The 55,467-nt window shown below is 69.3% G+C and carries 59 protein-coding genes and 4 tRNA genes (1 of these 63 only partly in view); 29 read left to right on the top strand and 34 right to left on the bottom strand.

Features of this window, described 5'->3' with window-relative positions; genetic code table 11:
- The 7 genes from AC067M_RS35870 to AC067M_RS35840 all read right to left on the bottom strand — a co-directional run.
- Positions 1–280, bottom strand: the beginning of a protein-coding gene (locus AC067M_RS35870) for an SCO4651 family lipoprotein (protein ID WP_478701219.1). It extends 590 nt beyond the left edge of the window; only the first 280 of its 870 coding nucleotides appear in the window; the start codon lies at positions 278–280; its stop codon lies beyond the left edge, outside the window.
- 127 nt (positions 281–407) lie between these two features.
- The gene (locus tag AC067M_RS35865) at positions 408–1,322 is read right to left on the bottom strand and encodes an SCO4651 family lipoprotein (protein ID WP_478701218.1); all 915 of its coding nucleotides are present in this window, start codon (positions 1,320–1,322) and stop codon (positions 408–410) included.
- 177 nt (positions 1,323–1,499) lie between these two features.
- Positions 1,500–2,225 (bottom strand): 50S ribosomal protein L1, encoded by a 726-nt coding sequence (gene rplA / locus AC067M_RS35860; RefSeq protein WP_393621267.1) that lies wholly within the window; start codon positions 2,223–2,225, stop codon positions 1,500–1,502.
- 94 nt (positions 2,226–2,319) lie between these two features.
- Complete coding sequence (gene rplK, locus AC067M_RS35855) at positions 2,320–2,754, bottom strand: 50S ribosomal protein L11 (protein WP_003998857.1); 435 nt, start codon at positions 2,752–2,754, stop codon at positions 2,320–2,322.
- A 170-nt stretch (positions 2,755–2,924) separates the two neighbouring features.
- A complete protein-coding gene (nusG, locus tag AC067M_RS35850; protein WP_478701217.1) occupies positions 2,925–3,776 on the bottom strand; it encodes a transcription termination/antitermination protein NusG in 852 nt (283 codons plus the stop codon).
- An 81-nt stretch (positions 3,777–3,857) separates the two neighbouring features.
- A complete protein-coding gene (secE, locus tag AC067M_RS35845) occupies positions 3,858–4,145 on the bottom strand; it encodes a preprotein translocase subunit SecE (RefSeq protein ID WP_037680499.1) in 288 nt (95 codons plus the stop codon).
- A 108-nt stretch (positions 4,146–4,253) separates the two neighbouring features.
- Positions 4,254–4,326, bottom strand: a tRNA-Trp gene (locus tag AC067M_RS35840).
- Between the two features lie 280 nt (positions 4,327–4,606).
- On the opposite strand from AC067M_RS35840, the gene AC067M_RS35835 reads away from it, so the two are divergent.
- Together AC067M_RS35835 and AC067M_RS35830 are read left to right on the top strand one after the other, a co-directional pair.
- Complete coding sequence (locus tag AC067M_RS35835; protein WP_478701216.1) at positions 4,607–5,833, top strand: pyridoxal phosphate-dependent aminotransferase; 1,227 nt, start codon at positions 4,607–4,609, stop codon at positions 5,831–5,833.
- A gap of 124 nt (positions 5,834–5,957) precedes the next feature.
- Complete coding sequence (locus AC067M_RS35830; RefSeq protein ID WP_478701215.1) at positions 5,958–7,007, top strand: adenosine deaminase; 1,050 nt, start codon at positions 5,958–5,960, stop codon at positions 7,005–7,007.
- On the opposite strand, the gene AC067M_RS35825 is transcribed toward AC067M_RS35830, so the two are convergent.
- On the bottom strand, positions 7,004–8,059 hold the full coding sequence (locus AC067M_RS35825) for a UDP-N-acetylmuramate dehydrogenase (protein ID WP_478701214.1): 1,056 nt from the start codon (positions 8,057–8,059) through the stop codon (positions 7,004–7,006). The genes AC067M_RS35830 and AC067M_RS35825 overlap by 4 nt on opposite strands.
- A 201-nt stretch (positions 8,060–8,260) precedes the next feature.
- Here AC067M_RS35825 and rox point away from each other — a divergent pair, with 201 nt between their 5' ends.
- Positions 8,261–9,685: a rifampin monooxygenase gene (gene rox, locus AC067M_RS35820; protein WP_478701213.1), complete on the top strand. Its 1,425-nt coding sequence runs from the start codon at positions 8,261–8,263 to the stop codon at positions 9,683–9,685.
- Between the two features lie 79 nt (positions 9,686–9,764).
- Here rox and AC067M_RS35815 read toward each other — a convergent pair whose 3' ends face one another.
- The 7 genes from AC067M_RS35815 to AC067M_RS35785 form a co-directional block, all read right to left on the bottom strand.
- Positions 9,765–11,210 (bottom strand): DHA2 family efflux MFS transporter permease subunit, encoded by a 1,446-nt coding sequence (locus AC067M_RS35815; protein WP_478701212.1) that lies wholly within the window; start codon positions 11,208–11,210, stop codon positions 9,765–9,767.
- Between the two features lie 92 nt (positions 11,211–11,302).
- On the bottom strand, positions 11,303–11,872 hold the full coding sequence (locus AC067M_RS35810; RefSeq protein ID WP_478701211.1) for a TetR/AcrR family transcriptional regulator: 570 nt from the start codon (positions 11,870–11,872) through the stop codon (positions 11,303–11,305).
- 211 nt (positions 11,873–12,083) lie between these two features.
- Entirely contained in the window at positions 12,084–12,512 is a 429-nt protein-coding gene (locus AC067M_RS35805; protein WP_478701210.1) for a MaoC family dehydratase, read from the bottom strand.
- 7 nt (positions 12,513–12,519) lie between these two features.
- Positions 12,520–12,972 carry an FAS1-like dehydratase domain-containing protein gene (locus AC067M_RS35800; protein WP_478701209.1) on the bottom strand — a complete coding sequence of 151 codons (453 nt, stop codon included), beginning with the start codon at positions 12,970–12,972 and terminating at the stop codon, positions 12,520–12,522.
- A gap of 111 nt (positions 12,973–13,083) precedes the next feature.
- Positions 13,084–13,248 carry a 50S ribosomal protein L33 gene (gene rpmG, locus AC067M_RS35795; protein ID WP_003948671.1) on the bottom strand — a complete coding sequence of 55 codons (165 nt, stop codon included), beginning with the start codon at positions 13,246–13,248 and terminating at the stop codon, positions 13,084–13,086.
- A gap of 90 nt (positions 13,249–13,338) precedes the next feature.
- Positions 13,339–13,411 (bottom strand) — tRNA-Met (locus tag AC067M_RS35790).
- A 46-nt stretch (positions 13,412–13,457) separates the two neighbouring features.
- Positions 13,458–13,530 (bottom strand) — tRNA-Thr (locus AC067M_RS35785).
- Positions 13,531–13,763: 233 nt separating this feature from the next.
- Here AC067M_RS35785 and AC067M_RS35780 point away from each other — a divergent pair.
- From AC067M_RS35780 to AC067M_RS35770, 3 genes are all read left to right on the top strand, one after another.
- Entirely contained in the window at positions 13,764–15,032 is a 1,269-nt protein-coding gene (locus tag AC067M_RS35780; RefSeq protein WP_478701208.1) for an amidohydrolase family protein, read from the top strand.
- An 87-nt stretch (positions 15,033–15,119) separates the two neighbouring features.
- A complete protein-coding gene (locus AC067M_RS35775) occupies positions 15,120–15,776 on the top strand; it encodes an SDR family oxidoreductase (protein ID WP_478701207.1) in 657 nt (218 codons plus the stop codon).
- 2 nt (positions 15,777–15,778) lie between these two features.
- Positions 15,779–16,150 carry a nuclear transport factor 2 family protein gene (locus AC067M_RS35770; protein WP_478701206.1) on the top strand — a complete coding sequence of 124 codons (372 nt, stop codon included), beginning with the start codon at positions 15,779–15,781 and terminating at the stop codon, positions 16,148–16,150.
- Here the strand turns inward: AC067M_RS35770 and AC067M_RS35765 are convergent.
- Positions 16,147–16,359, bottom strand: a complete 213-nt coding sequence (locus AC067M_RS35765; protein ID WP_478701205.1) for a hypothetical protein — start codon at positions 16,357–16,359, stop codon at positions 16,147–16,149. The genes AC067M_RS35770 and AC067M_RS35765 overlap by 4 nt on opposite strands.
- A 197-nt stretch (positions 16,360–16,556) precedes the next feature.
- Here AC067M_RS35765 and AC067M_RS35760 point away from each other — a divergent pair, with 197 nt between their 5' ends.
- Complete coding sequence (locus AC067M_RS35760; protein WP_478701204.1) at positions 16,557–16,847, top strand: hypothetical protein; 291 nt, start codon at positions 16,557–16,559, stop codon at positions 16,845–16,847.
- Between the two features lie 139 nt (positions 16,848–16,986).
- Entirely contained in the window at positions 16,987–17,376 is a 390-nt protein-coding gene (locus tag AC067M_RS35755) for a VOC family protein (RefSeq protein ID WP_478701203.1), read from the top strand.
- 233 nt (positions 17,377–17,609) lie between these two features.
- Here AC067M_RS35755 and AC067M_RS35750 read toward each other — a convergent pair whose 3' ends face one another.
- The gene (locus AC067M_RS35750) at positions 17,610–17,981 is read right to left on the bottom strand and encodes a DUF6009 family protein (RefSeq protein ID WP_478701202.1); all 372 of its coding nucleotides are present in this window, start codon (positions 17,979–17,981) and stop codon (positions 17,610–17,612) included.
- 176 nt (positions 17,982–18,157) lie between these two features.
- Positions 18,158–19,915, bottom strand: a complete 1,758-nt coding sequence (locus AC067M_RS35745) for a DUF262 domain-containing protein (protein ID WP_478701201.1) — start codon at positions 19,913–19,915, stop codon at positions 18,158–18,160.
- Between the two features lie 241 nt (positions 19,916–20,156).
- Here AC067M_RS35745 and AC067M_RS35740 point away from each other — a divergent pair, with 241 nt between their 5' ends.
- On the top strand, positions 20,157–20,942 hold the full coding sequence (locus AC067M_RS35740) for a hypothetical protein (protein WP_478701200.1): 786 nt from the start codon (positions 20,157–20,159) through the stop codon (positions 20,940–20,942).
- Between the two features lie 215 nt (positions 20,943–21,157).
- On the opposite strand, the gene AC067M_RS35735 is transcribed toward AC067M_RS35740, so the two are convergent.
- Complete coding sequence (locus AC067M_RS35735) at positions 21,158–21,451, bottom strand: hypothetical protein (RefSeq protein WP_478701199.1); 294 nt, start codon at positions 21,449–21,451, stop codon at positions 21,158–21,160.
- Positions 21,452–21,851: 400 nt separating this feature from the next.
- Positions 21,852–22,613, bottom strand: coding sequence for a GntR family transcriptional regulator (locus AC067M_RS35730; RefSeq protein ID WP_478701198.1), 762 nt, complete (start codon positions 22,611–22,613; stop codon positions 21,852–21,854).
- Positions 22,614–23,330: 717 nt separating this feature from the next.
- On the opposite strand from AC067M_RS35730, the gene AC067M_RS35725 reads away from it, so the two are divergent.
- From AC067M_RS35725 to AC067M_RS35660, 14 genes are all read left to right on the top strand, one after another.
- Complete coding sequence (locus AC067M_RS35725; protein WP_478701197.1) at positions 23,331–23,642, top strand: hypothetical protein; 312 nt, start codon at positions 23,331–23,333, stop codon at positions 23,640–23,642.
- Positions 23,639–23,947, top strand: coding sequence for a hypothetical protein (locus AC067M_RS35720; RefSeq protein WP_478701196.1), 309 nt, complete (start codon positions 23,639–23,641; stop codon positions 23,945–23,947). Before AC067M_RS35725 ends, AC067M_RS35720 begins: the two co-directional genes overlap by 4 nt.
- On the top strand, positions 23,944–24,474 hold the full coding sequence (locus AC067M_RS35715; protein WP_478701195.1) for a hypothetical protein: 531 nt from the start codon (positions 23,944–23,946) through the stop codon (positions 24,472–24,474). The genes AC067M_RS35720 and AC067M_RS35715 overlap by 4 nt, the downstream gene beginning before the upstream one ends.
- A complete protein-coding gene (locus tag AC067M_RS35710) occupies positions 24,471–25,478 on the top strand; it encodes a DUF2637 domain-containing protein (protein WP_478701194.1) in 1,008 nt (335 codons plus the stop codon). The genes AC067M_RS35715 and AC067M_RS35710 overlap by 4 nt, the downstream gene beginning before the upstream one ends.
- Positions 25,478–25,816: an RRQRL motif-containing zinc-binding protein gene (locus tag AC067M_RS35705; RefSeq protein ID WP_478701193.1), complete on the top strand. Its 339-nt coding sequence runs from the start codon at positions 25,478–25,480 to the stop codon at positions 25,814–25,816. Before AC067M_RS35710 ends, AC067M_RS35705 begins: the two co-directional genes overlap by 1 nt.
- A gap of 75 nt (positions 25,817–25,891) precedes the next feature.
- On the top strand, positions 25,892–27,499 hold the full coding sequence (locus AC067M_RS35700) for a hypothetical protein (RefSeq protein WP_478701192.1): 1,608 nt from the start codon (positions 25,892–25,894) through the stop codon (positions 27,497–27,499).
- A gap of 1 nt (position 27,500) precedes the next feature.
- Positions 27,501–29,627: a hypothetical protein gene (locus tag AC067M_RS35695; RefSeq protein WP_478701191.1), complete on the top strand. Its 2,127-nt coding sequence runs from the start codon at positions 27,501–27,503 to the stop codon at positions 29,625–29,627.
- 232 nt (positions 29,628–29,859) lie between these two features.
- The gene (locus AC067M_RS35690) at positions 29,860–30,171 is read left to right on the top strand and encodes a hypothetical protein (RefSeq protein ID WP_478701190.1); all 312 of its coding nucleotides are present in this window, start codon (positions 29,860–29,862) and stop codon (positions 30,169–30,171) included.
- 89 nt (positions 30,172–30,260) lie between these two features.
- Positions 30,261–31,124, top strand: a complete 864-nt coding sequence (locus AC067M_RS35685) for a deazapurine DNA modification protein DpdA family protein (RefSeq protein WP_478701189.1) — start codon at positions 30,261–30,263, stop codon at positions 31,122–31,124.
- Entirely contained in the window at positions 31,121–32,044 is a 924-nt protein-coding gene (locus AC067M_RS35680) for a bifunctional DNA primase/polymerase (protein ID WP_478701188.1), read from the top strand. Before AC067M_RS35685 ends, AC067M_RS35680 begins: the two co-directional genes overlap by 4 nt.
- Positions 32,041–32,397 (top strand): hypothetical protein, encoded by a 357-nt coding sequence (locus AC067M_RS35675; protein WP_478701187.1) that lies wholly within the window; start codon positions 32,041–32,043, stop codon positions 32,395–32,397. The genes AC067M_RS35680 and AC067M_RS35675 overlap by 4 nt, the downstream gene beginning before the upstream one ends.
- Complete coding sequence (locus AC067M_RS35670; RefSeq protein ID WP_478701186.1) at positions 32,394–33,938, top strand: YfjI family protein; 1,545 nt, start codon at positions 32,394–32,396, stop codon at positions 33,936–33,938. The genes AC067M_RS35675 and AC067M_RS35670 overlap by 4 nt, the downstream gene beginning before the upstream one ends.
- A gap of 297 nt (positions 33,939–34,235) precedes the next feature.
- Positions 34,236–34,427, top strand: a complete 192-nt coding sequence (locus AC067M_RS35665) for a helix-turn-helix transcriptional regulator (RefSeq protein WP_478701185.1) — start codon at positions 34,236–34,238, stop codon at positions 34,425–34,427.
- A gap of 58 nt (positions 34,428–34,485) precedes the next feature.
- Positions 34,486–35,865, top strand: coding sequence for a site-specific integrase (locus AC067M_RS35660; RefSeq protein ID WP_478701184.1), 1,380 nt, complete (start codon positions 34,486–34,488; stop codon positions 35,863–35,865).
- A 176-nt stretch (positions 35,866–36,041) separates the two neighbouring features.
- On the opposite strand, the gene AC067M_RS35655 is transcribed toward AC067M_RS35660, so the two are convergent.
- A tRNA-Tyr gene (locus AC067M_RS35655) sits at positions 36,042–36,123 on the bottom strand.
- 246 nt (positions 36,124–36,369) lie between these two features.
- Between AC067M_RS35655 and AC067M_RS35650 the strand changes: the two genes are divergently transcribed.
- Positions 36,370–36,858 (top strand): YajQ family cyclic di-GMP-binding protein, encoded by a 489-nt coding sequence (locus AC067M_RS35650; RefSeq protein ID WP_478701183.1) that lies wholly within the window; start codon positions 36,370–36,372, stop codon positions 36,856–36,858.
- An 89-nt stretch (positions 36,859–36,947) separates the two neighbouring features.
- Here AC067M_RS35650 and AC067M_RS35645 read toward each other — a convergent pair whose 3' ends face one another.
- Positions 36,948–37,214: a GlsB/YeaQ/YmgE family stress response membrane protein gene (locus tag AC067M_RS35645; protein WP_133927722.1), complete on the bottom strand. Its 267-nt coding sequence runs from the start codon at positions 37,212–37,214 to the stop codon at positions 36,948–36,950.
- A 244-nt stretch (positions 37,215–37,458) separates the two neighbouring features.
- On the opposite strand from AC067M_RS35645, the gene AC067M_RS35640 reads away from it, so the two are divergent.
- The gene (locus tag AC067M_RS35640) at positions 37,459–38,718 is read left to right on the top strand and encodes an APC family permease (RefSeq protein ID WP_478701182.1); all 1,260 of its coding nucleotides are present in this window, start codon (positions 37,459–37,461) and stop codon (positions 38,716–38,718) included.
- A gap of 100 nt (positions 38,719–38,818) precedes the next feature.
- Here the strand turns inward: AC067M_RS35640 and AC067M_RS35635 are convergent, their stop codons facing one another.
- From AC067M_RS35635 to AC067M_RS35580, 12 genes are all read right to left on the bottom strand, one after another.
- On the bottom strand, positions 38,819–39,211 hold the full coding sequence (locus AC067M_RS35635) for a YccF domain-containing protein (RefSeq protein WP_478701181.1): 393 nt from the start codon (positions 39,209–39,211) through the stop codon (positions 38,819–38,821).
- Complete coding sequence (htpX, locus tag AC067M_RS35630) at positions 39,208–40,071, bottom strand: zinc metalloprotease HtpX (protein WP_478701180.1); 864 nt, start codon at positions 40,069–40,071, stop codon at positions 39,208–39,210. Before htpX ends, AC067M_RS35635 begins: the two co-directional genes overlap by 4 nt.
- Positions 40,072–40,323: 252 nt before the next feature.
- Entirely contained in the window at positions 40,324–41,823 is a 1,500-nt protein-coding gene (locus AC067M_RS35625; protein WP_478701179.1) for an NADH-quinone oxidoreductase subunit N, read from the bottom strand.
- Positions 41,820–43,394: an NADH-quinone oxidoreductase subunit M gene (locus AC067M_RS35620; RefSeq protein WP_478701178.1), complete on the bottom strand. Its 1,575-nt coding sequence runs from the start codon at positions 43,392–43,394 to the stop codon at positions 41,820–41,822. The genes AC067M_RS35625 and AC067M_RS35620 overlap by 4 nt, the downstream gene beginning before the upstream one ends.
- A 6-nt stretch (positions 43,395–43,400) precedes the next feature.
- Positions 43,401–45,395: an NADH-quinone oxidoreductase subunit 5 family protein gene (locus AC067M_RS35615; protein WP_478701177.1), complete on the bottom strand. Its 1,995-nt coding sequence runs from the start codon at positions 45,393–45,395 to the stop codon at positions 43,401–43,403.
- Positions 45,392–45,790 carry an NADH-quinone oxidoreductase subunit NuoK gene (gene nuoK / locus AC067M_RS35610; RefSeq protein ID WP_478701176.1) on the bottom strand — a complete coding sequence of 133 codons (399 nt, stop codon included), beginning with the start codon at positions 45,788–45,790 and terminating at the stop codon, positions 45,392–45,394. Before nuoK ends, AC067M_RS35615 begins: the two co-directional genes overlap by 4 nt.
- Positions 45,790–46,416, bottom strand: a complete 627-nt coding sequence (locus tag AC067M_RS35605; protein WP_478701175.1) for an NADH-quinone oxidoreductase subunit J family protein — start codon at positions 46,414–46,416, stop codon at positions 45,790–45,792. The genes nuoK and AC067M_RS35605 overlap by 1 nt, the downstream gene beginning before the upstream one ends.
- The gene (locus AC067M_RS35600; protein WP_478701174.1) at positions 46,413–46,973 is read right to left on the bottom strand and encodes a NuoI/complex I 23 kDa subunit family protein; all 561 of its coding nucleotides are present in this window, start codon (positions 46,971–46,973) and stop codon (positions 46,413–46,415) included. Before AC067M_RS35600 ends, AC067M_RS35605 begins: the two co-directional genes overlap by 4 nt.
- Positions 46,974–46,975: 2 nt before the next feature.
- Entirely contained in the window at positions 46,976–47,944 is a 969-nt protein-coding gene (locus tag AC067M_RS35595; RefSeq protein WP_478701173.1) for a complex I subunit 1/NuoH family protein, read from the bottom strand.
- Positions 47,941–49,527, bottom strand: a complete 1,587-nt coding sequence (locus AC067M_RS35590) for an NADH-quinone oxidoreductase subunit C (protein ID WP_478701172.1) — start codon at positions 49,525–49,527, stop codon at positions 47,941–47,943. The genes AC067M_RS35595 and AC067M_RS35590 overlap by 4 nt, the downstream gene beginning before the upstream one ends.
- The gene (locus AC067M_RS35585; RefSeq protein WP_478701171.1) at positions 49,524–50,183 is read right to left on the bottom strand and encodes an NADH-quinone oxidoreductase subunit B; all 660 of its coding nucleotides are present in this window, start codon (positions 50,181–50,183) and stop codon (positions 49,524–49,526) included. Before AC067M_RS35585 ends, AC067M_RS35590 begins: the two co-directional genes overlap by 4 nt.
- Positions 50,174–50,593, bottom strand: a complete 420-nt coding sequence (locus AC067M_RS35580; RefSeq protein ID WP_478701170.1) for an NADH-quinone oxidoreductase subunit A — start codon at positions 50,591–50,593, stop codon at positions 50,174–50,176. Before AC067M_RS35580 ends, AC067M_RS35585 begins: the two co-directional genes overlap by 10 nt.
- A gap of 208 nt (positions 50,594–50,801) precedes the next feature.
- On the opposite strand from AC067M_RS35580, the gene AC067M_RS35575 reads away from it, so the two are divergent.
- From AC067M_RS35575 to AC067M_RS35560, 4 genes are all read left to right on the top strand, one after another.
- Positions 50,802–51,983: a sensor histidine kinase gene (locus AC067M_RS35575; protein WP_478701169.1), complete on the top strand. Its 1,182-nt coding sequence runs from the start codon at positions 50,802–50,804 to the stop codon at positions 51,981–51,983.
- Between the two features lie 162 nt (positions 51,984–52,145).
- A complete protein-coding gene (locus AC067M_RS35570) occupies positions 52,146–53,501 on the top strand; it encodes a sensor histidine kinase (protein WP_478701168.1) in 1,356 nt (451 codons plus the stop codon).
- 425 nt (positions 53,502–53,926) lie between these two features.
- Entirely contained in the window at positions 53,927–54,598 is a 672-nt protein-coding gene (locus tag AC067M_RS35565) for a LuxR C-terminal-related transcriptional regulator (protein ID WP_478701167.1), read from the top strand.
- Positions 54,599–54,913: 315 nt separating this feature from the next.
- A partial coding sequence (locus tag AC067M_RS35560; RefSeq protein ID WP_478701166.1) for a 2-oxoacid:acceptor oxidoreductase family protein occupies positions 54,914–55,467 on the top strand: 554 nt, incomplete at its 3' end.

Genomic DNA, 55,467 nt, shown 5'->3' with positions numbered 1-55,467 from the left:
TGATCTTCATGCTCATGGCCAGGGGCTTCATGCGCATCGCCGCCTCGGCCTCGACGTGGCCCTCCCCCGGTATGTCGCCGCTCATCTCGTAGCGCAGCGAGCTGATCGCCTCGGTCTTCTTCGCCGCCTTGGCGACGGCCGCCACGGGCGACATGGCGGGCGACTCCTCCGAGCCGCACCCCGTCGCGCCGGCGGCGAGCAGCAGGGCGGCCAGCCCGGCGCCCGCGGCGCGGGCGTGCGCGGGACGAGCGTGCACCGGACGACGTACGGCAGTCTTCATCGATTCCCCCCAGGAAACGCACGGCTGGCACACAGCCAGCCGGAGCCGTGAGCCTATCCCAGGAGAATCGAACAGTCCTGTGATTAACGATCCTGTGCTTTCTGGGGGATCAGCAGGATCGGCGGGATCAGGACGTGACGCCGCCCTGCTTCTTCAGCAGGGCCTGGAAGTCCTCCGTGTCACCCGCCGGCGGCTCCTGCGCGGAGACCTTCACGCCGTAGTCGCTGTAGTACGCGGTCTGGGTGAGCTCGCCGGTCGCCATCTCGCCCTTCTCGATCTTCTTGACCAGCAGGTCCTGGTCGTTGACCCAGATGTCGATGGTCTCGGTGCTGACGCCGGCCTGTTCCAGCTGCTTCCTCAGGGCGGCGAGCTGGCTCGCGCTGAGGTTGGAGTTCTTGGCGGCCAGGTCGGCGACCTTCACCGTGCCCGCGTAGTGGGTGGTGTGCACGCCACGCACCGTCTCCTCGCCGACCCTCTTCACGTCCCCGGAGGCCAGCAGCAGCTTCACCGACTGGTTGGGCGTGGTGTTCTGCATCTGGTCCTTGAGGTACGCGCCGGAGCTGCCGGCGAGCTTCTCCAGGTCGTCGTACGCGTACCGGATCCAGTGCTTGCCGCCCGCCTGCTGGGCGAACTTCTCGCCCATCTTCGCGTAGTACGCGTCGGGCAGGTACCGGGCCTCCATCGACGTGGTGCCCAGCTGCTTGCGCATCGTGTCGGCCACGGTGCCGCCTGTGTACGTGAGGGTGAGGTTGCCGCCCAGGCCGTCGCTCCAGGAGAGGGCGCCCTCCGCCTTCAGGGACATCATCGAGCCCATCACGGTCGTGGCCTCGACCTTGGCGGAGTCGGCCTTGTCCGTGGACTGCTCGGCGGAGCGCAGGGCGGCTATCGGGTCGGCGTGGGTCGTGCCCTTGCCCGCCGCCTTGCCCTCGTCCTGCTTGCCGCCCCCGTCCGAGCCACCGGAGGACGAACAGGCGGCCAACCCGGTCAGCGCGGCCGCCACCGCGAGCGACAGGGCCGCGCGCCGCGCACTCGTGCTCTTCATTTTTGTCCCACCCCTAAGCGATTGCTGTGGTCGCACGCTAACCCAGGGCACTGACAGCCGTGTCCATGGGCCACACAAGAGCGCACAAAGAAAAGGACGGGCCCCGCACCTCGAGAGGTTGCGGGGCCCGCCCTTCCTGACGCGTTCCGAACGCGGCTACCGGGGTGAGCGCGGGGCTCAGACGGCGGCCGGGTCCTCCTCCACGAGGAGGTTACGGGTGCGGTTCGGGTCGACCGGGATGCCGGGACCCATGGTGGTGCTGACGGCGGCCTTCTTGATGTAGCGGCCCTTGGCGGCGGACGGCTTCAGACGGAGGATCTCCTCCAGGGCCGCGCCGTAGTTCTCCACCAGCTTGTCGTCCTCGAACGAGGTCTTGCCGATGATGAAGTGCAGGTTCGAGTGCTTGTCGACGCGGAACTCGATCTTGCCGCCCTTGATCTCGGTGACGGCCTTGGCCACGTCGGGGGTGACGGTGCCGGTCTTCGGGTTCGGCATCAGACCACGCGGACCGAGCACGCGGCCGAGGCGGCCGACCTTGCCCATGAGGTCCGGGGTGGCGACGACGGCGTCGAAGTCCAGGCGGCCCTTGGCGACCTCGTCGATCAGTTCGTCGGAGCCGACGATGTCGGCGCCGGCGGCCTCCGCGGCCGCAGCACGGTCACCGGTCGCGAAGACCAGGACCCGGGCGGTCTTACCGGTGCCGTGCGGAAGGTTCACGGTGCCACGGACCATCTGGTCGGCCTTGCGCGGGTCGACACCCAGACGGAAGGCGACCTCGACGGTGCCGTCGAACTTGGTCGTGGAGGTCTCCTTGGCGAGACGGACGGCCTCGAGCGGGGCGTAGAGCTTCTCCCGGTCGACCTTGGCGTCCGCAGCGCGGAGAGACTTGCTGCGCTTGCTCACTACTGCTCCTGTGTGTTCTGAAGGAGTCGTGGTACGGGCCGAGCAGGCCCTTCCACGTGCGGCCGAGGCCGCATTACTTCTACGAAGGTGGGGGTCAGCCCTCGACCGTGACGCCCATGGAACGCGCGGTACCGGCGATGATCTTCGCGGCGGCGTCCAGGTCGTTGGCGTTGAGGTCGGGCAGCTTGGTCTGGGCGATCTCGCGGACCTGCGCCTCGGTGATCTTGGCGACCTTGGTCTTGTGCGGCTCGCCGGAGCCCTTCTCGATGCCCGCGGCCTTGAGGATCATCTTGGCGGCCGGAGGCGTCTTGGTGATGAAGGTGAAGGAGCGGTCCTCGTAGACCGTGATCTCCACCGGGATGACCCAACCGCGCTGCGACTCGGTCGCGGCGTTGTAGGCCTTGCAGAACTCCATGATGTTGACGCCGTGCTGACCCAGCGCGGGGCCGACCGGCGGAGCCGGGTTGGCCGCACCGGCCTGGATCTGGAGCTTGATGAGCCCCGTGACCTTCTTCTTCTTGGGAGGCATTGCTCTCCGGTTCCTCTCTTCGGGTCCTACCTGCGCTCAGATTGCTCTTCTGGACGCAGGCATACCGCACAACGATAACGGGTATAGATGCGCGGCCAAAAACCGAGCAGGTCAGGCGGTCGCTCGCGCGCGATGCCTGACCTGGTCGGAGGCGTATCTTCCGGAAGAAGCTAGTTCTTCTGGATCTGCTCGAAGCTCAGCTCGACCGGGGTCTCGCGGCCGAAGATCTCCACGAGGCCCTTGACCTTCTTCGAGTCGGGGTTGATCTCGTTGATGGTCGCCTGCAGCGTGGCGAACGGGCCGTCGGTGACGGTGACCGAGTCACCCACCTCGAAGTCCAGCACCTGGACCTCGACCTTGCGCTGCGGAGCCGGCTTGCCCTCGGCCTCGGCGGCCTCGCGGGCGGCCTTCTCCTCGGCCTCCGGGGCGAGCATCTTGACGATCTCGTCCAGCGTCAGCGGGTACGGGTCGTAGGCGTTGCCCACGAAACCGGTGACACCCGGGGTGTTGCGGACGACGCCCCAGGACTCGTTGGTCAGGTCCATGCGCACCAGGACGTAGCCGGGAAGCTTGTTCTGGCGGATGGTCTTGCGGTCGCCGTTCTTGATCTGGACGACCTCTTCCTGCGGCACCTCGGCCTGGAAGATGTAGTCCTCGACGTTCAGCGAGACGGCGCGCTGCTCGAGGTTGGTCTTCACGCGGTTCTCGTAGCCGGCGTAGGTGTGGATGACGTACCACTCGCCGGGCAGGGTGCGCAGTTCCTCGCGCAGGGCCTCGATGGGGTCGACGGGCTCGGACTCTTCCTCGGACTCCTCCTCGGGCGCCTCTTCCGCGGCGACCTCGTCCTCGTCCTCGTCGTCGTTCTCGTCCACGACGGTCAGGGCGGCCTCCTCGGCCGGCTCCCCCGCTTCGGCCTCGGCAGCCTCGAACTCGTCCTGCTCGTCCGCGCCCTCGACGATGTCGAGCTCGTCATCGACCGACTCGTCGGGCTCGATGGCGTCGTTCAGGTTCGGGTCAGACACGATGGCTGCTTCTTCCTGGATACATAGGGGTGGAACATGCGAAAAGGGGCGCCGGGTACCTCGGCGCCCTTCGCTCTAGGCTCAGCCGAAGACGTACTTGGCGGCGTGGCTGAGTCCATAGTCAATCACGGTCACAAGGCCGATCATGATGACGACGAAGACGATCACAACGGTCGTGTACGTCGTCAGCTGATTACGCGTCGGCCAGACGACCTTGCGAAGTTCAGCGATAATCTGACGATAAAAGAGCGCGAGGCGCTTCAGCGGGCCCTTCTTGGCGCGCTTGCCGCCCTTACGAGCCTTCTTCTTGGACTCGGGCGCCTCGTCCTGGGCATCAGGCGTATCGATGGAGCCCACGGCGTCCGCCATTCGTCCTCACCTGTTCCCGGGTCGTGGCCGTGCCGCGCCCGGTCTGAGCCGCACGGCGGTGCATTACTGTACGTACATGCGCACACATCCTGGCGAAGGTGTGTGTAGCAGGGCCGGAGGGACTTGAACCCCCAACCGCTGGTTTTGGAGACCAGTGCTCTACCAATTGAGCTACGACCCTTTGTGTGTCCCCAACGTACCGCATCCGACCGAGTGCTCGGTGTGCACCGGTGGCACGGCTGTTGGAGGCCAACGAGGTGAGAGTGTACGTGTTCCTGAGCGCCTCGTCGAACAGAAAGTGGCCGTTCGGCCCCCGCGACCGGAGGATCGGCGGGCGGGAGGGGCAAGATCGCCCAGGCCACTGCCCGGTTTTCGGACACTTGTTCAGGACCTGGTCCGGTGCTGTTCAGTCTGTGAAACCCGCGTGCCCGGGGAGTTTCCGGTCTGAAACGATGGGGCCCATGAGCGCTGCAATCCCTCCCACCGAGCGCCGGGTCTCCGCCCGCATCGGCGCGATCTCCGAGTCCGCGACCCTTGCCGTGGACGCCAAGGCGAAGGCCCTCAAGGCCGCCGGGCGTCCGGTGATCGGCTTCGGCGCGGGTGAACCCGACTTCCCGACGCCCGACTACATCGTCGACGCCGCGATCGAGGCCTGCAAGAACCCCAAGTACCACCGCTACACGCCGGCCGGCGGCCTGCCCGAGCTGAAGGCCGCGATCGCCGCGAAGACGCTGCGCGACTCCGGCTACGAGGTCGACGCCTCCCAGGTCCTGGTGACCAACGGTGGCAAGCAGGCCATCTACGAGGCGTTCGCCGCGATCCTCGACCCGGGCGACGAGGTCATCGTCCCGGCGCCGTACTGGACGACGTACCCGGAGTCGATCCGCCTCGCCGGCGGTGTCCCGGTCGAGGTCGTCGCCGACGAGACCACCGGGTACCGCGTCTCCGTGGAGCAGCTGGAGGCGGCCCGCACCGAGAACACCAAGGTGCTGCTGTTCGTCTCCCCCTCCAACCCGACCGGCGCGGTCTACACGCGCGCGCAGATCGAGGAGATCGGCCGCTGGGCCGCCGAGAAGGGCCTGTGGGTCCTGACCGACGAGATCTACGAGCACCTGGTCTACGGCGACGCGGAGTTCCACTCCCTGCCGGTGGTCGTGCCCGAGCTGGCCGACAAGACCATCGTGGTCAACGGTGTCGCCAAGACGTACGCGATGACGGGTTGGCGCGTGGGCTGGGTCATCGGCCCGAAGGACGTCGTCAAGGCCGCGGCGAACCTGCAGTCGCACGCCACGTCGAACGTGTCCAACGTGGCCCAGGTGGCCGCCCTGGCCGCCGTCTCCGGCGACCTGGACGCCGTGGCGAAGATGCGTGAGGCCTTCGACCGGCGCCGCAAGACGATCGTGCGGATGCTCAACGAGATCGACGGCGTGGTCTGCCCGGAGCCCGAGGGCGCGTTCTACGCCTACCCCTCGGTGAAGGGGCTGCTCGGCAAGGAGATCCGCGGCAAGCGCCCGGCGGACACCGTCGAGCTGGCCGCGCTGATCCTGGAGGAGGCCGAGGTCGCGGTCGTACCCGGCGAGGCGTTCGGCACCCCGGGCTATCTGCGGCTGTCGTACGCCCTGGGGGACGAGGACCTCGTCGAGGGCGTGAGCCGGATCCAGAAGCTGCTGGCGGAGGCGAAGGCCTGAGGTCTCGACATGACGGCCCCAGCCCACTCGGTTTGAGTGGGCCGGGGCCGTTGTTCTGTGCGAGCAAGACCACTAAAGGTGAATCGGCTACCGGGACGGCCGCGACGTACGGCAGGATCTTCGGATGGAGCGTGTACGTGATGTCTCTGACCTTCCGAAGGCCCATCTGCACCTGCACTTCACCGGTTCGATGCGGCCCGGCACCGTGCTGGAACTGGCCGACAAGTACGGCGTGCACCTGCCCGACACGCTGACGGAGGCGCTGACGAGCGGGGAGCCGCCGAAGTTGCGGGCGACGGACGAGCGGGGCTGGTTCCGCTTCCAGCGCCTGTACGACGCCGCCCGGTCGTGCCTGCGGGAGCCGGAGGACATCCAGCGCCTGGTCCGCGAGGCCGCCGAGGAGGACGTGCGGGACGGCTCGGGCTGGCTGGAGATCCAGGTGGACCCGACGTCGTACGCGCCTCGCCTGGGCGGTCTGATCCCCGCTCTGGAGATCATCCTGGACGCCGTGGAGACGGCGTCGCGCGACACGGGCCTGGGCATGCGGGTCCTGGTGGCCGCGAACCGGATGAAGCACCCCCTGGACGCCCGCACGCTGGCCCGGCTGGCCGTGCGCTACGCCGACCGGGGTGTGGTCGGGTTCGGGCTCTCCAACGACGAGCGCCGGGGCATGGCGAGGGACTTCGACCGTGCCTTCGCGATCGCGCGGGAGGGCGGCCTGCTGTCCGCGCCGCACGGCGGTGAGCTGACCGGCCCCTCCTCGGTCCGCGACTGCCTGGACGACCTGCACGCGCACCGCATCGGCCACGGCGTACGGGCGGCGGAGGACCCGCGCGTGCTGAAGCGCCTGGCGGAGCGGGGCGTGACGTGCGAGGTGTGCCCCGCGTCGAACGTGGCCCTGGGGGTCTACGAGAAACCCGAGGACGTCCCCCTGCGCACCCTCTTCGGGGCAGGCGTCCCCCTGGCCCTCGGCGCCGACGATCCCCTGCTGTTCGGCTCCCGTCTGGCCGCCCAGTACGACATCGCCCGCCGCCACCACGCCTTCACCGACGAGGAACTCGCCGAACTCGCCCGCCAGTCGGTACGGGGCTCGGCGGCGCCGGAGGACGTGAAGAACAAGCTGCTGTCGGGTGTGGACGACTGGCTGGCGCAGCCGGGCCAGGGGCCGTACTAGAGACTGACGCCGACCGTCACGGGTTCGTTGACCAGCGTGATCCCGAACGCCTCGCGCACCCCGGCGACGACCTCGCGGGCCAGCGCCAGCAGGTCTTCGGTGGTCGCTTCCCCCCGGTTGGTGAGGGCGAGCGTGTGCTTGGTGGAGATGCGGGCGGGGCCGCTGCCGTAGCCCTTGGTGAAGCCCGCCTTGTCGATCAGCCAGGCGGCGGAGGTCTTGGTGTGCCCGTCTCCGGCCGGGTAGGCGGGCGGTACGACATCGTCGCCCAGGCACTCCTTCACGCGCGCGTGGAAGACGGCGAAGTCGGCGTCGGTGAGGATCGGGTTGGTGAAGAACGATCCGGCCGACCAGGTGTCGTGGTCCTCGGGGTCCAGCACCATGCCCTTCCCCGCGCGCAGCTTCAGCACGGTCTCGCGGGCGTCGGCGAGCGGCACGCGGTCGCCGGCCTCCACGCCGAGCGCGCGGGCGGTCTCGGCGTACTTGAGGGGCGCCGACAGTCCGCCCGCGTCCTCCAGCTCGAAGCGGACGCGCAGAACGACGTACCGCTCGGGGTCGGCCTTGAAGCGGCTGTGGCGGTAGGAGAAGGCGCACTCGGCGTTCGTCAGGGTGACCGTCTCACCCGCGTGGCGGTCGTAGGCGATCACCTCGGTGATCGTGGAGGAGACCTCCTGGCCGTACGCCCCCACGTTCTGGATCGGCGTCGCACCGGCCGAACCGGGGATGCCGGCCAGGCACTCGACGCCGGCCAGCCCCGCCTCGACGGTCCGGGCCACGGCGTCCGTCCACACCTCGCCGGCCGCGAGTTCCAGACGCGTGCCGACGAGCTCGAACCCGCGCGTGGCAACGCGCAGAGCGGTCCCCGCGAAGCCCTTGTCGCCGATCACCAGGTTCGACCCGCCCCCGACGACCAGCAGCGGTGTCCCGGCGGCGTCGGCCTCGCGCACGGCGTCGATCACCTCGGCGTCGGTCGCGGCGGTCAGCAGCCGGGTCGCGGGCCCACCCAGCCGGAAGGTGGTCAGCGGAGCGAGAGGGGCATCGTGGAGTTCCAACACGGGCCCAAGACTACGAGACGCCACTGACGCCACAGACGCCGAGAAACAGGCGAAGGCGCCGGGAAACAGCGAAGGCAAGGAGGTCAGCCACTCCTTGCCACTCTCAACTTATAGCGCACCGGGGGGCTTGCGGCAAGGCCCCGGTCGTACCGGAGAATCACCGGCCGAAGCGAGGACCTGCGCAAACAAATGGGGGTTGTGATGATCGACGTCATCATCGCGGGCGGTGGACCGACCGGCTTGATGCTGGCCGCCGAGCTGCGGCTGCACGGTGTGCACGTGCTGGTGCTGGAGAAGGAGGCGGAGCCGACCAAGGTGGTCCGCGCGCTCGGACTGCACGCGCGCAGCATCGAGGTGATGGACCAGCGGGGTCTGCTGGAGAGGTTCCTCGCGCTCGGCAAGCAGTACAGGGTCGGCGGTTTCATCGCCGGCATCGACAAGCCCTGGCCCGATCGGCTGGACACCGCTCACGGGTACGTCCTCGGCATCCCGCAGCCTGTCACCGATCGTCTGCTGTCCGAGCACGCCACCGAGCTCGGCGCCGAGATCCGACGCGGCTGCGAGCTGGCCGGGCTGCGCCAGGACGATAACGGGGTCACGGCCGAGCTGGCTGACGGCACACGGCTGCGCTCGCGCTACCTCGTCGGCTGCGACGGCGGCCGCAGCACGGTGCGCAAACTGCTCGGTGTCGGCTTCCCCGGCGAGCCCAGCAGGGTCGAGACGCTGCTGGGGGAGATGGAGATCGGCGTGCCGTGGGAGACGCTGACCCCCGTGATGGCCGAAGTCCGCAAGATCCAGAAGCGGTTCGGCTTCGCACCCTTCGGGGAGGGGGTATACCGCGTCGTCGTGCCCGCCGAGGGAGTGGCCGAGGACCGCACGGTCCCGCCCACGCTCGAGGATTTCAAGCAGCAGTTGCGGGCCGTCGCGGGCACCGACTTCGGCGTGCACTCGCCGCGCTGGCTGTCCCGCTTCGGCGATGCCACCCGGCAGGCCGAGCGCTACCGTGTCGGCCGGGTACTGCTGGCCGGCGACGCCGCGCACGTCCACCCGCCGACCGGCGGTCAGGGCCTCAATCTCGGCATCCAGGACTCGTTCAACCTCGGCTGGAAACTGGCCGCCGAAGTCGCCGGCTGGGCGCCCGAGGGGCTGCTCGACAGCTACGAGACCGAACGGCACCCAGTGGCCGCGGCCGTGCTGGACCAAACCCGGGCGCAGATGCAACTGATGTCCACGGAGCCGGGGCCGCAGGCGGTGCGCCGGCTGGTGGCGGAGCTGATGGACTTCGAGGAGGTCAACCGCCACCTGATCGAGAAGATCACCGGCATCGGCACCCGCTACGACTTCGGCGAGGGCCACGAACTCCTGGGCCGGCGACTGCGGGACGTGGAGCTGAAGCGGGGGCGCCTCTACGGGCTGATGCACGGCGGCCGCGGACTGCTGCTCGACCAGACCGGCCGGCTCTCGGTGGCCGGTTGGGAGGACCGGGTCGACCACGTCGCCGACGTCAGCGAGGAACTCGACGTGCCCGCGGTGCTGCTGCGGCCGGACGGCCACGTGGCGTGGGCCGGTGAGGACCAGCAGGAGTTGCTCGACCGACTGCCCATGTGGTTCGGCGCCGCCGGCTGAGCGGGCGGGAAGAGCCGGCCCACGCGCGCGGGTACGGCCCCGTCCGACAGGGACGGGGCCGTACCCGCGCGCACCGCGCTCAGTGAGCGGCGGTTTCCAGGACCCGGGCCGACTCGGCGTCCCTCACGGCCTGTGCGGCACGCCGCCGCGCGGGAATCAGCAGCGCGGCGACACCCGCGAGCGCCACCACCCCGGCCCCCGTGACCAGCGCCGGCCGCAGTCCGTCCACGAAGGCCTGTCCGCTCTCGTACCCGCCCTGCGCCGAGAAGATCGACGACATGATCGCGATGCCGAGCGCCCCACCCACCTCACGCAGCGCGTTGTTGGCACCGGATGCGATGCCCTGCTCGTGCGGCCGCACGCTGGACATCACCAGGTTCGAGGCGGGGGCGAAGAACAGCGCCATACCGATGCCGCTCATGATCAGGCCGGGCAGTTGCACGGTGTACGAGGCGTCGACGGTGACCACGAAGGCCATCCAGCCGAGCCCCGCGGCCTGGAAGAACAGACCGGTGGCGACGACGGGCCTGCCTCCGATGCGGTCGGAGAGGATGCCGGCGATCGGCGCGACGAGCATCGGCATACCGGTCCAGGGCAGCATCCTGAGCCCCGCCTCGGTGGGCGAGTAGCCGAGCACGCCCTGCAGGTACTGGCTGAGCAGGAAGATCGACCCGAACATCCCGAGGAACATCAGCAGACTCGCGGCGTTGATCCCGGAGAAGGCGCGGGAGCGGAAGAGCCGCATCGGCAGCATCGGGGTCTCGGCGCGGATGCCGTGGTGGACGAAGCCGGCCAGCAGCGCGGTGCCCGCGAAGAGACCGATCAGCACGATCGGGCTGGTCCAGCCGTCGGCCGGCCCGCGCACCAGGCCGTAGACGATCCCGAAGAGGCCACCGCTGGCGAGCAGGGTGCCGGGGATGTCGAGCGGGGCACCGGTTCCGTGGGACTCGGCGAGGCGCAGCCGGGCCAGCGGCAGCAGGGCGAGGCCCAGCGGGACGTTCAGCCAGAAGATCCACTGCCAGGAGATGTGCTCGGTGAGGCTGCCGCCGATGAGGGGCCCGGAGGCGACGGCAAGCCCGTTGACGGCGCCCCAGATGCCGTACGCCATCCCGCGCTTGGCGGCGGGAACGGCGGCCGTGAGCAGGGTGAGCGTCAGCGGCATCAGCACGGCCGCGCCGACGCCCTGCACCGCCCGGGCGGCGATCAGGGAGCCGATGCCGGGCGCCAGGGCCGCCGCGGCGGAGGCTGCGGTGAAGACGGTGAGCCCGGCGAGGAAGAGCCGACGGCGTCCGAAGCGGTCGCCGAGCGCAGCGCCGAACATCAGCAGGACGGCGAAGGTGAGCGTGTAGGCGCTCACCGTCCACTCCAGGTCGTCCAGCGCTCCCCCGAGGTCCTCGCGGATGGAGGGCAGGGCGGTGGTGACGACGAGGTTGTCGAGGGCCGCCATGAATCCGGCGACGCTGGTGATCACGAGGGCCCAGGCGGCTCCTCCGCGACCTGTGGTCGGTGCGGTCTTCTGTGACATCGCTCCCCCAGGGACGATCGACACTGATGATTAGTTATTGATTACTAACTTTTGCGAACAGGGAAAGGCGGCTGCGCCCTTGCCCGTCCGCCCTACTTCTCCAGCCGGCCTGTGTCCCGCGCCGACGGATACATCCCCTCCCACACCCGGTGCTCGGCGGGGAACCCCATGGCCACCAGGCAGTTGATGAGCATCCCGGACGCCAAGAAGTGCGTCGTCTCGTCGATGTCGGCCCCCAGCGACAGGTGGACGGTGTCCCACAGCCGCATCCAGCCCGCGCGCACCGCCGCCCCGAACTCGTGGTCGCCGTCTTGCTCCGCGGCCGCCACGGCGAGGTACATCTGCATCTGCAGCATCAGCTGTTCTGGCTGTTGCGCGATCACCTCGGTGTACGCGTTGGCCATGGCATGCAGGGCCTCTTCACCCTCCAGCCCTTCGGAGGCCTCCCCGAAGGTGCGGATGGTGTCCTCGACGCAGCGTTCGGCCGCCGCGAGGAACATCGCCTTCTTGCTCGGGAAGAGGCGGAAGAGATACGGCTGCGAGACGCCGACGCGCTTGGCGATCGCCTCGGTCGACGTGCCGTAATAGCCACCGCGGGCGAATTCGGCGGTCGCCGCGCGGATGACGCTTTCGCGCCTCTCCTCTGCACTCATCCTCACCACGACGACGAAGTTAGTACTCAATCACTAACCAAGTCAAGGGGTCGCTGTGGAGGCCGCTGTGGAGGGCTCCCGCGTGGGGTGTACGGGTAAGGGGCGCCCGCATGGGCGGACGCCCCTTACTCATGCCCTCATGCCCTCGTGCGCTCATGCCCTCGTGCGCTCATGCCCTCGTGCGCTCATGCCCTCGTGCCCTCATGCCTTCATGCGCCGGTCAGGCCAGCCGTACGACCGCCCGTGACATGCCCAGTACCTTCTGCCCGTCGCTCGTCGCCGTCAGGTCGACCCGCACGGTGTTGTCGTCGAGCTTGGCGCCGACCTTGCCGGTGACCTCGATGACGGCGCCCTGGTCGTCATTGGGGACGACGACCGGGCGGGTGAAGCGGCAGCCGTACTCGACAACGGCGCCCGGGTCGCCGGCCCAGTCGGTGACCACGCGGATCGCCTCGGCCATGGTGAACATGCCGTGCGCGATGACGTCCGGCAGTCCGACCTCCTTGGCGAACTTCTCGTTCCAGTGGATCGGGTTGAAGTCCCCGGACGCGCCCGCGTACTGGACGAGGGTGGCGCGTGTCACAGGGAAGGTCTGGGCCGGCAGCTCGGTACCGACCTCGACCTCGTCGTAAGCGATCTTCGCGGTCATCGCGTCCTCACGCCTCCTCGGCCGCGCGGGCCACCAGCTTGGTCCAGGTGGTCACGACGTGCTCGCCGGCCTCGTCGTGGACCTCACCCCGGATGTCCAGGATGTCGTTGCCCGCGAGGGACTTGATCGCCTCGATGGTCGAGGTGACCGTGAGCCGGTCGCCCGCGCGCACCGGGCGGACGTAGGCGAACTTCTGGTCGCCGTGCACCACGCGGCTGTAGTCCAGGCCGAGCTGCGGGTCCGCGACAGCCTGCCCCGCGGCCTTGAAGGTGATCGCGAAGACGAAGGTCGGCGGGGCGATCACATCGGAATGGCCGAGCGCCTTGGCGGCCTCCGGGTCCGTGTACGCGGGATTGGTGTCCCCCACCGCCTCGGCGAACTCGCGGATCTTCTCCCGGCCGACCTCATAGGGATCGGTGGGCGGGTAGGTCCGCCCCACGAAGGACTGGTCGAGCGCCATGGGCTCGGCACCTCCTGGTTGCTCTACGTTGCTCTACTGACCGGTATGGGTCGCTCAACGACACGAGGCCGCCCCCGATCACTCGGGGACGGCCTCGCATACGAGCCTGTTTTATCGCGTTTCGCGGTGCGCGGTGTGCGCGTTGCAACGCGGGCAGTGCTTCTTCATCTCAAGACGGTCCGGGTTGTTACGCCGGTTCTTCTTGGTGATGTAGTTCCGCTCCTTGCACTCCACGCAGGCCAGCGTGATCTTCGGGCGGACGTCGGTGGCAGCCACGTGAGTGCTCCTTGACGAACGGATAGGACTGATTCAACGCAAGAAAGAGTAGCCGATCGAAGGACCGACCCCACAATCGGCTACTGCGTGTAGCGGTGACCGGACTTGAACCGGTGACACAGCGATTATGAGCCGCTTGCTCTACCGACTGAGCTACACCGCTGCGGTGGGATCGGGCCCCGTCTCGCGACGGGAACCTCTCTCACCAGAGCCCCAATACGGAATCGAACCGTAGACCTTCTCCTTACCATGGAGACGCTCTGCCGACTGAGCTATTGGGGCGAGCGATGAAGACATTACACGCTCGGCAGCCGTTCACCCAAATCCGTTTCGTGCCGCCCGTCGGGGCCCGTTCCCGGGCCTCCCAGCGGCCTCGGACACCCCTCGGACACGGTCGGCCACACCGGTACGACTATTGCCCTCCTCCCCGACGGGAGCGAGGGGCCGCCCTAGGCTCGACTCACTCTGCGTGATCTTGAGTTCCTCGCCCCCACAGCCCGAGCACCTGGAGCCCGATGCCCGACAGCAGGCCGCAGCCGCCCCCCTCGTCGCCCCCGCCGGGCCGCCCCTCCGAGCCCGCCCTCCTGCTGTGCGGGGCGCGGCTCACCGACGGCCGGACGGTGGACGTACGGCTGGGCGGCGGGCGCATCGAGGCGGTCGGCACGGCGGGCAGCCTGGCGGGCCCTCCGGTGACGGGCACGACGTCCGACGACGGCGCACGGGTGAACCTCAGCGGCTATCTGCTCCTGCCCGCTCCGGCCGAGACGCACGCCCACGCCGACACCGCGCTGTCCGCCGACGCCGACGGGCCGGTCTCCTACGCCCCCGAGGACGTCCAGCGCCGGGCCACGGAGGCCGCGCTGCTGCAACTCGGGCACGGGGCGACCGCGCTGCGTGCACACGTGCGCGTGGGCGACGTCCAGGGGCTCGGCGCCCTGACCGCCGTCCTGCAGGCCCGGCGTTCGCTGCGGGGGCTCGCCGAGGTGACGACGGTGGCCGTGCCGCGGGTGCTGACCGGGGTGGCCGGAGCCGACGGGCTTGCGGTGCTGCGGGACGCGGTGAAGATGGGCGCCTGCGTGGTGGGCGGCTGTCCCGACCTGGACCCCGATCCGACGGGCTATGTGGAGGCCGTCCTGGAGGTCGCCTCCGAGCAGGGCTGCCCCGTCGACCTGCACACCGACGCCGACGACCCGGCCCGCCTCGCCCGCCTCGCGGCGATGGCCGGCGGGCTGCGCCCCGGCGTCACCCTCGGCCCGTGCGGTGGCCTCGCCCGGCTCCCCGCCGACATGGCCTCCCGCACCGCGGACCAGCTCGCGGCGGCCGGGGTGACGGTGGTGTGCCTCCCGCAGGGCGGCTGCGGGGGCGTCGAGGGCCGCGACACGGCACCGGTCGGGCTGTTGCGCGCAGCCGGGGTACGGGTGGCGGCCGGCAGCGGCGCCCTGCGGGACGTGTCGAACCCGGTGGGCCGCGGAGACCCGCTGGAGGCGGCCTACCTGCTCGCGTCCCGCCACGGCCTGCGGCCGGAGGAGGCCTACGACGCCGTCAGCGCGTCCGCGCGGGCGGCGCTGGGCCTGCCCGAGGTCCGCGTCGAGGCGGGCTTCCCCGCCGAACTCCTCGCGGTGCGCGGCGACCGGCTGGCGGGCGCGCTGTCACTGGCGTACAGCCGGATCGTGATCCACCGGGGGCGCGTGGTGGCGCGGACGAGCGCGGTCCGGGAGTACTGCAACTCGGCGGCGGCCACGGAGTTGGGGTTGCCGCGGCAGGGGCGCGGGGAGCCCTCGTAGGAGCGCGCGGGTCAGGGCGCGTCGTACTCCTGTGGCGCGGCCGGGGTGGTGGGGCGGATGCGGCCGTCCGGGCGTACGGTCGAAGGCATGCGCATTGTCATCGCTGGTGGTCATGGTCAGATCGCGCTGCGGCTGGAGCGGCTGCTCGCCGGGCGTGGGGACGAGGTCGCGGGGATCATCCGCAAGGCGGAACAGGGCGGCGACCTGCGGGAGGTCGGCGCCGAACCCGTCGTACTGGATCTGGAGTCGGCCTCCGTCGAGGAGGTCGCGGAGCGGTTGCGGGGCGCGGACGCGGCGGTGTTCGCGGCGGGCGCGGGCCCGGGCAGCGGGGTGGCCCGCAAGGACACCGTGGACAAGGGAGCGGCCGTGCTGTTCGCGGACGCCGCGGTCCGGGCGGGCGTACGCCGCTTCGTGGTCGTGTCCTCCATGGGCGCGGACCCGGAGCACCGGGGCGACGAGGTGTTCGACGTGTACCTGCGGGCCAAGGGCGAGGCCGACGCGTACGTGCGGGCTCAGGACGCCCTGGACTGGACGATCCTGCGCCCCGGTTCGCTGACGGACGACCTGGGCACCGGCCTCGTCCGCCTGGAGGCGCACACGGGCCGCGGCCCGGTCCCGCGCGAGGACGTGGCCGCCGTGCTCGCGGAGCTCCTGGACACCCCGGCGACGACCGGTCTGACCCTGGAGCTGATCAGCGGCTCGACGCCGCTGTCGGTGGCGGTGAAGTCGGTCGCGGGGAACTGAGCATGACGACCGTGCCGGCCGCGCGCGAGGACATGCTGCGCCGCATGTACGAGGTGTTCTCCACGGACGAGCGGGACACCTTCGTCGTACGGTGCCTCGCGCCCGACGTGGACTGGCCGAACGTCCTGGACGGGACCCGGCTGCACGGCCGGGAGGCGGTACAGGCCTACTGGGCACGGCAGTTCACCGCCGCCCATCCCCTCGTACGGCTGGAGGGCCTGCGGCTCGACCACGACGGCGACGCGGTGGTGGCGACCGTACGGCACGGGCTGCGGACCGAGGAGGAGGATCACTGGGCCGGCACGGTGGAACACGTGTACCGCTTCGGCGGGGACGGGTTGGTGACCCGGATGGACGTACGGACGGTGTCCTAGAACAGCGGCAGTTGCCCGGGAAAGTCCGGCAGGACGTGGCCGTCCAACGACGCCTGGACCGCGCCCAGTTGGGCCTGCCTACGGGAGCCGGGGCAGGAGGTCAGCGCCCCGTTCTCCCGCGCGCCGGGCGGGTCGTGGCGTGCGAAGCGGCCCGCGACGACGGCGATCTCCCGACGGCACTCGGGACAGTTCCTGCGGCGGGACGACATACGTCTGTCAACTCCTTCGCTACGGCGGCCGGTCGGACGGCTTCCACCGTTCCCCGATTCTCCCCTCTGCCCCCTCCCCCTCTCTCCCCCGCTGTGGTCGCTGCGGCGCGGTCGCCCCGGCCTGGCCGGCCGACACACCCGCTCACGGACCCTGCTCGGCGCGCGAAAAGGCGCCCGATTCCTTAGGATCCGACCACGTGGCACACACTTTCGAAGAACTCGTGGAGAAGCAGCGCACGGCCAACGAGGCCCACGTCAGGGTCGTGCAGCTGCGGGACACGTTCGGGGCCCCCACCGCGGAGCCGTGGACCAAGGAACAGACCGACACCTACGAGACCGCGTGGCGGGCGTGGCGTGACCTGGCACGGGATGTGCAGTCCGCGGTGACCGAGTACGCCAAGGACGAGGGGAAGCTGCGCCACGACGTCGAGGCGGACGTGAAGAAGGCGGCACGGGCGGGCGTGGACGAGCCGACGGTGGAGGAGTAGCCGACTGAACGGGCGTTCGACCGCGGCTTCATGCATACGCCCCGCAGGCGAGACCGACTAAGATCCACGGCAACATCGCGTGTCGGTCACCGGCTGGGTGAGGCATGGAGGTGTCGGGACATGCCCATGGAGGCATTCCTTGTCAGTCGAGTTGAACCATACGATCGTCCACGCCCGGAACAACCGGGAATCCGCTGAGTTCTTCGCGGGCCTGCTGGACCTCGAGATCACCACCGAGTGGGGCCCCTTCATCGCGGTCGCCCTGAGCAACGGCGTCACCCTGGACTTCGCCACGATCCCCGCGGAACACATCACCCCGCAGCACTACGCCTTCCTCGTCTCCGAGGAGCAGTTCGACGCGGCGTACGAACGGATCAGGCAGCAAGGCATCGAGCACTACGCCGACCCGCACCAGAAGCAACCGGGCACCATCAACCACAATGACGGCGGCCGCGGCGTCTACTTCATGGACCCCACAGGCCACGCCATGGAACTCATCACCGTCCCGTACGGCGGCTGGCCCTCATAGCCCCGCCCCCGGGCGATCACCCTCGAACACGAAGAGACCCCCTCTCCTCCGCGTCTCCGCAGAGTAGAGGGGGTCTCCCCAAAGTGGCGGCGCCAGGATTCGAACCTGGGAAGGCGAAGCCGGCAGATTTACAGCGGGCCGACGGTGCTGGCTGTGAGCTGGGCATCTCTCACTTCCCCTCGCCCCCGGGGGACGCCTGGGGGAAACCGGCCCTCAACGATCTTCGGGTTCCGCTATTCGGCAGCGGGGAGGGGCGCACCCCATGCGCGCTCCGTCAGCTCACCCCACACACCGGGAGCCACCGAGCGTGGGTCTACGGCCCCACTGGGGGCCGAGGTCTTGTACAAGCCGTCTGGCTGCTCAGACCGGTCATGCTCCTTGACCCAGAAGACGCGCCGCACGAACTTGCCAGGAACCTCCCCGCTTGGGGCATCACTGCGAAGTACGGCGTAGCCCACTCGCCGGCCGGGACCGTTCCACGGCACGGGTGCACTGCGACTGGACACAGAGCGCGATACAGACTGCCGGACGTAGTCGAATCCCTCGACGTCTCCGGACCAGACAATGCGCTCCTCATGCTCTAACGCGGAACGATCCTCGTGCACGTTCCCTCCAATGGGCTCTGGACATCCGAGGTTCCTGCCAACTCTGGTACGTCAGCGCGATCACCTTCAAGACTCTCCCGGTGATCCGCACGAACACCTGGCCGCTCTCGGCTCACCTGCCAGTCCTCGTCTTCACTGTGCACCCGGTGGAGCACACAGGTGGGAACTTAGAGAGTTCAAGACCAGTGACTAGCATCCGGCCATACTTCGAGAGCGACCTGTGCCATCTCAGCTTGCCTCTCTCGAATTCCCTCGGGCCTCCATCGATTGTTATCGAAGTCCCAGAGTCGGTCGATTCCAGTATCAGAGGATACAAGGAGTGTCGAGTTCACATAAATTTGGCTTTTTTCAGGGTAAGTGCGATTAGTCACAGCCTGATTCTTCCTACCGCTGAGCAATGTGAGGTTACCAAGCCGATGAAGCAACGTCTCGTGCTCTTCCAGTCGAACTTCCTGCTCCGGTTGATGCGGGTAAATGTTCTCGACGTGCACCCTTCCAGGGCCTGCTACAGCAAGTTCGTCCATTCCCGCCTTGGCGCGAAGATTAGCTTCGATCTTCTCGAGAACATGTCGCGCTTGCGACGCTTTCGCGAGCGCCCTTTCTTCAAATTCCACTTTGAATGTATCATTGTCGGGAATCCAGCCGCATACACGCCGCATGATTGAAGCAGTTCCGGCACCGCCAGCGAACTCTTTTGCTACTCCGAAAATGTTCTCTTCGAGTGCCGTCGATTCCCTGTTTCCAATGACCGTCCACCGAACATAGTAGCTCAAGCATGCCTCTACTAGATCCTGCAATTCGGTGTAGTCGTTTTTCTCAGATGCGGCCAGAAGCAATGGATGCAACGCGTCTGCGCTCAACGCCTTGATGTCCATCAACGAGTTGTCGAATTCCTCAATGCCCGTTGAGCAGTGAATCAAGTCAACATACCTCAGGGAAGCACTCTCCAGCTCCGCCGCGAACGCTTTGGGTGAGTACGTTTGCGGTGTTTTAGCAAACTCCTTCGTAAGTTGCTCTCGAATCGTCGCATAAAGACTATGCGACTTTACGTCACCGTGTCGCGCCACCCAAAAATGCCGCAAGAACCTTTCGATTTCTTCTCGCTTTTCGAAGTTGTCAAGTAGCACCCTCCAGGTGTCGTTTACTCGCTGCTTTGAGGATTCGTCAAGACTCTCCGCCATCAAGAAATTTCGAACAAGGTCTACAGTTGAGAGATCCTTGCCACGCGAGTTGATCGTTTCGAATACTTCGTTCGCGTCACTTGAAGTCGGCGTCTGAATCTCAACGAACACCAGCCCCTTAATGAGGCATTCGTATAGCGAGTCAAGCCAATCCAATCGCGAATCTTCGTCCGGGATTGATGAGAGTTCAGAGCTGATCTTGCTCTCGAAGTTGGAATAAGCCTCTCGGATTAGCCTGTGCGAGGGGCGCTTACCTTCTTCGACACCTCTCGTACTTCCAGTTGTCTCATTCCAATCTTGCACGAAATCACGGAAGAAGTCTCGATCAAAAAGGGACAATACCAAGAAATATTCCATGGGCTCCCGACGGCCCGCTTTTCTTGCAATGTAGTCACGTTGCATGTTATTCGCTGTGGCGCGAGATTCAGGGGATCCCATGCGCCAAAGAATGTCGCGAATCACTGCAATCAGAATCGTTGATGTGGTCAAGCGTTGCTGCCCATCAAGCAGCGACCTAGTCTTTACGTGCTCGTCGGTGATGGTGACAATTGGGCCGATAAAATACTCTGACGCCGATTCCTTGCCTGTTTCCCTGGCGATCTTAAATTTTTGAATATCTTCCCAATAAGTGTCTACTTCCTTCTTGGACCATGCATATTGGCGTTGGCTGTCGTTGGGAACTGTCACAACCGGATTGTTGGCGCCAATTAGCTGGCCGAGGGTCTGACGTGCAGCATGCTTGATGATGGCCATGGCAATCTCCGAGGAAACGGACACTTGGGCTGCCCGATCGTATCGCGCTGGTGGACGTCGCATGGGCACTTCCGCACGTCCTGACTGCAGCTCGCCTTGAACTTGCAACACGTCGCGACCTCCCTCGTCAGTGGCCTGCGCGTCCGGCTTCGATGATCTGCTCCCAAGGCGGTCGGCTTGGTGCTACCGTCGCAATATTGGAAGGGCGCTCGGTTCAGTCGGGCATGCATCAAGGGAAAACATGAGCTTTTCAAGTGAGAACACTGCTCCCCATCACTTGCACACGCTGCTGTCCAGGGTGCAGCAATCGGGAAAGTCTACATATGCGGCAGGATGGAGTGCTGTACTTGAAGCCGAATGGGGGTCATTGGAATTCGCTAAGCGTCATGGTGAAGTCGTGAACTTGTTGGTAGCCACAGTCGAACAGTTGGATTCTCTCCCAGAGCGGCCTCGGGAGCGTGCCCTTCGCTATGTCAATTCCTGGTGGCAATCTCTTGTGCAACCTCAAGCGAACTGGACGGACAGTGGTAGGCCGGCTGAGGGAATCATTCGGCAAGATATGCTTGACCACCTTGAAGCAGCCGCAGATATCATTGCTGGCAGTCTCGTGGGATCAATGGCGGCGCCGCGCGGTGTCGAACTCGAAGGCATTGCCGAGCAGTGTCGTGAGTGGTTGGACCTTCTTCAGAGCATGGAAGAATCGGAAATTTCCGGTCCAGTCAAGGATGGCTTGGTCTCACAACTTGAGCACCTAATTTGGCTGATTGAAAATGCTGATCTATTTGGCGGTGCTCGCGTTTCCGCCGAAGCAAGTCGTGTAATTGGATCACTTGCGCAAGCATCGGCGACTATGCAAAACGCAAACCAGGAGACCGTTAGCCGTTGGAAGAAGAGTTGGTTGACCTTCATCGCTGTCTGTGTGGCATTCAATGGCGGTGCAGTGGTAGTCCAAGAATCGATTACGTCTGGCACTGCCATCGTTAAGGAAATCACCGGAGTGGTGAGCGATATTCAGGGGAACGACTAGGGGCACGCTCAACCGCGCGGACACAGAGCAACGTCGAGGGAGTCTACGGTTCTCCCTCAGATCCGGCGCGGCAGGGTGCGACTGTCTTTTAATCCGTGGGCGCTCCCTGCCAATCCGCTTGGGCACGGCCCTCCGAGAGTGTGGGCTGCCACTTTGCCACTCGCAGGCATATACCGCCGTCGCCACCAGGAGTGGCAGCAGGCGTTCCCTGACGGTCAAGACTGTTCACGCAAGAGCTCAGCAATAGCTTCTTCCGACCAGTGATCCGCCGCCCCCGGGCAAGAGGCGACGTACGCGGCGATCGCATCCCGGTCCCATGCACCTGCGGAAAGCAGACCGGAGGCCAAGAAGCGTACGTATGCGAGCGATGGGGGAACCCATCCCACTTCGTTCATTGCCCAGGGTGCGGTGAAGGTTAGTACAGGCAGATCGTCAACCTGACCAGCACAGACCAGCGTTTCATACCGTCCTTCACCCAATACGGCCCGACCCTGCGCCAGCACGTCCACGAGGTCAAGGCTAGCTCCAGGCCCCCTGTACATCTCCTGGGCAGCGATGTCGGAGAACTGGTCAGTGGTCACCAGATGGGCTCTGGCGAGCACACGGCCACTCGCGTGCGGGTCATAGAAGGCCCTACCTCCACCCCACACAGGCGACTGAGTGGCAAAATACATGGCGCCATTTAGTTCGACCGGGATAGACCGGGACGGCATCGCCGGGTTCCGGCACCCGGGGTACTCCCTCGCCCCACCAGGAGGGCGGCCGCCCTGGATGTAACAGGCGAGCCGATCAAGATGCATGTTGGACCCATAAGACGTGTACCAGACGTGCTCTGGGAACCGATCGGTCGGCAAGGTTGGGTCAATGCTGGTCAGAGCCTTCACGCTGATTTGCTCCTGATACACGCGCTCACTCGGCAGAAACGTCGTACCTGATGACATGACGGTCTCCCGGAAGAACCGTGATCATTACTCGCAGGGGGCAGTCGTTCTCGTCGTAGCCAGTACGCATGTGCACGGCCACGGGAGTGGCGGAGGGCAACGAGAGCTTTTCGATCTCCGCACGAGTCGGCATCCGCACGGTGATTTCGTCTCGATAGCGAGCCTGGACAAGGCCAACGCTGGCCAGCACGCCACCCGGGGCTGATACGTCCTCCGGGAGCATCAGCGGCGTGCCCCGCACCAACTCCTCAGGGAAGTACGAGTCAGCCAAGGCGTAAGGGTCCTGGTCAACTATGCGGACGCGCTCCCGTACGACCGTCAACGCGGTCTCGGGGTCCAGACCCAAGCGCTCCGCGATCTCAGCCGGCGGGCGCCGGATCGATACGCGCACCTCTTGCCGAGGTTGACGACCACTTTCAGCCACGATGCTGGCCCACTGGTCGCCTTGATCGTCTGTCTTGTGTCGAGCCCGAGACTCCAGGACTGACCAGTCCCAGATGGCCGGAGTCAGGCTGCGGCGGACGAAGCTTCCCCGCCCCTGACCAGCGATGATGAGCCCTTCCTCCGTCAGTCGACGCAATGCGAGCCGCACCGTGTTCCGGCTCGCCTCGTACTGCTCGACCAACTCGAACTCCGTTGGGAGCTGTTGGCCAGGCTCAAGCTCACCCCGCTCGATCTGTCCGCGCAGGTCATCCGCGATCCGGTGGTACCTCGGGCGCTGCTCCCGCACCGTGCCTCCCACTAGTTGGCTGACTTGTGCCAACAACATACGCCTATCGCCTTGACGGCCCCAACAGCTTGAGGCAACACTCTGGATGGCAGTTGTTGGTACAACACCACCAACACCGATGAGTCAGTCTTTATGCCAGGCAGGGTTACTACGGCTCGCCGTAAGCCCCTGAGCTGGTCGTTCTTTGAGAACTCAACAGAGCGTCAAGTTCGACGGGGTGCAAGCCCCCGTCCCCGTAGCGGCTGGGTGAAGGCCGCTGGCGGCCACTTCCTTGCGTGTCAGCCCTGGAGAAACGCCAAGGGATCGGTGGGAACCGACCTCTTGCGCGCCACCTGGTACGCGCCGCCCTGCTGGCGTCAGAGCAGTGACGATGACGCACCCGACTCTCCCGGCTCGGGACCGGCCTGCTGTGCCAACGGCGGGCCGGTGAAGCCGTGTCCCTTCTGCCCTTGGAGGTCGGCGTGGGCCGACGACATCGGTGGGCGTCGCCGCCCGGACCGGCGGCTGACGCCTGAAAACTCAGGTCCTTTCCTGGCCTCGCAGCCTTCTGCTGCGGCCGGCTGCCTCTCCCGCCCGTCCGACCGGCGCACTGCGCAGGTTGTCGTACGGACGGGAGCGCGGGGAGTCGGATTGCCCGGTTCCATCGGCGAGCACCCCCGGAGTTGCAGCTCCGGGGGTGCGGTTCGGGCCGTTCCACGTTGAAGGAGAAAACGACCCATGAAGTGCATCGTTGCTGGTCATGAAGCCGTTACGGCGGCTGAGTTCGCGGAGCTGGCGTTCGGTATCGACCTGGAATTGTTCGCCGGTCCGGCCGTGGCCGAGTCCGAGGAGGACCGGGCGGCCCGTCTGGACGTGGCGCGCGAGGTCATCGCGGAGCTGCGCGAGACGGACCCCGAGGCCGCCGCCTACGCCGAGTCGCTGCTGCGGCGCAGCCCGCTCAAGCCGCAGCCAGCCGTGCGCCGCTCGCGCCGGAGCTCCCAGCGTCGGCAGAACGTGCGCTGCGGCGCTGGTGTGGGGGTGGCCGCGTGAGTGCCGAGACCCTGGCCGCGCAGGCGGCCGTCTTCACGTGCCTGGCCGGTCTCACTGTCGGGCACCCGCATCTGCCCGCTGCGTACATCACCGTCAGCCGTCACACACCGCGGGAACTGAGCGTGCAGCTCGACAGCGCCAGCAAGGTGGAGGCGTGGCGGGAAGCGCTTGGCATTGACGTGGACTTGGTTTACGTCGACCGGCTGGGGAACCGGCAGTCGCTGGAATTCAACGCGACCGCCTTCGGCATCGACTTCCACGTCTACACCTCCTACGTCCCGGCGGCGGAGGGGGGTGCGGCGTGATCCGTATCGTCACCGCCGGCCGTCTGCGCCGGATGCGCGAGGACGCCGCCTGGGCCCGTTCCCGGGCGCGGGAGGTGCAGGGGCAGGCGGATGCCGCTTGGGCCCATCACGTCCGTGAGGTGTGGGAGCTGATCTCCCGCGCTGAGTCGGAGGAGACCGACGCCGCGCTCCTGCGGGAGGACTGCTTCCGACTGCACGACGCGCTCACCACGATGGAGACAGTCCTGGGCGAGCGCGCCGAGCGGATCCGCCTGCTGGGTGAAGAGCTGGAGGCGGCCCGGTTGGCGCGGCGGTCGCTGGTGCTGTTGCTCCACTGGGGCGAGCCGCACAGCATCCACCACCGCCACGAGGACGCCTACGCCTACGCCGCCACCCAGGGCGCCCCCGTTCACGGATGGGTGGCGGGCGATGAACGCCCCGCCGCTGAAGTGACGTGGCGCGCGATCCCGTTCACGCAGGACGAGAGCGTTCATGGCTTCCGCTCGGTGACGGCCGCCTCTCCCAAGCCGACGGAGGGCGCGGCGTGAACGGTGTTCAGATCCGTTCAGCGGAGCGCGCGTTGTCGGTGGGCACGTGGCTGATCGTGTCCGGCGCCATGCTGTTCTCGATCCTGACCGTGACGCCGCTGATGGCCGCCCACACCCCGCGCGAGTGGGAGTGGACGGCACCGATCCTGCCCCTGGTCGTCGATGCCGCAGTGGTGATCGTGGTCCGTCTCGACTCGGTGCTGGCCCGGCTGGGCGGGCACGGGGGACGGTGGCCGATCACGCTGCGGTGGATGACCGGCGCCATGACCCTCGCACTGAACACAGCCGACTCGGCACTAGCGAAAGACCTGGTCGGGGTAGCTGTCCACGCCGTGGCGCCGCTGCTGCTGATCGTCACCGCAGAGACCGGCCTCGCCTACCGTCGCGCCATCACCGCTGCCGTCGCAGCGCTGGAGGCACGACAACAGGCCGAGCGCGAGCAGCGCGAGCAGGCGGCCCGCGAGCGTGCAGAGGCCGCCCGCCGCGAGGCGCGGGAGGAGCGCGAGCACGCCGCCGCGCTGGCGCGTGAACAGCGTGAACACGAGGCCCGGCTGGCACGGGATGCGGCCGAGCGCGAGGAGCACCGGCGGCGGGAGGAGCGCGAGGAGCGGGCCGCCCGGGAGGCAGCGGAGCGGGCCGAGCGTGAACGCCGTGAACGCGAGCGTGAACAGCGTGAGCAAGAGCGTGAACGCCTGGCCCGGGAGGCTGCCGAGCGGGCCGAGCGTGAGCGCCGTGAGCGGGAGGAAGCCCTCGTGCGTGAACAGCGCGAGCGCGAGGAGCGGGCCGCGCGTGAACGGGCCGCACTGCTTCAGCGCGGTCCGGCCGCGGGCAAGCTGAGCGAGAACGAAGCCCGCGCGATCGTGGCGGCGGCGTTCGATGCGGAGTTGCCGGTGCGGGCCGCGGCAGAGTTGTGCGGCTGGTCGGTGGGGTGGGTGTCCGCCCGCTACGCCGAGCACCGCGACCCCGGTACGGGCGGTGCTGAGCTGGCTATCGCGAGCCACTGATGGCCGCCATCCCCGTCTACCCCTGGCGCCTGGCGCCGGAGGGTTTGGCCACCCGCCGCCAGCTGCGCGCGAGTGGGCTGCGGCCGGGTGGTCAGGATGTGGCCGCCCAGGTCGAGCGTCCGCGGCGCCGCCGCGGGCCGCTGGTGGCCTACCTCTACCGCATCGACGCCGCCAAGCCCGTCCGTCCCATGACCCCCGCGAAGCGCGCGGCGCTGGCCAAGGCGAATCAGGCGCGCCGCACCTGCCCGCAGTGCCGCACGGATGCGGGCTACGTCATCCCCACCGCACTCGGCATGTGCGTGCCCTGCGCCTACCCCGATTCCCAGCGCGCCGCCTGACCCCACCTGGCAGGCCCGGCCAGCAACTTCCTACGGCCCTGGCCGGGCCCTACTCCACAGAGGAGTGCGTTCAGCATGACCGAAGTCAGCACCGAACCGGTAGCCGTTGAGGCCGCCCCGAGTACGAACACACCGCCCCCTCCCCCGACCCCGACCGCTGCCCCCACCCCGGCGCCGACGGTGCCGGAGGTGGACCACACGCCCGGCGGCTGGCCCGTCGTGCCGCTGGCCCTGTCGGGGACGAACACGACCGTGGGCATGGTCGCCGCCGCCTCGCTGACCGGCGGCCCGATCGCCGCGGCGGTCGCCGCTACCGGCATGGCCGTCCTCGGGGTGGCCGCCGCCACCCGCAACCGCAAGCCCAACCCGCACCGCGAAGCCCGCCGCACCGCCACCCGCACCGCGGGCCGCAACGCCGCCGCCCGCACCGCGAGCCGCAGCGCGGCGACCCGCGCTGGGGGCGGGACGGCCGGCAGTCGCGCGGGCCGCTCGGGTACCGGGTCGGGGCGGGTGCCCGGCCAGTCCCGCCGCGGCGCCGCGCGCACCCCCGCCCGCGGCACCGCAGGCACGAAGTCCGCCCGGATGGGGGCCGGGTCGCCGAAGAAGACGACCAGCCCCCGCACCGCCGCCTCCCGGCCCGGTGCCAAGGCTGCGGGCCGTGTGGGGCAGGTCAGGGCGTTGCGATCGGCGCAGAAGGCCGCGGGCGGATCCCGGGCGGAGAGGCGGGCGCAGACCACCGCTGCGCGCCGCGCGGTCGCCGACACCCGCCGCACCCCCAACCCGACCTCTCGTTCCCGTCCCGGCAAGTCCGGTTCGGGTGCCGGTCGTGGTGTGGCTGGGCGGCTGATGAGCAGCGCGGCCGGGAAGGCGCGTGCCGCGCAGAAGGCGGCCATTGCCAAGCAGCGAGCGCGGCGGGACGGCAAGACCGCCGACCGGGTGGCCGCGCAGCGCAGTGCGGTGCGCAGGGCGCCCGCCCGGCGGGCGGCCCGACGGGCGCTGCGCCGTTCTGCAGCGCGGTTCCGCGCCCGTCGGATGCTGGCCGCGCTGCTCGCCCTGCCGCTGGGTCTGCTCGGTTTCCTGACCAGCCCGATCGGGCGCAAGTTCAACCTGCCCTGGCTCGTCCACCCGGGCCGGCGCCTGCTCGCCCGGCTGTTCGCGGTCGCGGCCGCGGAGCGCGCCGAGCGCGACGCCGACATCCGCAAAGAACAGGCCGAGCAGGAAGCCGCGGCGGATGCGGAGGCCACCAAGGACGGCACCGACGGGATCGCCGACCACGTCAAGCGGCCCGAGGGCCGCATTCCCACCAGCACGAACACCGATGTCAGTGAAGGAGAGCACGTGTCTGGTTTCCGGTTCGAAGAGGTCGCCGCGGAGATGGAGCAGGCCGCCAACTCCTACGAGCCCGACAGCGCCATGGAGATTCTCGCCATGGTCGAGGGCCTCCCGGCTGCGCTGACCAGCGTGGCGAACGTGATGAAGATCCTCGCCGAGCGCTCCGACAGTGAGTTCCCGCTGGAGAAGGAGGTCGCGAGGAGTTTCGACAACATCTTCGGCGCGGTCATGAGCTCCGTGGCGGTCGCCGAGGACATGGGCCCGCTCTTCCGCGAGGTGCACGCGCAGGACATCGCCCGGCACGAGGACCCCCGCAACGGCACCGAGGCTGAGAAGGGCTGGAACGTCTGACATGAGCAGCACCGCCACCGCCACCAAGAACGCGAGTAGTGGCCCGGTGCTGGACTGGGCGGCCGGTCACGGACCCGTGACCGGCGCTCTGTCCGCCACCACCGGAGCCTTCGCCGTCGCCACCACCGGCGCCGCAACATCCATGCCGCCCGGCTGGGCGCTGGCCGTCGGCGCCGCCGGCGCGCTCGGACAAACCGTCGCCGGTCTGCGCGTGCGCAACGCCGGCCGCACCCTCGCCACCCGCGCCGCATCCTGGCTGGTGGGTGCGGGCTGGACCACGTGGGCCATGACCCACGGCCCGCTCACCTGGGCCGCGCTCGGCTCGCTCGCCGCGGTCGGGGTCGGGATCGGCGCCGCCGCCCGCTCCACCGCCCTCTACGAGGAAGCCCGCGAAGAGGAAGCGATCGCGGCGGCTGAGCGGCAGATCGCCGCTGAGCTGTCCGCGGAGCGGCGGGCTATCGCCGCGGAATGGGTGGACCGTATCCAGCGGGTGTGCTCGATCACCGTGCGGGTGGTCGGGGTCGAGATGTGGGAGACCGGCGCCGGTTTCTCCCTCGACGCCGAGCTCCCCGCCGGCGGCGCCACCTATCAGAAGATCGCCGCCGAGTCGGGGCGTCTGTCGGCGGATGCGCGTCTGCCGCACGGCTGCACGGTTGCCGCCTCGCCCGGCATTGACCAGGGGCGGGTCATCATCGACGTGACCACGGTCAACGTCCTGATGGAGGAGCGCACCTACCCCACCGACTACACGCCGCTGTCCCTGCTCACAGGCATCCCGTGGGGCTACCGCACGAACGCGGAAGACATCCCGGTCTACCTGCGCGAACAGTGCGCGCTGGTCGTCGGGCCGACCGGGTCGGGCAAGACGAACATGGTCCACACGATCCTGGCCGGGTTCGCCCGCACCACCGACGTCCTCACGTGGGTGATCGACCTCAACGCCGGATCCGCCGGCCTGCCCTGGGTGCGCCCCGCCCTGTCGGGCCAGCTCAGCCGCGAGGACGGCAAGCCGGTACGGCCCGGTGTCGACTGGCTCGCCGGGACCTATGACGAAGCGCTCACCATGCTCGACACGGCGGTGCGGGTCGCCAAGCACCGCAAGACCGCCTATCAGGACCTGCTGGCCAGGGCCAACACGGACCTGTTGCCGGTGAGCGCGCAGATTCCTCAGATCATGCTGGTTGTCGACGAGGGTGCGGAGATCCTGGTCAGCACCGATCGGCAGATGCGCAAGCTTGGGGAAAAGATCCTGGAGGTCATCCGGATCGCCCGCGCCATGGGCGTGCGTACCGTCCTGACCGCGCTCGGGGCCACCGGGTCGGTGCTGGGCAATCTGATGATCCGCCGGGAGGCAAAGGTCCGTGTCGCCCTGACCGGGGGCGAGACCGAGGGCATGGACCTGTCGAAGATGTTCCCCGGCACCCGCGGGCTGCGCGTCGACCAGGCCCCCTACAAGGGAGCCGGGTTCATGGCCACCCCGGAATCACCCGCTGGGCTGTTCAAGGCATGGCGGATCCTCCCGAACCAGATCCGGGAGATCACCGCCGCCACCTCCGAACTCCACCCCACCCTCGACACGGTGTCCGCCAAGGCGGCCGGACCCGCATACGCCCGCCGCTGGGACACGGACCGCACGGCATGGATGGGAGACCAGCCCACCACCGCCTCCGACCACGACTCCGGTCCGGGGCGGGCGGGGGGCGGGCTGAACCTTTCCGCCCTGCGGGCCGAGCCGGTGCGGCCGGTGTCGCCAGAGGACGAACTCGCCCGCCGCTTCCGCGAACAGATCGACGCCGAATTCGGCACCGCCCCTGACCCGCGCACCCCGGATCCGGCTCCGCCGACTGCCGGGGGCGGGCTGAACCTGTCAGCGCTGCGGGGCGAGCAGGAGCAGGACAGTCCCGCGCAGCGCGCCGCGCTCGCCGCCCTGCTCGCCGCCGGGCCGGCAGGCACCGGAGCGTCGGCGATCGCCCGCGCGCTCGCCGACGAGCACGGCACGACCCGTCAGACGGTCGTGGGATGGCTCAAGGAGTGGGTCAACGACGGCACCGCCGTGCGCGTCGGGGAGGGCACCAAAGCCCGCTACCTCCACCGCCAGCACGCCCCCGGACAGCCCCCGCAGGACTGATCACTTGTCGCTTGTCGCCCCACTCGCACACATGTCGCCTCCCGGCTCTCAGAGGGTCGGAAACGTGCTTTGACCTGGGAGGCGACAAGCGACAAGACAAGCGACAAGACAAGACAGGCGACAAGCCGCACGACAAGCAAGACGACAAGCCACGCGACAAGCATCCACCCACCCGCACGGGCCCGCGCCACCCACGGCGCGGGCCCGCGGCACACCTTCGAGGGGAGCACCGATGCACCAGCCCAACCCGACCGGCAACATCGCCCCGCACATCCCCGCCGACCTCTACCACCGCGCACAGACCACCGGGCAACCGGTCGTCATCGTCGTCAACGACCACACCGCCCACGGCGTCGAGTGGCGGCGCCTGCTCTACCCGTTCGCGGTCGCTGGAGCCGTCGCCCTCGGTGGCTGGGGACTGGTCGCCGCGCTGTGCTGGCTGATGGACGTCGCCGCCCACACCATCACCGTCGTCGCCGGTGCCGCCGGGCCCATCGGGGTTGGCGGTATCACGCTCAAGCTCGCCCGCGGCAAGAACCACTAGCTACGCCAAGGGCGACCCCCCATTCCGCCAAGAACCGGGGTCGCCCTTGCCCAACCAGCCCACTACAGACCTGTTGGAGGTCATCCAGCATGACGCAACCCACCGGCATTCGGCGAGCCTTACCGCCGACCGCCCCCGCCGCGCCCCGTATGCGGTTCTACCTGACCACCCACAAGCGGCACTGGCTGCGCCTCACCGATGTGCCCCTGTTCCTCAAGAGCGAGCACTTCGACCGCGCGGTGAAGTGGGACGAAGCCCGCGGCCCCTACGCCATCGACTCCGGCGGCTTCATGGAGCTGAAGGACAAGGGCACATGGACCCGCCCGCCCCGCAAGTACGTCGATGACCTGCGCCGCATCTGGGAACACGTCGGTCCCTACGACTGGGCCGCCCCGCAGGACTGGATGTGCGAGAAGGCCATCATCGAAGGCGGTTGGTTCGGCGGACAGTACTTCGTCGGCACCCATCTGAGCGTGGACGAGCACCAGCGGCGCACGGTGGCCAACTTCCTCGAACTGCGCGCTCTGGCCCCGGACCTGCGTATCGCGCCGGTCATCCAGGGCGACAACGTGCCGGCCTATGAGCGGTGCGTGGAACTGTACGAGAAGGCCGGGGTGGACCTGCGGGCCGAACCGGTCGTCGGGCTTGGGTCGGTGTGCCGGTTGCAGTCCACCCGCCAGGGCGCCGCGATCGTCACCGCGATGGCTTCACACGGCTTCAAGCTCCACGGCTTCGGCTTCAAGATCCTGGGCCTGGAACGCGTCGGTCACCTGCTGGCCTCCGCCGACTCCGCCGCCTGGAGCTCCCACGCCCGCCACCGACCGCCACTGCCCGGTCACACCCACAAGAACTGCGCCAACTGCATCGACTACGCCCTGAGGTGGCGCGAGCGCGTCATCAACGCCATCCCCACCCATCACCAGATGCTGCTGACCGACCGGAGCGCAGCATGAACCAGCCCCCCACCACCGATCTCTCCGGGCTGTCCCTGCTGGCGTGGGCGCTGCAAGCTGCCCGCCGCAACTGGCACGTCATCCCCCTGCGCCCGCGAGACAAGCGACCGGCCGGGCACGCTGAGAAGTACTGCCCCGGCACCGGTCGGTGCGCCGACGGGCACAAGACCCCGGAAGAGCGCGCCACCACCGACCATGACCTGTTGGTCGCCGCGTGGACGCACCAGCCCTACAACGTAGGCATCGCGACCGGCCCCTCAGGGCTGCTCGTGGTCGACCTCGACACGCTCAAGCCCCAAGAGCCGAAAGGAACGCCTGACGGCGTCGCCAACTTCCAAGCGCTCTGCGAGCGCGCCGAACAGGCCGTCCCCAGCACCTACCGGGTGCGGACCGCGCGCGGCGGTGAGCATCTGTACTTCACTCAGCCTCCCGGCGCCCGGCTGCACAACACCGCTGGACGGCTCGCCAAGAAGATCGACACACGAGGGTGGGGCGGGTACGTCGTCGCCGCTGGCAGCGCCACCCCCGACGGGACCTACACCGTCCTCGACGACCGCCCGCCCATCGTGCTGCCCAACTGGCTGCACGACGCCCTGAAACCCCCGCAGCGCTCCGCACAGGCCACCGCAGTGCCCGTCACCACCCGCGCGAGCGGATACGCGGCCGCGGCGCTGCGGGGTGAGGTGGACAACGTCGCGCGTGCCGCGGACGGCACCCGCAACGCCACGCTGCTGCGGGCCGCGCGGGCCCTTGGTCGGCTGGTGGCGTCCGGCGACCTCGACCGTGGGGAGGTTGAGCAGGCTCTTAGTAGGGCGGCGGCGGGCAACTCCACACAGTCTCAGCGCTACTACGACGACGTCATCGCCCGGGGGCTGGACTGGTCGATCGCCCACAACCCGGCCGGCAGGCGGGCGGCATGAGCAATCCCACGCCTACTAAGAGCCTCCCCACCGACCACCCGCCGCAGACCGCTGCACAGCCTGTGGCCACGACGGCCGAGGGCGGGCCGAAGGTCGCCGCCCGCCAGGGCGTCCCTACTGCACGTCGCTCTGAGCCGCGCCCGGACGACGGACGTCGCCCACTGGCGTGGCTGCACATCATGGCGCCGCCGGACTGGAGTGTGACGCCGTCCGCGCGTTCCTGGTGCCTGTGCGGCTACGACCGCCACGCCGTAGGGCGCGCCGCCGTCGCCCGGCTCGTGGCAGACCACACGGAGCACCGCACCGCCTGCCCTCTCATCGCCCGCACCCTGGAAGGAGGTAGGGCCGCATGACCGCGAACGACGTGAGCCCGGATCTGTGGGAAGGGTTCGACCTGACCGCCGAGGACATCGCCGGACCTGTCTGGGATGAACCAGTGCCCCTCAAGTCCCGGCCCCCGCTCCCTGCGTTCCCCGTGGACGCCCTGCCTGACTGGCTGTCCGGAATGGTGCGCGGGGTGGCGGAGGAGACGCAGACCCCGGCAGACCTCGCCGGGTGCCTTGCCCTCGCCGTCCTCGCCACCGCCGCCGGCGGCCGGGTGAAGGTGTGCGTGCGCGGGCACTGGCGCGAGCCCGTCAACATCTACACCGCTGTCGCCCTGGACCCGGGCAACCGCAAGAGTGCCGTGTTCGACCTCATGGTCCGCCCCCTGCTCGCCGCAGAGAAGGCTCTGATCGAGCTGTCAGGGCCGGTGCGGGCGGAGGCGGAGACGACGGTTCGGTTGGCCAAGGCCGCCGCTGACAAGGCCGCGGGGAAGGCTGCGGGCGCTGAGCCGGACCAGCGTGCCGCGCTGACTGCCGAGGCCGTCGAACTGGCCCAAGCCGTGGATGAGATGAGCGTTCCGGCCGTGCCGCAGCTCGTCGCGGACGACGTGACCCCGGAGAACATCGGGACCCTGCTGGACCAGCAGGGAGGGCGGATCTCCTGCCTGAGCGCCGAGGGCGAGCTGTTCGACATCATCGCCGGCCGCTACAGCGGCAAGCCCAACATGGGCATGTTCCTCAAAGGCCACGCCGGCGACATGATCCGCGTCAACCGCCAGGGCCGCGAAGCCCAGCACATCGACGCCCCCGCCGTCACCATCGGCCTCGCCGTCCAGCCGGAAGTCCTCGACGCTCTCTCCCGCATCGACGGAGCCGACGGGCGCGGCCTGCTCGCCCGCTTCCTCTACTCCAAGCCCCTCTCCCTGGTCGGACGCCGCAACCTCACCCCCGACCTGCTGGATGAGCAGGTGGCCGCCACCTACGGCCGGCGCCTGAGCGGCCTCACCCTCGCCCTGGCCGACTGGAGTGATCCCGCCCTGCTCCAGCTCACCCCCGAGGCAGACGCCGTCCTGCTCGCCTTCCAGAAAATCACCGAGTCCCGTCTCGGCCCGGACGGAAGCTACGCACCGATCGTGAAATGGGCCTCCAAGCGGGACGGAGCCGTCGCCCGGATCGCCGGACTGCTCCACCTGGCCACCCACCCCGAGGACGGATGGCACAAGCCGATCGAGGCCGCCACCATGGCCGCCGCCACCGAACTGGGCGACTACTTCACCGCACACGCCCTGGACGTGTTCGACACCATGAGCGCCGACCCCGCCCACGACGCCGCCCTGACCGTCCTCGCCCAACTCAACACCAACTGCGCGGCGCAGTTCACCAAGCGGGAGCTCTTCCGGGCCCTGCGGCGGGCGGACTTCCCCGCCATCGGCGACCTCGACCCCGCCCTGACCCTGCTCGAAGAACACGGGTGGATCCGGCAGGTACCCCCGCCGCCGCGCACCGGCCGCGGCGGCCGACCACCCTCGCCCCGCTACGAAACCCACCCCCGCATCACCCGCAGCCCCTGACACAACCCCCAACCCGCCGACACAACTGACAGAACCCCCAACACAAGCCGCTGACCTGCACAAACAAACATCATCAAGGCTGTGACAGAACCCAGTTAATACTCGACAGAACTCCCGCCCCGCCTCGGGCACCTCCCTGACAGAACCCCGCCTGCCGAGGTTCTGTCAGGTTTTAATTCAGTTCTGTCAAAGATCACGAAACCCGTGAAACCGCAGGTCAAAGACGTACCGGCGAGGTTCTGCCAGTTCTGTCAGCGGAATCCCGGTTCTCGCAGGATCTGAGAAGGAGTCCCCATAGTGGCCCGCACGCAGAAGCTCAAGCTCCGCGAAGTCCTCGAAGAGATCGACATGAGCCGCGCCGCCTTCTACCGCATGCGCGCCCGCGGTCAGGCGCCCCGCATCCAGAAGCTCCCCAACGGCCAACTCCGAGTCAGCCGCGCCGACCTCGACGCCTGGTGGGAGTCCTGCGAGCAGCGCGCCATAGCTTGAGCCATCGTTCCGCAGTCAAGGGCCCGCCATCCGGCGGGCCCTTCTCCATGGGAGAGCAATGCCCCTGACCTACGACGTACGCCTCTACGCCCTCGAAGTGCGGAAGGACCGACCCAAGCCCTACCGTCTGCGCTGGCTGGTCGGCACCCGGAAGCACTCGAAGAGCTACCCCATCAAGGCACAAGCCGATGGCAGGCGATCGGAGCTCATGTCCGCCGTACGCCGCGGCGAACAGTTCGACGAGGAAACAGGCCTCCCCGTCTCCGAACTCCGCGCGCAACAAGGGTCCGTCACCTGGTACGAGCACACCCGCTCCTACATCGACCGAAAGTGGAAAACGGCCCCCGCGAAGTCACGCAAGAACTACGCGGATGCGCTGGCAACCATCACGCCCGCCCTCATGAAGACCCGAGCAGGGATGCCCGATGCGCGCCTGCTGCGGCGTGCCTTGTACGGCTGGGCCTACAACCGGAATCGGTGGGACGAGACCCTGCCAGAGGACATTGAGCGGGCGCTTCGCTGGGTGGCGAAGAACTCGATCCCCATCAGTGCCCTGGAAGACCCTGCAAGCGTCCGTCTCGCCCTGGACGCCTTGGCGTTGAAGCTTGACGGTAAGCCGGCCGCTGCACGCACGACCAAGCGCAAGCGAGCCTGTCTGAGCGACGTTCTCGGATTCGCCGTGGAAGAGCAGCACTTCGTCACACCGGTCAATCCGATCACCACCGTGAAGTGGACCGCACCGAAGTCAGCGGAAGAGGTGGACCCCGAGAGCGTCGCCAACCCTCGCCAGGTTCGGGCACTCCTCGCCGGCGTACGGGCGCAGGGCGCCCGCGGCGAGCATCTCGAAGCGTTCTTCGGGTGCCTGTACTACGCCGCGATGCGCCCCGCCGAGGCCGCAGCGCTCCGAGCCGCACAGTGCCACCTGCCTGAGGAAGGCTGGGGCACCCTCACACTGCGGCACGGTGTGGTGCAGGCCGGACGGAGCTGGACGGACGACGGGAAGGCCCACCAGAACCGGCACCTCAAGGCCAGGGCCGAGAAGGACTCTCGCCCTGTCCCCATACCGCCGCGCTTCGTCCGGCAACTGCGGCAGCACATCGCCACCTACGGCACCGCGCCCGACGGTCGTCTGTTCCGCACCAGCCGCGGAGGTCTGCTGCAAGACACCGGATACGGGGAGGTCTGGGCGCGGGCCAGGCACAAGGTGCTCAGCGAGGCCGAGGCGGCCTCGTTGCTCGCACGGCGCCCCTACGACCTGCGTCACGCAGGAGTGTCGTTCTGGCTCAGTTCAGGGGTGGACCCGATGGAGTGCGCGCGGCGAGCCGGCCACACGATCGCCGTCCTCTTCCGGGTGTACGCGAAGGTTCTCGCTCAGACGCAGGAACGGGCCAACCGCCGGATCGAGGCCGCCCTGCGCGAGTGGAACGAACCCGAGTAGCCCCGTGCTCTCCCCGGGGGACACCTGGGGGACACACGCTGATCAGAGGTGGGATCAGGGCGAGACTGGGTGAGACAAGTCACCCTCTTTCGATTCCGCTCGAAAGATCATCCACAGACGCGAAGAGACCCTCTCCGGTCTGCGTTCTCGCAGATCAGAGAGGGTCTCTCTCAGCGTGGCGGCGCCAGGATTCGAACCTGGGAAGGCGAAGCCGGCAGATTTACAGTCTGCTCCCTTTGGCCGCTCGGGCACACCGCCAGGGTTGCTGCCGTTCGAACCGCTTTTCGGCGGTGCTCCGTGGCAACGACGTAAACAATACCCGATACGGAGGGGTGCTTCGCCACCCGATTGATCACCGCTCCCAGGGGGCGGGGTGGCTAGGCTTGTCCGGATGCGGACCGGGACTCATGCCGGCTCGGCGGCAGGTCTCCCGTACGCCGATGCGCACCCGAACCGCACCGGATACGCACCCGATACGCACCCCGATACAAGGAGCCACAGGACATGGCCGACTCCAGTTTCGACATCGTCTCGAAGGTCGAGCGGCAGGAGGTCGACAACGCCCTCAACCAGGCCGCCAAGGAGATCTCGCAGCGCTACGACTTCAAGGGCGTGGGCGCCTCGATCTCGTGGTCCGGGGAGAAGATCCTCATGGAGGCGAACTCCGAGGACCGGGTGAATGCCGTCCTCGACGTCTTCCAGTCCAAGCTGATCAAGCGCGGGATCTCCCTGAAGGCTCTGGAGGCGGGCGAGCCCCAGCTCTCGGGCAAGGAGTACAAGATCTTCGCGGACATCCAGGAGGGCATCTCCCAGGACAACGCGAAGAAGGTGGCGAAGATCATTCGCGACGAGGGCCCCAAGGGCGTGAAGGCCCAGGTGCAGGGCGAGGAGCTGCGCGTCAGCTCCAAGAGCCGCGACGACCTGCAGACCGTGATCGCCCTCCTGAAGGGCAAGGACTTCGACTTCGCCATCCAGTTCGTGAACTACCGGTGATCCATGAGGAAGGGGTGGGCGCCCGTCGGCGTCCACCCCTTCCTGGGTCTTCCTCGGTCCCCTCGGCCGACTTCCCCGGTCGTCGTGCGTCAGTCGCGCGAGTTGCCGAACAGCAGGCGGTAGACGACGAGCAGCACGAAGGAGCCGCCGATCGCGGCGGCCCAGGTGGCGCCGTCGTAGAAGTCCTTGCTGATGGGGTGGTCCAGCCAGCGGGCCGAGATCCAGCCACCGATGAACGCGCCAGCGATGCCGATCAGGGTCGTACCGATGAAGCCTCCGGGGTCACGGCCCGGTAGCAGGAACTTGGCGATGGCTCCGGCCAAGAGTCCCAGGATGATCCAGCTGATGATGCTCATGTCCTGAACCTGCCCTTCCGTGCTGTGCCCGCACTGTCCCGGCACTGTGTTTTAGATCCTGACGGGCAGTTCTTTGCCTTGCTGTGCGGCACTGTGCCGCGTCCTGCTCGCTGTGAGGTTCCTCACGGTTCTTCGTCGGCCTCGTCGGCCTCTTCGGCCTCGTCGCGCCATTGTTCGTGCCGTGTTGATGAAGAGGACGTCACGGCTCCGCCTGCCGGTTGCAGCGATCAGTAGGGTGCGCGTCATGACTCAGCCCGGATCTGCCTCCGACTCCGCCGAACTGCGGCGCACCCTGGGCGTCGGGGACGCCGTCGTCATCGGGCTCGGCTCCATGGTCGGCGCCGGGATCTTCGCCAGCCTGGGGCCCGCGGCGCACGCGGCCGGGTCCGGGCTGCTGCTCGGGCTCGCCGTGGCCGCGGTGGTCGCCTACTGCAACGCCATGTCGTCGGCGCGGCTGGCCGCGCTGTATCCCGCCTCGGGCGGCACGTACGTGTATGGGCGCGAGCGGCTCGGTCCGTTCTGGGGGTATCTGGCGGGCTGGTCCTTCGTGGTCGGGAAGACGGCCTCCTGTGCGGCGATGGCGTTGACGGTCGGGGCGTACGTCTGGCCGGGGCAGGCGCACGCGGTCGCGGTCGCGGCCGTGGTCGCGCTGACCGCGGTGAACTACGGCGGCATCCAGAAGTCGGCGTGGCTGACGCGGGTGATCGTGGCCGTGGTGCTGGCCGTCCTCGCCTGTGTGGTGGTCGTGTGTCTGGGGTCGGGGGCCTCCGACGCGGGGCGCCTGGACATCGGGGCCTCGGAGGGTGCGCGCGGGGTGTTGCAGGCCGCCGGTCTGCTGTTCTTCGCGTTCGCCGGGTACGCGCGCATCGCGACCCTCGGCGAGGAGGTCCGGGATCCGGCACGCACCATTCCCCGCGCGATCCCGCTGGCCCTGGGCATCGCGCTCATCGTGTACGCGGCTGTCGCGATCGCCGTCCTTTCCGTGCTGGGTGCGGAGGGGCTCGGTCACGCGGGCGCGCCGCTGGCCGACGCGGTACGGGCGGCTGGGGCGGCGGGGCTGGTGCCGGTGGTGCGGGTCGGTGCCGCCGTGGCCGCGCTGGGCTCGCTGCTCGCGCTGATCCTGGGTGTCTCGCGTACGACGCTCGCCATGGCCCGGGACCGGCATCTGCCGGGCGCGCTGGCCGCCGTGCATCCGCGCTTCCAGGTGCCGCACCGGGCGGAGCTGGCCGTGGGCGCGGTCGTCGCGGTCCTCGCGGCCACGGTGGACGTGCGGGGCGCGATCGGGTTCTCCTCCTTCGGTGTACTGGCGTACTACGCGGTGGCCAACGCCTCGGCCTGGACGCTCGATTCGTCTCCGGCGGCGCGGGTGGTGCCGGCGGTGGGGCTCGTCGGGTGCGTGGTCGTGGCGTTCGCGCTGCCTGGGGTTTCGGTGGTCGTGGGCGCGGCCGTGCTGGCGGTGGGCGTGGTCGCGTACGGCGTACGGCGGTGGGGGGCCGCCCGGTAGCGGGACGGGGCCCGGCAGCGGGGCGGACGGGGCCTCTGTGTCGTGAACGGCCGGCGCATACGGCTGGTTCCCTCAGCGGCCGCGGGTGCCGCTGGTTGCCTCAGCCGGCCGCGAACGGCTGGTCCGTGGGCACGATTTCGCGGCCCAGCGGGAGCAAGGAGACCGGGATCAGCTTGAAGTTGGCGATGCCGAACGGGATGCCGATGATCGTGAGGCACAGGGCGATGCCGGTGGCGATGTGGGCGATCGCCAGCCACCAGCCCGCCAGGATGAGCCACAGCACGTTGCCGACGCAGGAGGGGGCGCCCGCGTCGCGCCGCTCGATCGTCGTGTAGCCGAACGGCCAGAGGGCGTAGACGCCGATGCGGAACGCCGCCAGGCCGAACGGGATGCCGATGATCGTGATGCAGAGCAGGAGGCCCGCTGCGAGGTAGCCGAGGAACAGCCAGAAGCCGCTCAGGACGAGCCATATGACGTTGAGGATGGTCTTCACTGGTAGCGACCTGCCATCTTCTCGAGCCGGGCGATGCGGTCCGCCATCGGCGGGTGAGTGGAGAACATCTTGGAGAAGCCCTGTCCCGGACGGAACGGGTTCGCGATCATCATGTGGCTCGCGGTCTCGATGCGCGGCTCGGGAGGCAGCGGAAGCTGCTTCGTGCCCGCTTCCAACTTGCGCAGGGCGCCGGCCAGGGCGAGGGGATCTCCGGTGAGCTGGGCGCCGGAGGCGTCCGCCTCGTACTCCCTGGAGCGGCTGATGGCGAGTTGGATGAGGCTGGCGGCGAGCGGGCCCAGGATCATGATCAGGAGCAGACCGAGGATGCCGGGGCCGTCGTCGTCGTCCGAGCGGCCGATCGGGATGAGCCAGGCGAAGTTGACCAGGAACATGATCACCGAGGCGAGCGCGCCGGCGACCGATGAGATCAGGATGTCGCGGTTGTAGACGTGGCTCAACTCGTGGCCGATGACGCCGCGCAGTTCGCGCTCGTCCAGGATGCGCAGGATGCCCTCCGTGCAGCACACGGCGGCGTTGCGCGGGTTGCGGCCGGTCGCGAAGGCGTTGGGTGCCTCCGTCGGAGAGATGTACAGGCGGGGCATGGGCTGGCGGGCCTGGGTGGAGAGGTCGCGGACCAGCCGGTAGAGGGCCGGGGCCTCGAACTCGCTCACCGGGCGGGCACGCATCGCGCGGAGCGCCAGCTTGTCGCTGTTCCAGTACGCGTACGCGTTGGTGCCGAGGGCGACGATGAGCGCGACGATCAGTCCTGTGCGGCCGAAGAAACTGCCGATGAGGATGATGAGTGCGGACAGTCCCCCGAGGAGGACTGCCGTCCTGAGCCCGTTGTGCCGGCGGTGCACGGTACGCCCTCCAAGTCGTGCGGCAGGGGCAACCCTTTGCCTGTGAAGTCGTCTGTGGTGTCTCCGATGCCACTGGTGCCGTGGTGTCACGTCCAGTGGACCCTCCCGTACTGGTCAACGCCAGGCAGGGGCCACGGGTTCCCTGGTGCGGACGGCGGCGCGCGTGGGCCGTCCGGGTGACGGCTGGTGGTGCGGGGTACGCGCGCGTGACGGGCGGGTGCCCCACGCGCGCGTACGGGATGCGCCGAGGGCTCAGAAAAGTCCGGTGTCGGTGAAGCGCAGGACCAGTTGGGGAGCTCCCGACAGGGCGATGCCGAGGACCGCGGTGAGGGTGATGGCCGCCGTGAGAGGGGCGGGGAGGCGATGCTTCTCGGGCTCGCCCTCGGGGGCGCGGAACAGCAGGGCGGTCCACTGGAGGTAGTAGAACAGCGCGATCACCACGTTGACGGCCATGACCACGGCCAGCCAACCGAGGCCCGCGTCGACGGCCGCGGAGAAGACGGTGACCTTCGCGAAGAGACCGATGATGCCGGGCGGCAGACCGGCCAGGCACAGCAGGAAGAAGGCCAGCAGGAGGGCCGCGACCGGGTTCCTGGCGTACAGGCCCTGGTAGTCCGTCACGCGGTTCAGGGTCTTCGTACGGCCCACGACGGCGGCGACCGCGAAGGCGCCGAGGTTCACGGCGGCGTACATGAGGGCGTAGGCGACCGTGGAGCCGATCGAGTGTTCGGGGTCGTCGGAGTAGGCGGCCGCGGCGATCGGTACGAGGAGGTAGCCGGCCTGGCCGACCGAGGACCAGGCGAGCAGCCGTACCGCGCTGTACGCGCGCGTGGCCTGCTGGCGCAGGGCTCCGACGTTGCCGACGGTCATGGTGAGGGCGGCGAGCGCGGCGAGCGCGGGGCCCCAGGCGTCGGCGTACGACGGGAAGGCGACGACGGTGACGAGGATGAGACCGGAGAAGCCGACCGCCTTGCCGACGACCGAGAGGTAGGCGGCGATGGGGAGCGGTGCCCCCACGTAGGTGTCGGGCACCCAGAAGTGGAAGGGGACGGCGGCCGTCTTGAAGGCGAAGCCGACGAGGGTGAGGACGACGCCGGTCTGGGCGAGGGTCTGGAACTGTCCGTCGACGTGCTGGATGCGGTCGGCGACCTGGGTGAGGTAGAGCGTGCCGGTCGTCGCGTACACGAAGCTGATGCCGAGGAGGCTGACGGCGGTGGCCGTGACGGACGACAGGAAGAACTTCAGGGCCGCCTCGGAGGACCGCTTGTCGCCGTGCCGGATGCCGACGAGGGCGAAGGCGGGCAGGGAGGCGACCTCCAGGGCGACGACCAGGGTGGCCAGGTCGCGGGAGGCGGGCAGGAGGGCCGCTCCGGCGGCGGAGGACAGCAGCAGGAACCAGAACTCCCCTTCGGGGAGTTCCTTGCGGGCGTCCTTCAGTGCGGTGACCGACAGAAGGGCGGCGAGGAGTGCGCCACCGAGGACCAGGAACTGGATGACGAGCGTGAAGCGGTCGGCCGTGTAACTGCAGACGTCGGCGTCGCCGGTCAGGCAGAACGTGGAGCGGTCGCCGTCCAGGAGGGGCAGCAGCAGGAGCGCGGAGGCGGCCAGTCCCGCGACGGAGACCCAGCCGAGTACGGCCTTCCTGGCGTCGCCGACGAAGAGGTCGGCGACGAGGACGACGAGTCCGACGACCGCCGCCAGGGTGGGCGGTGCGATCGCGAGCCAGTCGACGGACTGGACGAGGGAGCTCATCGGTTGCCTCCTGCAAGGAGCTGCTGCACCGCCGGGTCGGTCAGGCCGAGGAGGGCCCTGGGCCAGAGACCGGCGACGACGGTGAGGACGACGAGGGGGGTCCAGGCCGCGAACTCGTACGTGCGGACGTCGGTGAGCTTCGGGGCGTCCTGCGGGGCCGCGCCCATGCAGACACGCCGGACCACGACGAGCAGGTAGGCGGCCGTGAGCAGGGTGCCGAAGGCGGCGATCGCCGTGAAGGTGAGGAAGGCGGGCCGGCTGAGGTCGTCGGCCGGGTCGAACGCGCCGAACAGGGCCAGCATCTCGCCCCAGAACCCGGCAAGGCCGGGCAGTCCCAGGGAGGCGACCGCGGCGAAGGCGAGCAGGCCGCCGAGGCGGGGCGCCTTGCCGTAGAGCGCGGCGCCGGTCTCCTCGGCGAGGGTGTCCAGGTCGGACGTGCCTGTGCGGTCCTTCAGCGCGCCGACCAGGAAGAACAGCAGGCCGGTGATGAGGCCGTGGGCGATGTTGGCGAACAGGGCGCCGTTCACGCCGGTCGGGGTCGTGGAGGCGATGCCGAGCAGCACGAAGCCCATGTGGCCGACGGAGGAGTAGGCGATGAGGCGCTTGAGGTCGCCCTTCGCCCCCTGCTTGGCGAGGGCCAGGCAGGCGAGGGATCCGTAGATGATGCCGACGACGGCGAAGGCGGCGAGGTAGGGCGCGAAGGTGTGGAAGCCGTCGGGCGCGACCGGCAGGAGGATGCGGACGAACCCGTACGTGCCCATCTTCAGCAGGACACCGGCCAGCAGGACCGAGCCGACGGTCGGCGCCGCGGTGTGGGCGTCGGGCAGCCAGCTGTGCAGCGGCCACATCGGCGTCTTGACCGCGAGCCCGATCCCGATCGCCAGAACGGCGATGACCTGCACGGATGTGGTCAGCGACCGGCCGTTGTCAGTGGCGAGTGCCACCATGTCGAATGTGCCCGCCTTGATTCCGATCAGGAGCAGGCCGAGCAGCATGACGACGGAGCCGAGCAGTGTGAAGAGGATGAACTTCCAGGCGGCCTGGGTTCGTTGCTCACCGCCCCAGCGGGCGATGAGGAAGTACATCGGGATGAGGACCGTCTCGAAGGCGAGGAAGAACAGCAGCAGGTCGAGGACGGCGAAGGTGGCGAGGGTGCCGGTCTCCAGGACGAGCAGGAGCGCGACGAAGGCCTTCGGGGACGGGCCCGCGGGCGGCTTGAAGTAGGAGTAGAGCGCGCAGAGGAAGGTCAGCAGCGCGGTCAGGACCAGAAGGGGGAGGGAGATGCCGTCGATGCCGAGGTGGATCCGCACGTCGAGTGCGGGGATCCAGCTGATGTCGGTCGTGGCCTGCATCTTCGACGGATGGTCGTGGTCGAAGCCGAGCGCGAGGACGATCGCGGCGATGAGGATCACGCCGGTCACGGTCACGCCGTGCCGCAGCACGGCCTGCTCGGGTGACTTCCCCTTCAGCCCGGGCGGGGCGGGAAGGAGAGCGGCGGCGGCGCCGAGGAGCGGGCCGACGACGACGAACGCCAGAAGGAACTGCATCACGGACTCGTTGATATCGATCACGCCTGCTCACGCTCCCGTGGCGACGAGAAGGGCGGCGACCGCCAGGACGACGGTGCCGGCGAGCAGCGCGCTCACATAGGTCTGGACGTTGCCGGTCTGGGCGCGCCGTACGGCGGCGCCGAGGAGGCGGGGCAGGGCGCCCGCGCCGCTTACGTAGGTGTCGACGACCTCGCGGTCGAGGAACCGGACGAGACTCGCTCCGGCCTGGACCGGGCGGACGAACAGCGCCCGGTACACGGCGTCGAGGTGGAAGCCGACGGCCGCGTGGCGGTGCAGCGGGCCGAGCAGCAGCCGCCCCGGGTCCGCCGGGTCGGGGGCGGAGGCCACGTCTCCGTAGGCGGGCGCGTGGCTGGCGATGGCCTCGGCCTCGACCAGGGCGGCGTCGCCCTCGGGGTGGGCTGCGACCGCACCCAGGGGCACGCGGGCCGTGACGGCGGTGGTGTGCCGCCAGGCGCCGTAGGTGACGATGCCGCCGACCAGGGCGATGCCCGTGCCGAGCACGGAGGTGGTCAGGGTCGGGGTCAGGTCACGGCCGTCGAACCAGTCGGGGAGCACGCGGTAGGCGAACGCGCCGAGCGCGAGGGACGGTACGGCGAGCACCCACAGCACGACGGTCATCGTCAGGGGCTGCCTGCCGTGGTCGGGGGCCTCGGCGCCCCGGCCGCGGAAGGCCAGCAGCCACAGGCGGGTGGCGTAGGCGGCGGTGAGCAGGGCCGTGACCAGGCCGGCGACCAGGATGATCCAGCCGACGGCGGCGGGGGCGTGCTCGGTGTGGCCGGTGGCGACGTGTTCGGCGGCGCCGAGGACGGACTCCTTGGAGAAGAAGCCACTGAAGGGCGGGATCGCCGCGAGCGCGAGGAGCGCCACGGTCATCGTCCAGTAGGCGTCGGGGACGCGGTCGCGCAGGTGGCTCATGCGGGACATGGCGGCCAGCGAGTTGGTGCCGGCGGCGTGGATGATCACGCCGGCCGCGAGGAACAGCAGCGCCTTGAAGGCGCCGTGCGAGAGGAGGTGGAAGACGGCGGCACCGCGGTCGCCGACGGCGAGGGCGCCGGTCATGTAGCCGAGCTGGCCGATCGTCGAGTAGGCGAGGACGCGTTTGATGTCGTCCTGAGCGAGCGCGGCGAGGCCGGAGCCCGCCATCGTCACGGCGGCCATGACGGCGAGGACGACCAGTGCGGCCTGGGAGGCCTGGAAGACGGGGAGGAGCCGGGCGACGAAGTAGACACCGGCGGCGACCATCGTCGCGGCGTGGATCAGCGCGGAGACGGGTGTGGGGCCCGCCATCGCGTCGGGGAGCCAGGTGTGCAGCGGGAACTGCGCCGACTTGCCCGCCACGCCCGCGAGAAGCAGCAGGGCGATGACGGTCGGGTGGTCGAGTCCACCGTGCGCGACGGCGCCGAGGACCCTCGTGATGCGGAAGGAGCCGACCTGGGTGGCGAGGGCGAACAGGCCGATGAGGAAGGGGACGTCACCGAGCTTGGTGACCAGGAAGGCCTTGATGGAGGCGGCGCGGGCCTCCGGGGTCTCCCAGTAGTGGCCGACCAGGAAGTAGGAGCAGATGCCCATGACTTCCCAGCCGACCAGCAGCACGATCAGGTCGCCGGAGTAGACGACCAGGAACATCGCGGAGGTGAACAGGGAGACGAGGGCGGCGTACGAGGGGTAGCGCGGGTCGTCGCGCAGGTAGCCCGTCGAGTAGATCTGCACGCAGCAGGCGACGACGCCGACCATGACGGCGACGAGGGCGGCGAAGCCGTCGATGTACAGGGCGAGTTCGATGGGGACGGAGCCGGTGGGCGTGAGCTCGGTGGTGGCGTTCACCGCCTGGTCGCCGCCCTGGCGTACGGCGACGATCGCGGCCAGGACGAGGGAGGTGAGCGTCGGGAGGACGGCGAGCGGGCGGACGAAACCAGGGGCCGTGCGGCCCAGGAGCAGGCCCGCGACCGCGCCCAGGAAGGGAAGGAGGGGGACGAGGACGGCGAGGGTGGTCGTGGTCACGCGGTGGCCTCAGCCTTCTTCGTCCGCTCGGTCGGCTCGGCCGTCCCGGCGTCGCCGGCGGGGCCGTCGCTCTCGTGGCCCTCGGCGGTGTCGCGGAGCTTGTCGATGTCGGCGGTGCCGCGGTTGCGGTGGACGGCGAGGACGATCGCCAGGCCGATGCCGATCTCGGCGGCGGCGATGGCGATGGTGAACAGGGTCAGGGCCTGGCCGGAGTGCAGGGTCTCCTCGGCGGCGCGGCTGAGCCAGACGTCGAAGGCGACGAGGTTGAGGTTGACGGCGTTGAGCATCAGCTCGACCGACATCAGGACCAGGATCGCGTTGCGACGGGCGAGGACGCCGTACAGGCCCGTGCAGAAGAGGAGGGCGGAGAGGACGGCGGGATAGGCGAGGTGCATCAGCGGGCACCTTCCTGCTCGGAACCCTCTGTGACCGACCGGGAACTCTCGGTGGCCACCCGGGCGTTAGCCGAGGGAGAGCCCGACTCCGCCTTCGCCTTGCGGGACAGGACGATCGCGCCGACCAGGGCCGCGAGCAGGAGGACGGAGAGGGCCTCGAACGGGAGCACCCAGTTCTGGAAGAGGCTCGCGCCGGTGGCCTCGGTGGAGCCGACGGCCGGGCCGTCGAGGTCGATCCAGGTGGTGCGGAAGGCGTCGACGACGACCCATACCAGGGCCGCCGCCGCGGCGACGGCCACGGTGAGGGCGGCCCAGCGGTTGCCGGAGTCGGCGTCCGGGGAGCGGCCGATGGGGGCCCGGGTGAGCATCAGACCGAACAGGAGGAGGACGACGACGGAACCGACGTAGATGAGGACCTGCACCCAGGCGATGAACTCGGCGGTGAGCAGGAGGTATTCGACGGCGAGGGCGCCGAGGGTCACCACCAGCCACAGGGCGGCGTGCACCAGCTGTTTGGTGGTGACGGTGACGAGCGCGGCGCCGAGGGTGACGAGGCCGACGAGGAGGAAGGCGATCTCGACGCCGGTCGGGGAGAGGAAGCCGTGCTGCGCGGCGGCAAGGGTCACGACTCGCCTCCAGCCGGGTCGGTCGGCTCCGCCTGCGCGGCCGCCAGCTTCTCGGCCGTCTTGCGAGCCGCGGCGATCTCCTTGGGTTCCTCCGCGGCGGGGTCGAGGGCAGGCGGGGCCGGGACGGTCCACATCCACTCGCGGAGCTTGTCGCGTTCGTGGGTGAGGTCGCGGATGTCGGTCTCGGCGTACTCGAACTCCGGGGACCAGAACAGGGCGTCGAAAGGACAGACCTCGATGCAGATACCGCAGTACATGCACAGGGAGAAGTCGATAGCGAAGCGGTCGAGGACGTTGCGGCTGCGTTCGCGGCCGCCCGGGGTCGCCGCCGGGACCGTCTCCTTGTGGGAGTCGATGTAGATGCACCAGTCGGGGCACTCACGGGCGCACAGCATGCAGACCGTGCAGTTCTCCTCGAACAGGCCGATCACGCCTCGGGTGCGGGGCGGGAGGTCGGGCTGGGCGTCCGGGTACTGCTCGGTGACGGTCTTCCTCGTCATCGTGCGGAGGGTGACGGCCAGGCCCTTGGCGAGGCCTGCGCCGGGAATGGGGGCCATGGTTACTGGATCACCACCTTGACGATGCCGGTGAGGGCGATCTGGGCGAGGGAGAGGGGGACGAGGAGGGTCCAGGAGAGCTTCTGGAGCTGGTCCTCGCGCAGGCGCGGGTAGGTGACCCGCAGCCAGATGACGATGAAGGCCAGCACCGCCGCCTTCAGCAGGGTCCAGACCCAGCCGAGGCCGTCGGCGCCCCATGGGCCGTGCCAGCCGCCCAGGAAGAGGACGGTGGTCAGGCCGCACAGGACGACGATTCCGGCGTACTCGGCGAGGAGGAAGAGGGCGAAGCGGAGGCCGGTGTACTCGGTGTACGCGCCGAAGATGATCTCCGAGTCCGCGACGGGCATGTCGAAGGGCGGGCGCTGGAGTTCGGCGAGGCCGGCGACGAAGAAGACGATCGCGCCGACGATCTGCCAGGGCAGCCACCACCACTCGAAGGCGTCGAGGATGCCGGGGATGGAGACGGTGCCGGCCGCCATCGCCACCGAGGCGGCGGTCAGCAGCATCGGGAGTTCGTAGGCGAGGAGTTGGGCGGCGGTGCGCAGGCCGCCCAGGAGGGAGAACTTGTTGGCGGAGGCCCAGCCGGCCATGAGCGAACCGAGAACGCCGACGCCCATCACGGCGAGCACGAAGAAGACGCCCGCGTCCAGCACCTGGCCGACCGCGCCCTCGCCCGGGCCGATGGGGATGGCGAGGAGGACCAGGAGGTACGGCAGCAGGGCAACGGCTGGGGCGAGCTGGAAGATACGGCGGTCCGCGCCGGTCGGGACCACGTCCTCCTTCTGCGCGAACTTCACGCCGTCCGCGATGAGCTGGGCCCAGCCGTGGAAGCCGCCGGCGTACATCGGGCCGAGGCGGCCCTGCATGTGCGCCATCACCTTGTGCTCGGTCTGACCGACGATCAGAGGAAAGGTGAGGAACACGCCGAAGACGATCAGGAGTCGCAGAGCGACGTCGAGAGCGTCGTTCACTGCCGGCCTCCTGGGGGGTTCTCGGGGGTGCGGGTGTCCTTGCCGGGGGTGGACTCCTGGGCGGGGCCCGGCTCGTCGGGGGTTCCGGGAGGTGCCGGAGCTCCGGAGGCGGGAGGTGACTTCGGGCCGGCTTCGGCGGCGGGCGCCGAGGCGGGCTCGGGCTTCGGCCCGGCATCGGGCTTCGGCCCTGCATCGGGCTTCGGCCCTGCATCGGGCTTCGGCCCGGCATGGGGCTTCGGCTCGGCGTCGGGCTTCGGCTCGGCGTCGGGCTTCGGCCCAGCTTCGGGCTTCGCCTCGACGTCGGGCATCGGCCCGGCTTCGGGCTTCGGCCCAGCTTCGGGCATCGACCCAGCTTCAGGCGTCGCCTCGATGTCCGGCGTCGGCCCAGGTGCCGGGTCCGGCTCGGCCGTCTGGTCCGGCTCCGCTGCCTGCTCCGGTTTCGCGGTCTGCTCCGGCTCAGGCTTCCGATTCGGCTTGGGTTCCGGTTCGTTGAAGGCCGGGCGGGCGTGGTGCCAAGGGGCGTCGGAGCTACGGGGGGCCGCGGGGGCCTTCGGCTCCGGGGCCTCGGCGGGTGCCGACCGCTGGGAGGACGAGCCCTCGCTCGCGCTGCGGGAGCGGCGGGCGCCGCCCGGGGCGCCGGACGCTTCCGTGACCTGCGCCCGCTGTGACGCCGAGCCCTCGGACACCCTCCGCGAGCGGCGGGGGCCCGCGGCCGGGGCACCGGGCGTTTCCGCGTCCTGCGCCTGCTGCGATGCCGAGGGCGCGGCCGTCGGGGCCTGGCTCGTCGACGGCTCAGGCGCGGGAGCTTCGCCGGCCGACGGCTCGGTCGGGGGAGCCTCGGGTGCCGGAGTCGCGGCCTCGGCGGCCTGGCTGGCCGAGCCCTCCGCTGTCGTACGGGTCCGCCGTACCGGACGCTCGCCGGCAGCCCGCGCGGGGCGTTCGCCGGCGGCCCGCGCCGGGCGCTCCCCCGCCGCACGTCCCGCTCCGCGTGCTGGGCGGGTGGGGGCAGGGGGGAGCTGGCCCTTCAGCGGGCCCCATTCGTTCGGGTCCGGGACGCCTGGGGGAAGCATCTGGCGGCGCTTGGGGCCGCCGTGGTCGGACTCGCCCGGTTCCTTCGCGCCGGGCCAGGCCTTGGCGACACGGGCGGCGAGGACGAAGTCCTTGCGAAGGGGGTGACCCTCGAAGGTCTCGGGGAGGAGGAGGTGGTCGAGGGCCGGGTGGCCCTCGAAGGCGACGCCGAACATTTCGTGCGTCTCGCGTTCGTGCCAGGCCGCGCCGGCGTAGACGTCGACGGCGGAGGCGAGGACCGGTGCCTCGTGGGGGACGGTCGTACGCAGGAGCAGGCGGCGCACCGGGGACAGCGCCGCCACGTGCGCGGCGATGCGGAAGCCCGTGCCCGGCTCGTCCACCGCGCTCAGCCAGTCGAAGTAGGTGCAGCCCAGGCGGTCCCGGGCCGTCTCCAGAGCCGTGATCCAGGCGGCCGGCGGGACGTCCACGGTCAGGATGTCGTAGGACTCCTCGGCCGTCGCCTCCGTACCGAAGAGGTCCTCGGCGGAGGCGGGCAGCCAGCCCACGGCGGTCATCGCGCGTCTCCCGAAGCGGACTCGGCTCCCGAGGCAGACCCAGCCCCGGCCCCGGTTCCCGAAGCAGCTCCGTCGGCCGGTGGCCGTACCAACCCGCTCTGGAGCGCCGCCGTGGACGGGCGGGGCGGCGTGCCGTACCGCTCGTGCAGGGATTCGCGGGCGATCTTCTCCTGGAGCTTGAGGATGCCCTGGAGGAGGGCCTCCGGGCGGGGCGGGCAGCCGGGGACGTAGACGTCGACGGGGATGATCTGGTCGACGCCCTTGGTGACGGAGTAGGAGTCCCAGTAGGGGCCGCCGCAGTTCGAGCAGGCGCCGAAGGAGATGACGTACTTCGGCTCCGGCATCTGCTCGTACAGGCGCTTGACCGCCGGGGCCATCTTGTCGGTCACCGTGCCGGAGACGACCATCAGGTCGGCCTGGCGGGGGCCCGGGGCGAAGGGGATCACGCCGAGGCGGATGAAGTCGTGGCGGGCCATCGACGCGGCGATGAACTCGATCGCGCAGCAGGCGAGGCCGAAGTTGAAGACCCACAGGGAGTACCGGCGGCCCCAGTTCAGGACCACCTTCATCGGCTCGGGGGCCAGCCGGGCGAGTGCGCCCAGCCGCTTCGGCTCGGGAAGCAGCACGGGCTCAGGGGTGGACGGGGTCACGTCCATGCCAGGACCCCCTTCTTGTACGCGTAGAGCAGGCCCACGGCCAGAAAGCCCAGGAAGATGAACATCTCCACGAGGGTCGTCGCGCCGTAGCCGGGCGCGGCGAAGACCGTGGCCCAGGGGAAGAGGAAGATCGAGTCGACGGCGAAGATCACGTACAGGAACGCGTAGACGTAGTAGCGGACCTGGGTGTGCGCCCAGCCCTCGCCGACGGGGTCCACTCCGCACTCGTACGTCAGGAGCTTCTCGGGGGTGGGCACGACCGGGCGCAGCAGGCGGCCGGCGCCGAACGCGACGGCGACGAACAGCACGCCGACGAGCGCGAGCAGTCCGACGACCGAGTACGACTGGAAGTAGTCCGCCGCGACGACGACCGTCGGGTCGCTCACCGTTTCGCGCAGCGTCTCCGACAACGTCTGCCCCTCGCTCCCTGGCCTCGACAGTGTTCGACGATCTGTACGCACGCGAGTCTAGGGCCTGCTAAAGAGAGCGTAAGCAGCCCGTCACGCCTTGAGCAGCAGGGGCAGGGGTGCGGTGGAGCCGGGGTGGGGCTTTCCCCCGTCGGCTGAGGGCGGCCGACCTCATGGCGCGGGGGGCCTGTGGCGCGGCAGGCTGACCCGTATGACCGCATCCAACTCCGCCTCCCGACCGGGAGATGCTCAGGGCGAGGCCTTCCTGCCCCCCGCCCGGTTCGCCCTCGACTCTCAGACGTGGAAGGAGATCGCGCATCTCCTGGCGAACCTGCCGATGTCGCTGATCGGCTTCAGCTATGTGATGACGGTGATGTTCACCGGCGCCGGGCTGAGCATCACCGTGATCGGGCTGCCGCTGCTCGCGGTGGGCCTGGCGGGAGCCCGACAGCTGGGCCGGTTCGAGCGGGCCCGGGCGCGGGCGCTGCTCGGGGTGCGGATCGACGAGCCGAGCGCGCTGCCCCGGCGCGGGCGGAACTTCCTCCAGCGGATGTGGCAGGCGCTGAAGGATCCGGTGGGCTGGCGGGCCGGGCTGTACGAGCTGATCCGGCTGCCATGGGGCATCCTCACCTTCGGCCTGACCCTGACCTCGCTGTTCGTGCTGTGGCCGGTGCTGCCGTTCCTGGCGCGCGGGCTCACCAACGTGGACCGGGCCCTGGTGCGCGGGTTGCTCTCCCCCTCGGACGAGCTGGAGCGCCGTATCGCCGAGCTGGAGTCCGACCGGGGGGTGGTGGTCGACACGGCCGCCGCCGACCTGCGGCGCATCGAGCGGGATCTGCACGACGGGGCGCAGGCGCGCCTGGTCAACCTGGCGATGGGGCTCGGTCTGGCGAAGGAGAAGCTGCTGGAGGACCCGGACACGGCCGCCTCGATGGTCGAGGAGGCGCACGGCGAGGTGAAGCTCGCGCTGCAGGAACTGCGCGACCTCGCCCGGGGCATTCATCCCGCCGTCCTCACCGACCGCGGCCTGGACGCGGCGCTGTCGTCGGTCGCCTCCCGCTGCACCGTGCCGGTGAAGGTGACGGCAGACCTGCCGTCGAGACCGGCGGCGGCGATCGAGGGCATCGCCTACTTCACGGTCTCGGAACTGCTGCAGAACATCAGCAAGCACAGCGGGGCCAAGTCCGCGGCGGTGGACGTGTGGCGGACGGACGACCGGCTGCTGATCCAGGTCTGGGACGACGGCCACGGGGGTGCGCGCCTCGACGGCGGTACGGGCATGAGGGGGCTGGCGGAGCGCCTCGGCGCCGTCGACGGTCTGTTCGTCGTCGACTCACCGCCCGGGGGGCCCACGACCGTGACGGCGGAGCTGCCCTGGCGCGACCGGTCCTGAGGCGACGGGCCCGGTTCCGGGTCTGCGGCCGCCGGTGCGGCTGCGGGGTAGGGAAAACCCCCGTTCCGAGACGCCGACGGACTCCATGGTCCGGAGGGCCGCCGCCCGGGAGGGTGGAGGTACGACAGCCGGGGCGCAGGACGAACAGAACGGACGGGACCGATGGCCACGCAGTACGGGGAACACGGGGAGTTCGGGGAGTACGGACAGGGGTTCGGCTTCCAGGAGACCGGTCGGCGGCACCGGCTGCCCACCGCGCTGCGGGCGCCGCTCGAGGCACGCCACTGGGGCGAGCTCGCCTACGTCCAGCTGAGCCTGCCGATCAGCATCGTGCTCTTCACCTACGCCGTCACGATGGTGTCGCTGGGGGCGGGCCTGCTGGTGACGTTCCTGGGCGTTCCGGTGCTGGCGGGGGCGCTGGCGGGCGGCCGGGGCATCGGTGTGCTGGAGCGGGCGCGGGCGCGGGCGCTGCTCGGCCTGGAGGTCGCCGACCCGGAGCCGCTGCGGGTACAGAAGAGCGGCCCTCTGGGGTGGATGGGCGCCGTGCTGAAGAGCGGCACGTCGTGGCGGCACATGCTGTACTGCGTGCTCCATATGCCGTGGGCGGTGTTCTCCTTCGCCGTCTCGGTGGTCTTCTTCTCGTGCGGGTGGACGCTGCTGACGTACCCGCTGTGGTTCTGGGTCTTCCCGATGTACGGCGGCCAGGGCGGTATCCAGCTCTACGGCGACGAGACGCACCAGATCTACCTGGACAACCCGTTCGAGATCACCGTGACCGCGCTGGTGGGGCTGTTGTTCACGATGGCGACGCCGTGGATCGTGCGGGCGCTGACGATGGTGGACCGGCTGATGGTGCACGGGCTGCTCGGGCCGTCGCTGCTGGCGTCACGGGTGGTGGAGCTGGAGTCCGACCGGGGGGTCGTGGTGGACACGGCGGCGGCCGATCTGCGGCGCATCGAGCGGGATCTGCACGACGGGGCGCAGGCGCGGCTGGTGGCGCTGGCGATGGATCTGGGGCTGGCGAAGGAGAAGCTGTCGGAGGACCCGCGGGCGGCGGCGCGGATGGTGGACGAGGCGCACGGTGAGGTGAAGACGGCGCTGCAGGAGCTGCGGGACCTGGCCCGTGGGATTCATCCGGCGGTGCTGACGGACCGGGGGCTGGACGCGGCGCTGTCGGCGGTGTCGTCGCGGTGCACGGTGCCGGTGAAGGTCGAGGTGGATCTGGCGGAGCGGCCGGCGCCGGCGATCGAGGGGATCGCGTACTTCACGGTGTCGGAGTTGCTGCAGAACATCAGCAAGCACTCGGGTGCGACGTGGGCGGCGGTTGATGTGTGGCGGGTGGAGAACCGGTTGATGTTGCAGGTGGTGGACAACGGGGTGGGCGGTGCGGATGCCTCCGGCGGGTCGGGGTTGGCCGGGCTGGCGGGGCGGTTGGACGCGGTGGACGGGATTCTGGTGGTGGATTCTCCGGTGGGTGGGCCCACTCGGGTGACGGCGGAGTTGCCCTGGCGCGGGTGAGGTGCCCGTGCCCTGCGGCTCGGCGAGCGTTGGGCGGTGGGGGTTCGCCCCCGCCGCCCTTACCCGTCCCATCCCCAGGGGCTCCGCCCCTTCGACCCCGCCAGGGGGCTCTGCCCCCTGGACCCCCTTCGGCCTGAACGGCCTCGTCCTCAAACGCCGGACGGGCTGAGTTTCCGGACCGGCTGAGGTTTCCGGACCGGCTGAGTTTCCGGACCGGCTGAGTTCCCGGACCGGCTGGGTTTTTCCGGCGCCGTGATCGACAACGCGTCACGCGAAGGCTGAATTCCGGCGTGTCGCCGCCCTGTTCCCCTTGCTCGGGCGCGCCGGGGTCCCGATGCTGGAATGCTGGACTCGTTCCATCGGACGGGCGCCGCGCGGACGTGCGGGCCGGGGTGGGCGAGTCGGGCTGTGGGGGGCCGAAGGACGTGGAGGACAGGGTGCGGGTGGTCATCGCCGAGGATTCGGTGTTGCTGCGGGAGGGCCTGACCCGGTTGCTGACCGACCGCGGGCACGAGGTCGTCGCCGGGGTGGGGGACGCGGAGGCGCTGGTCAAGACGATCACGGAGCTGGACGCCGAGGGCCAGCTGCCCGACGTGGTCGTGGCGGACGTACGGATGCCGCCGACGCACACCGACGAGGGGGTGCGGGCGGCCGTACAGCTGCGCAGGGCGCATCCCGGGCTCGGGGTGCTGGTGCTGTCGCAGTACGTGGAGGAACGCTACGCCACCGAACTGCTGGCCGGTTCCAGCCGCGGGGTCGGCTATCTGTTGAAGGACCGCGTGGCCGAGGTGCGCGAGTTCGTGGACGCGGTGGTGCGGGTCGCCGACGGCGGTACGGCGCTGGACCCCGAGGTGGTCGCGCAGCTGCTGGGGCGCAGCCGCAAGCAGGACGTGCTCGCGGGGCTGACGCCCAGGGAGCGGGAGGTGCTGGGGCTGATGGCGGAGGGGCGTACGAACTCCGCGATCGCCCGGCAGCTGGTGGTGAGCGACGGGGCGGTGGAGAAGCACGTCAGCAACATCTTCCTGAAGCTCGGGCTGTCCCCGAGTGATGGGGACCATCGGCGGGTGCTGGCGGTGCTGACGTACCTGAACTCCTGACGGTGAGGGCGACAGGTGACCCGGATGGCGGGTGGGCGCTGTGCCGGTAATCCAGCGTCGATCGACTCGCGGGCCGTAGAACCCGAGAACCGGGCAACGGACAAGGTGCGTCTTCAAGGGAGCGTCGGGGGGCGGGTGAATCGTGGCAAGTCAGGTCATCGGGAGCACGGCGTGGCGGGGCGCCGAGGCGCCTCGAAGCGGCGACCATCATGTGGATGTCCGAGGTAAGGCAACCCTCACAGACGTAGGGTTGATCCAGGGAGGGCCTCCGGGAAGGCCGCTCCCCGACAGCCGCCTCGAGGGAGGTCCAGTTCAGTGACCAGTCAGGTCAGCAGCGCAGCGGAGCAGGCCGACGGAACCGTCGTGGGAGAGCAGCGCAAAGCGAACGGGGTGAAGGATGTCCGTCGCCTCGATCGTGTGATCATCAGGTTCGCAGGTGACTCGGGTGACGGCATGCAGCTCACCGGAGACCGTTTCACGTCGGAGACGGCGTCCTTCGGCAACGATCTGTCGACCCTGCCGAACTTCCCCGCCGAGATCCGGGCGCCGGCCGGAACCCTGCCCGGGGTGTCCTCGTTCCAGTTGCACTTCGCCGACCACGACATCCTGACGCCCGGGGACGCGCCGAACGTGCTCGTGGCGATGAACCCGGCCGCCCTGAAGGCGAACATCGGCGACCTGCCGCGTGGTGCGGAGATCATCGTCAACACGGACGAGTTCACCAAACGGGCGATGACGAAGGTCGGCTACGCCACCTCGCCGCTTGAGGACGGCTCGCTCGACGGCTACCAGCTCCACCCGGTCCCCCTGACCACGCTGACGGTGGAGGCGCTGAAGGAGTTCGAGCTCTCCCGCAAGGAGGCCGAGCG

It is taken from the genome of Streptomyces sp. NPDC043427, assembly GCF_056436655.1.
The sequence above is the reverse complement of the archived record's forward strand: the minus strand, read 5'-3'. Positions and strand labels throughout refer to the sequence as shown.

Excerpts from the sequence above, each read along its gene's own strand:
- nuoK (WP_478701176.1), bottom strand. The coding sequence starts at position 45,790 with ATGCACCTCGCCTATCCCGCCGTCCTCTCCGCCCTCCTCTTCTGCACG.
- AC067M_RS35650 (WP_478701183.1), top strand. The coding sequence starts at position 36,370 with ATGGCCGACTCCAGTTTCGACATCGTCTCGAAGGTCGAGCGGCAGGAG.
- AC067M_RS35640 (WP_478701182.1), top strand. The coding sequence starts at position 37,459 with ATGACTCAGCCCGGATCTGCCTCCGACTCCGCCGAACTGCGGCGCACC.
- AC067M_RS35600 (WP_478701174.1), bottom strand. The coding sequence starts at position 46,973 with ATGGCCCCCATTCCCGGCGCAGGCCTCGCCAAGGGCCTGGCCGTCACC.
- AC067M_RS35645 (WP_133927722.1), bottom strand. The coding sequence starts at position 37,214 with ATGAGCATCATCAGCTGGATCATCCTGGGACTCTTGGCCGGAGCCATC.
- AC067M_RS35705 (WP_478701193.1), top strand. The coding sequence starts at position 25,478 with ATGGCCGCCATCCCCGTCTACCCCTGGCGCCTGGCGCCGGAGGGTTTG.
- AC067M_RS35585 (WP_478701171.1), bottom strand. The coding sequence starts at position 50,183 with ATGGACGTGACCCCGTCCACCCCTGAGCCCGTGCTGCTTCCCGAGCCG.
- AC067M_RS35690 (WP_478701190.1), top strand. The coding sequence starts at position 29,860 with ATGCACCAGCCCAACCCGACCGGCAACATCGCCCCGCACATCCCCGCC.
- AC067M_RS35770 (WP_478701206.1), top strand. The coding sequence starts at position 15,779 with ATGACGACCGTGCCGGCCGCGCGCGAGGACATGCTGCGCCGCATGTAC.
- AC067M_RS35780 (WP_478701208.1), top strand. The coding sequence starts at position 13,764 with ATGCCCGACAGCAGGCCGCAGCCGCCCCCCTCGTCGCCCCCGCCGGGC.
- AC067M_RS35805 (WP_478701210.1), bottom strand. The coding sequence starts at position 12,512 with ATGACCGCGAAGATCGCTTACGACGAGGTCGAGGTCGGTACCGAGCTG.
- AC067M_RS35575 (WP_478701169.1), top strand. The coding sequence starts at position 50,802 with ATGACCGCATCCAACTCCGCCTCCCGACCGGGAGATGCTCAGGGCGAG.
- AC067M_RS35570 (WP_478701168.1), top strand. The coding sequence starts at position 52,146 with ATGGCCACGCAGTACGGGGAACACGGGGAGTTCGGGGAGTACGGACAG.
- rox (WP_478701213.1), top strand. The coding sequence starts at position 8,261 with ATGATCGACGTCATCATCGCGGGCGGTGGACCGACCGGCTTGATGCTG.
- AC067M_RS35695 (WP_478701191.1), top strand. The coding sequence starts at position 27,501 with ATGAGCAGCACCGCCACCGCCACCAAGAACGCGAGTAGTGGCCCGGTG.
- rplK (WP_003998857.1), bottom strand. The coding sequence starts at position 2,754 with ATGCCTCCCAAGAAGAAGAAGGTCACGGGGCTCATCAAGCTCCAGATC.
- AC067M_RS35740 (WP_478701200.1), top strand. The coding sequence starts at position 20,157 with ATGAGCTTTTCAAGTGAGAACACTGCTCCCCATCACTTGCACACGCTG.
- secE (WP_037680499.1), bottom strand. The coding sequence starts at position 4,145 with ATGGCGGACGCCGTGGGCTCCATCGATACGCCTGATGCCCAGGACGAG.
- AC067M_RS35765 (WP_478701205.1), bottom strand. The coding sequence starts at position 16,359 with ATGTCGTCCCGCCGCAGGAACTGTCCCGAGTGCCGTCGGGAGATCGCC.
- AC067M_RS35815 (WP_478701212.1), bottom strand. The coding sequence starts at position 11,210 with ATGTCACAGAAGACCGCACCGACCACAGGTCGCGGAGGAGCCGCCTGG.
- AC067M_RS35830 (WP_478701215.1), top strand. The coding sequence starts at position 5,958 with ATGGAGCGTGTACGTGATGTCTCTGACCTTCCGAAGGCCCATCTGCAC.
- AC067M_RS35745 (WP_478701201.1), bottom strand. The coding sequence starts at position 19,915 with ATGGCCATCATCAAGCATGCTGCACGTCAGACCCTCGGCCAGCTAATT.
- AC067M_RS35725 (WP_478701197.1), top strand. The coding sequence starts at position 23,331 with ATGAAGTGCATCGTTGCTGGTCATGAAGCCGTTACGGCGGCTGAGTTC.
- AC067M_RS35700 (WP_478701192.1), top strand. The coding sequence starts at position 25,892 with ATGACCGAAGTCAGCACCGAACCGGTAGCCGTTGAGGCCGCCCCGAGT.
- AC067M_RS35590 (WP_478701172.1), bottom strand. The coding sequence starts at position 49,527 with ATGACCGCCGTGGGCTGGCTGCCCGCCTCCGCCGAGGACCTCTTCGGT.
- AC067M_RS35660 (WP_478701184.1), top strand. The coding sequence starts at position 34,486 with ATGCCCCTGACCTACGACGTACGCCTCTACGCCCTCGAAGTGCGGAAG.
- AC067M_RS35625 (WP_478701179.1), bottom strand. The coding sequence starts at position 41,823 with ATGAGCTCCCTCGTCCAGTCCGTCGACTGGCTCGCGATCGCACCGCCC.
- AC067M_RS35835 (WP_478701216.1), top strand. The coding sequence starts at position 4,607 with ATGAGCGCTGCAATCCCTCCCACCGAGCGCCGGGTCTCCGCCCGCATC.
- AC067M_RS35800 (WP_478701209.1), bottom strand. The coding sequence starts at position 12,972 with ATGGCGCTCGACCAGTCCTTCGTGGGGCGGACCTACCCGCCCACCGAT.
- AC067M_RS35865 (WP_478701218.1), bottom strand. The coding sequence starts at position 1,322 with ATGAAGAGCACGAGTGCGCGGCGCGCGGCCCTGTCGCTCGCGGTGGCG.
- AC067M_RS35675 (WP_478701187.1), top strand. The coding sequence starts at position 32,041 with ATGAGCAATCCCACGCCTACTAAGAGCCTCCCCACCGACCACCCGCCG.
- AC067M_RS35685 (WP_478701189.1), top strand. The coding sequence starts at position 30,261 with ATGACGCAACCCACCGGCATTCGGCGAGCCTTACCGCCGACCGCCCCC.
- AC067M_RS35670 (WP_478701186.1), top strand. The coding sequence starts at position 32,394 with ATGACCGCGAACGACGTGAGCCCGGATCTGTGGGAAGGGTTCGACCTG.
- AC067M_RS35775 (WP_478701207.1), top strand. The coding sequence starts at position 15,120 with ATGCGCATTGTCATCGCTGGTGGTCATGGTCAGATCGCGCTGCGGCTG.
- AC067M_RS35680 (WP_478701188.1), top strand. The coding sequence starts at position 31,121 with ATGAACCAGCCCCCCACCACCGATCTCTCCGGGCTGTCCCTGCTGGCG.